General features: G+C 60.0%; 49 protein-coding genes (1 of these 49 only partly in view). 35 read left to right on the forward strand and 14 right to left on the reverse strand.

Annotated elements, in window-relative coordinates; translation table 11 throughout:
- Positions 1-204 precede the first annotated feature (204 nt).
- From mraZ to nrdR, 22 genes are all read left to right on the forward strand, one after another.
- Complete coding sequence (gene mraZ, locus BKX98_RS02215) at positions 205-618, forward strand: division/cell wall cluster transcriptional repressor MraZ (protein ID WP_038990697.1); 414 nt, start codon at positions 205-207, stop codon at positions 616-618.
- A gap of 170 nt (positions 619-788) precedes the next feature.
- A complete protein-coding gene (gene rsmH, locus BKX98_RS02220; protein ID WP_038990528.1) occupies positions 789-1,781 on the forward strand; it encodes a 16S rRNA (cytosine(1402)-N(4))-methyltransferase RsmH in 993 nt (330 codons plus the stop codon).
- A 43-nt stretch (positions 1,782-1,824) separates the two neighbouring features.
- On the forward strand, positions 1,825-2,553 hold the full coding sequence (locus BKX98_RS02225; RefSeq protein WP_141358395.1) for a hypothetical protein: 729 nt from the start codon (positions 1,825-1,827) through the stop codon (positions 2,551-2,553).
- A gap of 110 nt (positions 2,554-2,663) precedes the next feature.
- Complete coding sequence (locus tag BKX98_RS02230) at positions 2,664-4,442, forward strand: penicillin-binding protein 2 (protein ID WP_038990527.1); 1,779 nt, start codon at positions 2,664-2,666, stop codon at positions 4,440-4,442.
- Entirely contained in the window at positions 4,436-6,028 is a 1,593-nt protein-coding gene (locus tag BKX98_RS02235; RefSeq protein WP_073706011.1) for a UDP-N-acetylmuramoyl-L-alanyl-D-glutamate--2,6-diaminopimelate ligase, read from the forward strand. The genes BKX98_RS02230 and BKX98_RS02235 overlap by 7 nt, the downstream gene beginning before the upstream one ends.
- A gap of 50 nt (positions 6,029-6,078) precedes the next feature.
- Complete coding sequence (gene murF / locus BKX98_RS02240) at positions 6,079-7,536, forward strand: UDP-N-acetylmuramoyl-tripeptide--D-alanyl-D-alanine ligase (protein WP_073706012.1); 1,458 nt, start codon at positions 6,079-6,081, stop codon at positions 7,534-7,536.
- Positions 7,533-8,636 carry a phospho-N-acetylmuramoyl-pentapeptide-transferase gene (gene mraY / locus BKX98_RS02245; protein ID WP_038990524.1) on the forward strand — a complete coding sequence of 368 codons (1,104 nt, stop codon included), beginning with the start codon at positions 7,533-7,535 and terminating at the stop codon, positions 8,634-8,636. Before murF ends, mraY begins: the two co-directional genes overlap by 4 nt.
- Entirely contained in the window at positions 8,618-10,162 is a 1,545-nt protein-coding gene (murD, locus tag BKX98_RS02250) for a UDP-N-acetylmuramoyl-L-alanine--D-glutamate ligase (RefSeq protein ID WP_073706013.1), read from the forward strand. The genes mraY and murD overlap by 19 nt, the downstream gene beginning before the upstream one ends.
- 43 nt (positions 10,163-10,205) lie before the next feature.
- Positions 10,206-11,459 (forward strand): putative lipid II flippase FtsW, encoded by a 1,254-nt coding sequence (gene ftsW, locus BKX98_RS02255; RefSeq protein WP_073706014.1) that lies wholly within the window; start codon positions 10,206-10,208, stop codon positions 11,457-11,459.
- Positions 11,460-11,556: 97 nt separating this feature from the next.
- A complete protein-coding gene (murG, locus tag BKX98_RS02260) occupies positions 11,557-12,678 on the forward strand; it encodes an undecaprenyldiphospho-muramoylpentapeptide beta-N-acetylglucosaminyltransferase (RefSeq protein ID WP_073706015.1) in 1,122 nt (373 codons plus the stop codon).
- Positions 12,679-12,682: 4 nt separating this feature from the next.
- Positions 12,683-14,080, forward strand: coding sequence for a UDP-N-acetylmuramate--L-alanine ligase (murC, locus tag BKX98_RS02265; protein WP_073706016.1), 1,398 nt, complete (start codon positions 12,683-12,685; stop codon positions 14,078-14,080).
- A 62-nt stretch (positions 14,081-14,142) separates the two neighbouring features.
- Entirely contained in the window at positions 14,143-14,877 is a 735-nt protein-coding gene (locus BKX98_RS02270; RefSeq protein WP_073706017.1) for a cell division protein FtsQ/DivIB, read from the forward strand.
- A 219-nt stretch (positions 14,878-15,096) separates the two neighbouring features.
- A complete protein-coding gene (ftsZ, locus tag BKX98_RS02275) occupies positions 15,097-16,296 on the forward strand; it encodes a cell division protein FtsZ (protein WP_073706018.1) in 1,200 nt (399 codons plus the stop codon).
- A 20-nt stretch (positions 16,297-16,316) separates the two neighbouring features.
- A complete protein-coding gene (locus BKX98_RS02280; protein WP_073706019.1) occupies positions 16,317-17,039 on the forward strand; it encodes a polyphenol oxidase family protein in 723 nt (240 codons plus the stop codon).
- 126 nt (positions 17,040-17,165) lie between these two features.
- Positions 17,166-17,717, forward strand: coding sequence for a cell division protein SepF (locus tag BKX98_RS02285; protein WP_038990516.1), 552 nt, complete (start codon positions 17,166-17,168; stop codon positions 17,715-17,717).
- A gap of 23 nt (positions 17,718-17,740) precedes the next feature.
- A complete protein-coding gene (locus tag BKX98_RS02290) occupies positions 17,741-18,037 on the forward strand; it encodes a YggT family protein (RefSeq protein ID WP_073706020.1) in 297 nt (98 codons plus the stop codon).
- Between the two features lie 230 nt (positions 18,038-18,267).
- On the forward strand, positions 18,268-19,008 hold the full coding sequence (locus tag BKX98_RS02295; protein WP_038990514.1) for a DivIVA domain-containing protein: 741 nt from the start codon (positions 18,268-18,270) through the stop codon (positions 19,006-19,008).
- A gap of 172 nt (positions 19,009-19,180) precedes the next feature.
- Positions 19,181-19,687 (forward strand): signal peptidase II, encoded by a 507-nt coding sequence (gene lspA, locus BKX98_RS02300; RefSeq protein ID WP_233125262.1) that lies wholly within the window; start codon positions 19,181-19,183, stop codon positions 19,685-19,687.
- On the forward strand, positions 19,684-20,628 hold the full coding sequence (locus BKX98_RS02305; RefSeq protein ID WP_073706021.1) for an RluA family pseudouridine synthase: 945 nt from the start codon (positions 19,684-19,686) through the stop codon (positions 20,626-20,628). The genes lspA and BKX98_RS02305 overlap by 4 nt, the downstream gene beginning before the upstream one ends.
- A gap of 106 nt (positions 20,629-20,734) precedes the next feature.
- Entirely contained in the window at positions 20,735-24,298 is a 3,564-nt protein-coding gene (gene dnaE, locus BKX98_RS02310; RefSeq protein ID WP_073706022.1) for a DNA polymerase III subunit alpha, read from the forward strand.
- Positions 24,299-24,376: 78 nt separating this feature from the next.
- Complete coding sequence (gene hisD / locus BKX98_RS02315) at positions 24,377-25,729, forward strand: histidinol dehydrogenase (RefSeq protein WP_073706023.1); 1,353 nt, start codon at positions 24,377-24,379, stop codon at positions 25,727-25,729.
- Between the two features lie 83 nt (positions 25,730-25,812).
- Positions 25,813-26,301, forward strand: coding sequence for a transcriptional regulator NrdR (nrdR, locus tag BKX98_RS02320; protein ID WP_073706024.1), 489 nt, complete (start codon positions 25,813-25,815; stop codon positions 26,299-26,301).
- Between the two features lie 84 nt (positions 26,302-26,385).
- Here nrdR and map read toward each other — a convergent pair whose 3' ends face one another.
- Positions 26,386-27,261, reverse strand: coding sequence for a type I methionyl aminopeptidase (map, locus tag BKX98_RS02325; protein WP_073706025.1), 876 nt, complete (start codon positions 27,259-27,261; stop codon positions 26,386-26,388).
- 133 nt (positions 27,262-27,394) lie between these two features.
- Between map and BKX98_RS02330 the strand changes: the two genes are divergently transcribed.
- Complete coding sequence (locus BKX98_RS02330) at positions 27,395-27,589, forward strand: hypothetical protein (RefSeq protein ID WP_038993845.1); 195 nt, start codon at positions 27,395-27,397, stop codon at positions 27,587-27,589.
- A 105-nt stretch (positions 27,590-27,694) separates the two neighbouring features.
- Here the strand turns inward: BKX98_RS02330 and panB are convergent, their stop codons facing one another.
- On the reverse strand, positions 27,695-28,531 hold the full coding sequence (gene panB, locus BKX98_RS02335; RefSeq protein WP_038993844.1) for a 3-methyl-2-oxobutanoate hydroxymethyltransferase: 837 nt from the start codon (positions 28,529-28,531) through the stop codon (positions 27,695-27,697).
- A gap of 136 nt (positions 28,532-28,667) precedes the next feature.
- Between panB and glnA (BKX98_RS02340) the strand changes: the two genes are divergently transcribed.
- From glnA (BKX98_RS02340) to BKX98_RS02355, 4 genes are all read left to right on the forward strand, one after another.
- Complete coding sequence (gene glnA, locus BKX98_RS02340) at positions 28,668-30,008, forward strand: type I glutamate--ammonia ligase (protein ID WP_038993843.1); 1,341 nt, start codon at positions 28,668-28,670, stop codon at positions 30,006-30,008.
- A gap of 52 nt (positions 30,009-30,060) precedes the next feature.
- Positions 30,061-33,087, forward strand: a complete 3,027-nt coding sequence (locus BKX98_RS02345) for a bifunctional [glutamine synthetase] adenylyltransferase/[glutamine synthetase]-adenylyl-L-tyrosine phosphorylase (RefSeq protein WP_073706026.1) — start codon at positions 30,061-30,063, stop codon at positions 33,085-33,087.
- Positions 33,088-33,092: 5 nt separating this feature from the next.
- The gene (locus BKX98_RS02350; RefSeq protein ID WP_073706027.1) at positions 33,093-33,578 is read left to right on the forward strand and encodes a DUF1990 family protein; all 486 of its coding nucleotides are present in this window, start codon (positions 33,093-33,095) and stop codon (positions 33,576-33,578) included.
- A gap of 162 nt (positions 33,579-33,740) precedes the next feature.
- Positions 33,741-34,208 carry a nucleoside deaminase gene (locus BKX98_RS02355; RefSeq protein ID WP_038993847.1) on the forward strand — a complete coding sequence of 156 codons (468 nt, stop codon included), beginning with the start codon at positions 33,741-33,743 and terminating at the stop codon, positions 34,206-34,208.
- A gap of 95 nt (positions 34,209-34,303) precedes the next feature.
- Here BKX98_RS02355 and BKX98_RS02360 read toward each other — a convergent pair whose 3' ends face one another.
- A complete protein-coding gene (locus BKX98_RS02360; RefSeq protein ID WP_073706028.1) occupies positions 34,304-34,498 on the reverse strand; it encodes a hypothetical protein in 195 nt (64 codons plus the stop codon).
- Positions 34,499-34,671: 173 nt separating this feature from the next.
- Positions 34,672-36,096, reverse strand: coding sequence for a type I glutamate--ammonia ligase (glnA, locus tag BKX98_RS02365; RefSeq protein WP_038993839.1), 1,425 nt, complete (start codon positions 36,094-36,096; stop codon positions 34,672-34,674).
- Positions 36,097-36,529: 433 nt separating this feature from the next.
- On the opposite strand from glnA (BKX98_RS02365), the gene BKX98_RS17190 reads away from it, so the two are divergent.
- Positions 36,530-36,808: an RDD family protein gene (locus BKX98_RS17190; protein WP_233125263.1), complete on the forward strand. Its 279-nt coding sequence runs from the start codon at positions 36,530-36,532 to the stop codon at positions 36,806-36,808.
- A gap of 70 nt (positions 36,809-36,878) precedes the next feature.
- Here the strand turns inward: BKX98_RS17190 and BKX98_RS02375 are convergent, their stop codons facing one another.
- The 3 genes from BKX98_RS02375 to lipB all read right to left on the reverse strand — a co-directional run bounded on the left by BKX98_RS02375 (position 36,879) and on the right by lipB (position 39,503).
- Positions 36,879-37,628 (reverse strand): DUF4191 domain-containing protein, encoded by a 750-nt coding sequence (locus tag BKX98_RS02375; RefSeq protein WP_038993837.1) that lies wholly within the window; start codon positions 37,626-37,628, stop codon positions 36,879-36,881.
- Positions 37,629-37,796: 168 nt separating this feature from the next.
- Positions 37,797-38,795, reverse strand: coding sequence for a lipoyl synthase (lipA, locus tag BKX98_RS02380; protein WP_073706029.1), 999 nt, complete (start codon positions 38,793-38,795; stop codon positions 37,797-37,799).
- Positions 38,796-38,828: 33 nt separating this feature from the next.
- Positions 38,829-39,503 (reverse strand): lipoyl(octanoyl) transferase LipB, encoded by a 675-nt coding sequence (gene lipB / locus BKX98_RS02385; protein WP_255314534.1) that lies wholly within the window; start codon positions 39,501-39,503, stop codon positions 38,829-38,831.
- A 225-nt stretch (positions 39,504-39,728) separates the two neighbouring features.
- Here lipB and BKX98_RS02390 point away from each other — a divergent pair, with 225 nt between their 5' ends.
- On the forward strand, positions 39,729-41,093 hold the full coding sequence (locus BKX98_RS02390) for a protein kinase (RefSeq protein ID WP_158024648.1): 1,365 nt from the start codon (positions 39,729-39,731) through the stop codon (positions 41,091-41,093).
- A gap of 78 nt (positions 41,094-41,171) precedes the next feature.
- Here the strand turns inward: BKX98_RS02390 and BKX98_RS02395 are convergent, their stop codons facing one another.
- The 4 genes from BKX98_RS02395 to BKX98_RS02410 form a co-directional block, all read right to left on the reverse strand.
- The gene (locus BKX98_RS02395) at positions 41,172-41,522 is read right to left on the reverse strand and encodes a hypothetical protein (protein ID WP_073706031.1); all 351 of its coding nucleotides are present in this window, start codon (positions 41,520-41,522) and stop codon (positions 41,172-41,174) included.
- A 111-nt stretch (positions 41,523-41,633) separates the two neighbouring features.
- A complete protein-coding gene (sucB, locus tag BKX98_RS02400) occupies positions 41,634-43,388 on the reverse strand; it encodes a 2-oxoglutarate dehydrogenase, E2 component, dihydrolipoamide succinyltransferase (RefSeq protein ID WP_073706032.1) in 1,755 nt (584 codons plus the stop codon).
- A gap of 117 nt (positions 43,389-43,505) precedes the next feature.
- Positions 43,506-44,885: a dihydrolipoyl dehydrogenase gene (gene lpdA, locus BKX98_RS02405; RefSeq protein WP_121867014.1), complete on the reverse strand. Its 1,380-nt coding sequence runs from the start codon at positions 44,883-44,885 to the stop codon at positions 43,506-43,508.
- 280 nt (positions 44,886-45,165) lie between these two features.
- Positions 45,166-46,680, reverse strand: coding sequence for a leucyl aminopeptidase (locus tag BKX98_RS02410; protein WP_073706033.1), 1,515 nt, complete (start codon positions 46,678-46,680; stop codon positions 45,166-45,168).
- Positions 46,681-46,933: 253 nt separating this feature from the next.
- Here BKX98_RS02410 and BKX98_RS02415 point away from each other — a divergent pair, with 253 nt between their 5' ends.
- The 4 genes from BKX98_RS02415 to BKX98_RS02430 all read left to right on the forward strand — a co-directional run bounded on the left by BKX98_RS02415 (position 46,934) and on the right by BKX98_RS02430 (position 51,814).
- Complete coding sequence (locus tag BKX98_RS02415) at positions 46,934-47,896, forward strand: proteasome assembly chaperone family protein (protein ID WP_073706437.1); 963 nt, start codon at positions 46,934-46,936, stop codon at positions 47,894-47,896.
- Positions 47,893-49,155 carry a nitrate/nitrite transporter gene (locus tag BKX98_RS02420; protein WP_190263733.1) on the forward strand — a complete coding sequence of 421 codons (1,263 nt, stop codon included), beginning with the start codon at positions 47,893-47,895 and terminating at the stop codon, positions 49,153-49,155. The genes BKX98_RS02415 and BKX98_RS02420 overlap by 4 nt, the downstream gene beginning before the upstream one ends.
- Positions 49,156-49,244: 89 nt before the next feature.
- Positions 49,245-50,348, forward strand: a complete 1,104-nt coding sequence (locus BKX98_RS02425; RefSeq protein WP_073706034.1) for a DUF4192 family protein — start codon at positions 49,245-49,247, stop codon at positions 50,346-50,348.
- Between the two features lie 254 nt (positions 50,349-50,602).
- Entirely contained in the window at positions 50,603-51,814 is a 1,212-nt protein-coding gene (locus BKX98_RS02430; RefSeq protein ID WP_121867011.1) for an RNA polymerase sigma factor, read from the forward strand.
- 124 nt (positions 51,815-51,938) lie between these two features.
- Here the strand turns inward: BKX98_RS02430 and BKX98_RS02435 are convergent, their stop codons facing one another.
- On the reverse strand, positions 51,939-52,163 hold the full coding sequence (locus BKX98_RS02435) for a hypothetical protein (RefSeq protein ID WP_038991880.1): 225 nt from the start codon (positions 52,161-52,163) through the stop codon (positions 51,939-51,941).
- Positions 52,164-52,384: 221 nt separating this feature from the next.
- On the opposite strand from BKX98_RS02435, the gene BKX98_RS02440 reads away from it, so the two are divergent.
- Entirely contained in the window at positions 52,385-54,493 is a 2,109-nt protein-coding gene (locus BKX98_RS02440; RefSeq protein ID WP_073706438.1) for a type IIA DNA topoisomerase subunit B, read from the forward strand.
- A 72-nt stretch (positions 54,494-54,565) separates the two neighbouring features.
- Here the strand turns inward: BKX98_RS02440 and BKX98_RS02445 are convergent, their stop codons facing one another.
- Positions 54,566-55,528, reverse strand: a complete 963-nt coding sequence (locus BKX98_RS02445; protein ID WP_066144395.1) for a M56 family metallopeptidase — start codon at positions 55,526-55,528, stop codon at positions 54,566-54,568.
- Between the two features lie 23 nt (positions 55,529-55,551).
- Positions 55,552-55,923 (reverse strand): BlaI/MecI/CopY family transcriptional regulator, encoded by a 372-nt coding sequence (locus BKX98_RS02450; RefSeq protein WP_073706036.1) that lies wholly within the window; start codon positions 55,921-55,923, stop codon positions 55,552-55,554.
- Between the two features lie 399 nt (positions 55,924-56,322).
- Here BKX98_RS02450 and BKX98_RS02455 point away from each other — a divergent pair, with 399 nt between their 5' ends.
- Positions 56,323-57,671, forward strand: partial view of a cytochrome ubiquinol oxidase subunit I gene (locus tag BKX98_RS02455; RefSeq protein ID WP_073706037.1) — the 5' portion only. It continues 250 nt past the right edge of the window; the window shows 1,349 of its 1,599 coding nt (coding positions 1-1,349); the start codon lies at positions 56,323-56,325; its stop codon lies beyond the right edge, outside the window.

The following is a 57,671-nucleotide window of genomic DNA, read 5'->3' on the forward strand; positions in this document are numbered from 1 at the left end:
TGAACGATGCTCGACCGGGCCGACTGCTGATCCAATTCCCTCCACCTGAGCATAGGCTGAGCACCCGCTAGATTCAGCTGTTTTTTAAGTCCATACCCTCGCGAAACCACTGAAATTGCATTGACAGTGGAGGGTTGTGGAGTAAAGTGGAGGCAAGTAGAGAAGAATGGGGCTTCCGGCCACTTCACGCGAAAGGTGGTGTGCATGTTCTTAGGAACCTACACACCGCGTCTCGATGAAAAAGGCCGGTTGATTCTTCCAGCTAAATATCGGGATGAGCTGTCCTACGGGCTGGTTCTCACCCGTGGCCAAGAGCGTTGCATTTACGTTTTCAGCCAGCGGGAGTTTGAGAAGCAGCACGAGCAACTGGCGCAGGCTTCCTTGACTTCTCGGCGAGCACGCGACTACGCACGTGTGTTTCTCTCAGGGGCCTCGGATGAAGTTCCGGATAAGCAGGGACGCGTAACGATTCCGCAAGTGCTGCGCACTTACGGAGGCCTGGATCGGGAGGTCACAGTTATCGGTGCGGGTAACCGTATTGAAATCTGGGATTCAACTGCATGGCAGCAGTACTTGGACGAACAAGAAGACGTGTTCTCCGATACCGACGAAGACTAGGCCCTCGGGCGCTAGGCCGACAAGACACACCGTTTGTTGGGATGAGATCTCCAGCCACCATGGGGTAGAAAATCGTCTGGCTTCACTTCCCCGGAGCCAGAAGATTGGATCGCCACTTGGTTGGAGGGGGATCTGATCTCAACAGCAGATCGAAAGCGAAAGGGGGCGCAGTGCCAAATCAGGATTCCCAACGACCAGCATCCGAACGCCACGTTCCAGTACTTCTGGACCGATGCGTTAATTTGCTAGCTCCAGGTATTGAGCGAGCCAATGCTGAAGGCCGTCGGGCAATTGTGGTTGACTGCACCCTCGGCATGGGCGGGCATTCCGAAGCCATTTTGCGACGGTTCGATAATTTGCACCTGATCGGTCTAGACCGTGACGAGCAGGCGCACGAACTTGCGGGTGCTCGACTCGCTCCGTTCCAAGACCGGATCGACCTCGTGCATGCCGTGTACGACGAAATTGCGGATGTCGTGGAAGACCTTGGATTCCCTGGCGTTGACGGCGTCTTGTTTGACCTCGGCGTATCTTCGCTGCAGCTCGACGAACGCGAACGCGGTTTCGCCTATTCCTATGATGCTCCGCTGGATATGCGCATGGACACTTCGGTCGGTCCAACTGCCGAGGACCTCGTCAACGACTTGGAACGCGACGAACTGCTTCGAATTATCCGGCAGTGGGGCGAAGAGAAGTTTGCCGGCCGCATCTCAACGGCAATCGTCGAGGCGCGTGCCAAGAACCGCATCACCAGCACCGCTGAACTCGTTGATGTGATCCGCAGCGTCGTGCCGGCAGCGGCCGCCCGAAACCATGGCCACCCTGCCAAGCGAACGTTCCAAGCCCTGCGTATTGCGGTGAATGAGGAACTTGACGTTCTGGAACGCGCCATCCCGGCTGCAATGGGGGCCTTGAACGTCGGCGGACGCGTTGTCGTCATGAGTTATCACTCTTTGGAAGACAAGATCACCAAACGGCACTTCGTCCAAGGATCAACCTCGTCGGCTCCTCCGGGGTTCCCGGTGGAACTGGATGAACACAAAGCTGAATACAAGGTGCTCACCAAGGGCACCGAGAAGCCAAGCGATCACGAAATAGCAGAAAATTCACGTGCAGCCTCAGCCCGCCTGCGTGCTGTGGAGCGAGTGTTGAAGAGGAGCTAGCATGAGCCAACGAGCCCAGCGCCGCGTGCAGAAGACCGCAGCCGTGAACAGCCAGCCGGTTGTCGACGGTAACACTGCGCGTGTAATGCGACCCGAGCCCGTCCCAGCTAGCAACCTGCCTAAAGGGGATTCGCGCCAGCGCGTAACGCTTTCGCTGGTTCCCAAAATGAACGAGACCAACAAGCGCTCCATGTTCACCATGTCTGCGGTGCTGATCTTCTTGGCCTTCAGCGTGATCGTCACGCTGGTGCTGCTCAATACTTCGGTAGCTCAGCGGCAGTACGACATTGTGAACTTGCGATCGCAGGAACGAGCACTCTCCCAAGAGAATCAGGCGCTGCTGAAGGAAGCACAGTCTTTGGCAGCACCGCAGGCGCTGGCCGCAAAGGCAAAGGACCTCGGCTTGGTTTCGCCAGGCGCTCCAGGGTTGATCAGCCTCTCCGAGGGCAAGGTTACCCAGGACGCTGAGAAGGCCGTCAAGGCCAAGAACAGCAAGCAGGAATATGGAACTATTCCGCTGCCAGGCGACAGCATCCGCAAGGGCGAAAGCAAAACCGATGCCAACGCATCAAACACGCCGAAGACCACTGTGGGTAAAGCCTCAGCAGATTCACAGAAGGAATCAGGAACGACTGATGGTTCCAAGGAACCTGAGGTGAAGGCCGAGAAAACCGAACGTGAAATCGACAAGGACGGCCGCCCAGTGTTCCAGGACACTGAGCTAAATGGGGGCACGATCCCTGCACCAAGCATCAAATCCCCAGCAGAGTAGCCAGCTCTTTCTAAGCTAGATACAGGTGGCTGCCGCTGCTGGAAAACCGCGCTGAGGGAAAGTTAGGTTCTTTTGTGAGCTCGACCGCAATCGACACTGCAAAAAAGCGAATGCGCTTAGTGCTGATCCTCTCCGTGGTTTTGCTGCTGGTGATCCTCGGGCGGCTTGTCTGGGTTCAGGGCATCAACTCGGCAACCATTGCCAACGCCGCGCAAGAGAATCGCGAACGCGTAGAAACCATTGCGCCCAATCGCGGATCCATTGAAGACCGTAATGGCACCACGCTCGCTGTCTCCGTGGACCGCTACGATCTGGTCATCGACCAGCGCAAGCAGGGCGAGACCATTCGCCGCGCAAAGCGGGACGGCACCAACGGCCAAGAACGCATTACATGGGACCAGGCCATTGATGAACTAGCCGAAACCCTGGACCAGGACCGCGAGGAACTGGCCAAGAAGGTGCGTCCGCAGGGGGACGCCGAGCCTAAAGGCTACGTCGTGCTGGCCAAGAGCGTGACCCCGGAAGTGCGCAACGAAGTCCTTGAAATTGGCATCCCGCGCCTTGCCTCTTTGCTGCGCAGCGAACGCCAATACCCGCAAGGCGTGATCGCCGGACCATTGCTGGGCTTCGTACGCAACTCCGAAGACCAGACATCCGTGGTTGGTGCCGAAGGCCTGGAATTGAGCCAGGAAGAACACCTCGCCGGTAAGGCAGGCAGCCGCAAATACGAGATCAGCGCCGATGGCGTGCGCATTCCTGTCACCGAGGTCGAAGAAACCCCGGCCGTCGATGGGCAGGATGTCATCCTCACCATCGACTCGGACATCAACTACGTCGCCCAGCGCGCAGCGGAAAAGAAGCAGGCCGAATTCAATGCCGAATGGGTTTCCGTGGTGGTCATGGAAGTCGACACCGGCAAGATTCTGGCCATCGGCGACTCCGCGGAATTGGATCCGAACGATCCAGGCGCCACCAAGCCCGAATTCCGCCGGTCCACCTCCATCACTCGTGCCTTTGAACCGGGTTCCACCGGCAAGGCCCCGATCTTCGCTGCCGCTATCGACCAGGGCGGAGTGGATCCGCTAACCGAGATGCGCGTGCCGCACAAGAAGACGTTCACCAAGGAAACCATCAACGACTCCTTGGAACACCCGACGTACGACATGACCGTTTCGGGCATCTTTGCCCGCTCCTACAACACCGGTACCGTGATGGTCGGCAACACGATGAGCAAGCAGACCCGCTACGACTACATGCGTGCTTTCGGATTGGGTTCGCCCATCCGCGTAGGGCTCAACGGCGCCAGCGCTGGTCAGCTCGCCCATCCCGAGAACTGGGACCGGCGCCAGCAGTACACCACCATGTTCGGCCAGGGCTATTCGCAGACCGTGCTGCACACCGCCTCGATTTTCCAGACCTTGGCCAACGAAGGCGTTCGGCTTTCACCGAGCCTGATTGAGGGCTACCGGAACGAAGATGGTTCGATCACCAAGATTCCGGCGCCTGAAAAGAAGCGCGTGGTCAAGAAGAGCACAGCTGAGGAAATGCTCAAGCTCATGGAATCGGTCGTGGACCACGGCACCGGCTACAAAGAGCGCATTCCCGGGTACCGAGTGGGCGGCAAGACCGGTACCGGCCAGGCGGCAAGCGCCAAGGGCTATGACGGATATACTTATTCCTTTGCGGGTGTTGCCCCGTTAGAGGATCCGCAGTTCGTGGTCGTGGCAACAATGTACCGGCCGAAGGGCAACTGGAAAGACTTCTCGGTAGCGGATACGTTTACCGATGTCATGAGCCATACTCTCAATACATTCAATGTGCCGCCGAGCACGACTAAATCAGAGGCGTACGACGTCTTTGTAGGTGAGGATCAGAAGAAATCTTGGTAGTCCAGAACCCCGACACTCCGCGTGAGCTAGAACGGTACCTACGCCCGGACAGCACCGCCGGCATTGGCTTCGACCAGCTCTGCGGAACAGCAGGTGCGGTGCGAACTGGAGCATTGCTCAACGCCGCTCCGCAAATTCTCGGTGTCAGCCTCAACCCGCAGATCGTCCAGCCAGGAGACGTCTTCCTCGGCATCTCCGGCGCCAAGCGCCACGGAGCCGAATTCGTGGACACCGCAATCGGCAACGGCGCAGTGGCGATGATCACCGATACCGCCGGACTCGAATTCCTCGGCGATGATCTCGCAATCCCGGTGGCTGTCGTGGCCGACGTCCGCAAATCTGCCGCAGTGATCGCGCAGGCCGTCTACGGAACGGACCAGCGCAGTCCGAAGCTGTTCGCCGTGACCGGCACCAACGGCAAGACGACCACCACCTTCATGATCCGCGCAATCCTGGATGCCCTGGGCGAAGAAACCGGCTTGATCGGCACCATCGAGATGTCTGCCCGCGGGCAGATCATCCCCAGCGTGCTGACTACCCCGGAATCCACCCAGCTGCACGGGGTGCTTTCGCGCATGGCCCAGCAGGAAGTGGCTTCGGTGGCCATGGAGGTCTCCAGCCACTCGTTGAGCTACGGACGGGTCGATGCCCTGCGCTTCGCCGTGTCCGGATACACCAACTTGACGCAGGACCACTTGGACCTGCACGGCACGATGGACGAGTACTTCGAAACCAAGGCCGAACTGTTCACCGCCGAACGCTCCGATCGCGCCGTGGTCATGGTCGATGACGTATACGGCCAGCGTCTGGCCGATCGCGCCCTGGTGCCCACCGAAACACTGAGCCTTGATGGCGATCATGCCACGGCGCACTGGCGGGTCACCGAGCTGGAGCACTGCGGCCTGGGCCACAGCTTCACCCTGGTCCACCGCGACGGGCGCCAGCTGCGGACCCGTACGCTGCTGCCAGGCATGTTCAACGTCGCCAACGGCGCCCTAGCGGCCCTGATGGTGCTCGCTGGCGGCGCAGACCTCGACGCCTTGCAGCGTGCCCTGGATTCCAAGGACCCGCTGTCGGTCGCCGTTCCCGGACGCATGCAGGTCGTAGGCGAGTCACCGGTCGCCGTTGTCGACTTTGCCCACAATTCAGATGCCCTGGCCAAGGCCTTGGATTCCATCCGCCCGGGGGAGCAGGGCCGTCGCATCGTTGTCTTCGGCGCCACCGGAGAACGCGATAAGACCAAGCGCCCGGATATGGGAGCGGTAGCGGCCCGTCATGCCGATATCGTGATTGTCACCGACGACGATCCCCATGGCGAAGACCCGGCGCCGATCCGCGACCAGGTTGCCTCCGGCGCACAGCACGTGCTCGAATCCGAGCGTCCGCAGGTGCAGCTGTTCAACATCGCGCCACGCGCCAAAGCCGTAGAGTTCGCTGTGAGTTTGGCCGGTGCCAACGATGCGATTCTGGTGGCCGGGCGCGGACATGAAGTCAGCCAAGACGTCGCGGGAATTGACGTGGAACTGGATGATCGGGTGGAACTGGCGAACGCACTGAATCTTCATGGATTTGTGACCAAATCCTAGAACGTACAAGACCACTATCGCCACCGCTCAAGTGTAAAGTCCTTATTGCCATGATTGAACTGTCTCTGACCGACCTGCTGGACATCACCGGAGGAAAAGCGACTGCCACAGCCGCCTCCGACACGGTGATCACTTCCGTGACCACTGACTCGCGCGAAGTCGTCCCGGGTGCCCTATTTGTTGCCAAGCCCGGAGAATTCTCCGACGGGCACGCCTTTATCGACCGTGCACGCGCCGCCGGCGCCGTGCTGGCCCTAGCCGAACGCGTGACCTATGACGAAGACCGCAGGGAGCACCCGGCGGTCATCGTTGACGATGCGGTGGAAGCGATGGGCGAAATCGCCGCCCGCATCGTTGCGCATCTCAAGGAAAAGAACGACGCCAAGGTCGTGGGAATCACCGGCTCGGCCGGCAAGACCACCACCAAGGACCTGCTCGCAGGCATCTTGTCGCAGGTGGCGCCGACCGTGTCGCCCATTGGCTCCTACAACGGTGAAGTCGGCGTACCGCTGACGGTTTTCAACGCCACCGAAGAAACCAAGTATTTGGTAATCGAGATGGGTGCTACCGGCATCGGCCACCTGACCTACCTCACCGATATGGTGCATCCGCAGGTCGGCGTCGTATTGTGCGTCGGCACCGCGCACGCCGGCGAATTCGGCGGGGTGGAGAACATCGAGAAGGCCAAGGGCGAGCTGGTAGAGGCGCTGGACGCCGACGGCATCGCCATCCTGAATGCCGAAGACCCTCGCGTGGCCCGCATGGACTCGCGTTCCGGGGGAGCAGTGCGCTTCTTCGGCACCGGAAGCAGCAAGCCGGAGAACGCTGGAGTCTGGGCCACCGACGTTGCCGTGAACAAGCACGGGCAGCCAGAACTCACCCTTGAGTTCCCGGGCGGCTTCAGCAAGCGGATCACCTCGGGCCTCTTGGGCCGCCATCATGTCACCAACATCCTCGCCGCTGCCAACGCAGCATTGGCGCTGGATGTTGCCCCGGAGCTGATCTGCGCCGGCCTTGAAGGCCGAGCCGCTGGCAGCCGCTGGCGGATGGAACGCATCGAGCGCCCTGACGGCGTGAGCATCATCAACGACGCCTACAACGCGAACCCCGAATCAATGCGTGCCGCGCTGGTGACCCTGGCCGAATTGGGCCTGGGCGCCGACGGCGCACCAGGCCGGCGCACCTGGGCGGTGCTGGGCGAAATGCTGGAACTGGGAGATGACAGCATCCACCAGCACGACCTGCTGGGCCGCATGGTAGTTCGCATGAACATCAAGAAACTTGTAGTGGTAGGCCGCGGGGCCAAGCCCGCCTACAACTCTGCTGTGCTCGAAGGCAGCTGGGGCGACGAGGCCTTCTACGTGGAAGACGTGGATGAAGCCCGCGCACTGCTGCAGGAACAGCTGCAGCCGGGTGATATCGCGTTGTTCAAATCGTCCAATGGGGCAGGCCTGCGTTTCCTCGGCGACGAGATCGCGGCATTCGCGAAGGAAGGCGATAACGCATGATCGCATTGATCCTGGGGGCAGGCATTGCCCTCGTGCTGACCATGGTGGCCATGCCGCTGTACATCCGCCTGCTCACCAAGAAGCAGTACGGCCAGGTCGTCCGCGATGACGGGCCGAACTCGCACGCCATCAAGTCCGGCACCCCCACCATGGGCGGGGTGGTCTTCGTGCTGGCCGTGTTCGTGGCGTACTTCGCCACCCATGGCATCCTTTCGCTGATGGGGCGCACCTCGTCGGGAATCACCGCCAGCGGCCTGCTGGTGCTGATGCTCTTCGGCGGCATGGGCCTGGTCGGCTTCCTCGATGACTTCATCAAGATCTTCAAGAAGCGGTCATTGGGCCTGCGCGCCTGGCAGAAGATCGTCCTGCAGGCTTTCTTCGGCATCAGCTTCGCCGTGCTGGCCTTGCAGTTCCCGAACGAGCAGGGCCTGACCCCCGGCTCCACCGCGATTTCCTTCCTGCGCGACACCAACATCGACCTGGCATTTGCCGGGCCGCTGCTGGGCATGGTGCTGTTCGTGCTCTGGGCAAACTTCATTGTTACCGGCGCCACCAATGGCGTGAACCTCACCGACGGCCTGGACGGGCTGGCCACCGGTGCCTCGATCATGGTCTTCGGCGCGTACACCCTGATGGGCATCTGGCAGCAGAACCAGGCCTGCAGCAACATCGACTCGCTGGATGTCTGCTACTCGGTGCGCGACCCGCAGGACCTCGCGCTGCTGGGAGCCACGCTCTCCGGTGCGCTGATCGCCTTCCTCTGGTTCAATGCCAAGCCGGCAAAGATCTTCATGGGCGACACCGGCTCGCTGGCCATTGGCGGCGCCGTGGCGGCCTTCGCGATCCTCTCGCGCACCCAGCTGCTGCTGGTGGTCATCGCCGGCCTGTTCGTGATCATCTCCCTGTCGGTCATCATCCAGGTGGGCTACTTCAAGATCTCGGGCGGCAAGCGCGTGTTCAAGATGGCACCGCTGCAGCACCACTTCGAGCTCTCGGGCTGGTCCGAGGAAAACGTCGTTATCCGATTCTGGATCCTTGCCGGCCTGTTCGTGGCCGCGGGCCTGGGTCTCTTCTACTCTGAATGGGTTGTCGCACTGTGAGCGCAAACGCTGGCAAATCACTGGACTCGCTGAACAGCTGGGATGCTGATTGGAAAGGCCTGCGTGTTGTCGTCGCAGGGTTGGGGCTCTCCGGATTCTCGGCAGCCGACACCCTCATCGAACTCGGCGCCATCGTCACCGTGATCGATGGCCGTGACGACCAGATGAACCAGCAGCGCGCCGAGACCCTGAAGATCGTCGGCGCCCACGAGGTGCTGCTCGGCACCGCCAACGTCCAGTCCCTGCCGCTGGTCGATGGCCAGCAGGCCCAGCTGGTGATGGTTTCCCCGGGCTGGAACCCCCGCAACCCGGTCATCGCGGAAGCAGAGTCCAAAGGCATCGAGATCTGGAGCGATATCGAGTTGGCATGGCGGGTGCAGAACCGTGCCGGCCACACAGCGCCGCAGTGGCTGGCCATCACCGGCACCAACGGCAAGACCACCACCGTGGGCATGACCGAAGCGATCCTGCGTGCCGAGGGGCTGAAAGCCGTCGCCGTCGGCAATGTCGGCACCCCGATCCTCGATGCGGTGCGCGAACCGGTGGACTACGACGTGTTCGCCGTCGAGCTCTCCAGCTTCCAGCTGCATTACACGCACAGCATCTCGCCGGTCGCCTCGGTGGTCCTGAATCTGGCCGAAGACCACGTGGACTGGCATGGCGGTTTCGAGAACTACAAGGCCGCCAAGGCGAAAATCTACGAACGCACCCAGGTGGCGGCGATCTTCAACGCGGCTGACGAAGTCACCATCACCATGGTGGAAAATGCTGACGTCATCGAAGGCTGCCGTGCCATCGGCTTCACGACAGATACCCCCGCGGTGTCGATGGTGGGCGTTGTCGAGGGCCTGCTGGTGGACCGCGCCTTCATCGAAGAGCGCAAGACCAGTGCGGTGGAACTCATCGCGCTGAAGGACATCGGCGAGATTGTTCCGCGCCATACCGCCGCCAACGCCGCCGCCGCCGCGACGCTGACCCGCGCCTACGGCGTGAGCCCGGAAGCAGTAGCTGAGGGCTTGAAGAACTTCGACTCCGGAGACCACCGGATCCAGGCCGTGGCCCGCAAGGACGACATCCTGTGGATCAATGACTCCAAGGCCACTAACCCGCACGCGGCCGACGCTTCGCTGGCGGCCTTCACCCGTGTTGTGTGGATCGCCGGCGGAGTGTCCAAGGGCGTGGAATACGGGGAGCTGATCGCCAAGCATGCCCAGCGCCTGGCCAAGGTGCTGCTCATCGGCACCGACACCGCGGGCCTGCGCGAAGCGCTGGCCACTCACGCACCAAAGGTCGAAGTCATCGACATCACCGGCGAGGCACAGGGCAACGACGGATCAGCCCCTAGCGGTGCGCAGGTCATGACCCGTGCGGTGTCCAAGGCCGCCGAAGTTGCCGAGGCAGGGGACACGGTGCTCATGGCACCGGCCGCGGCCTCGATGGACCAATTCAGTTCCTACGCCCAGCGTGGCAACGCATTTATCGCTGCCGTCAGTGATCTGATGGATAAAGCTGGCGAAGAGAAGTAGTCGAGAGCTGACCGAACAAACCAAACCAAGGCAGGAGGCACCGATGGCGATGAAATCGAGCAAGAAGCCAGCGGGATCCAAAGCCAAGATTCCTTGGTACGCGCGATTCGGCAAAATGCTCAGCACCGTGGAGAACTCCAGCCGGCGCATGGCCTCCACCGACTACTGGCTGGTGCTCGTGGGTTCCATCGCGCTGGCAGTCTTCGGCGTGATCATGGTCCAGTCATCGGCATCGGTGGAAGCGATCGCCAAAGGCCGGGACGGCTTCACCGTGGCACTGGCCCAGGGCGGCTTCGCCGCGCTGGGCATTGTCTGCATGCTGATCATGCAGCGCATCAAGCCGGAAGTGCTGAAACGGCTGGCGTGGCCCTCCGTGATCGCGGCGTTCACCCTGCTGTTCCTCGTCGCATTCACGCCACTTGGCCACACGGTACTCGGCAACCGGAACTGGATCCGCATCGGCGGCTTCGGCTTGCAGCCCAGCGAGTTCGCCAAACTCGCCTTGGCAGTATTCGCTGCATTCATGCTGGAAAAGAAGCAGCACATGCTTCACGACATCAAGCACCTGATCGTCCCCGTCGTGGCTCCGGTTGGCGTCCTCATCGTTGGCCTCGTAGTGGTCGGCAAGGATGTGGGTACCGCCCTGGTCCTGTTGATGATCATTGCCGCGGCGATGTTCCTTGGCGGCATCAGGATGAAGTGGCTCGCGGCGTTCTCCGCGGTTGGCGTCGCGGGCTTGTCCATAGCGATCCTGGCTTCGTCCAACCGCCGGCAGCGCATCCTCGCCTGGCTGGATACCGATTGCGGTCCGAGCAATGACCTTTGCTACCAGGCCAGCATGGGCCTGCATGCCTTCGCCTCTGGCGGTTGGTTCGGCGTGGGTGCCGGCCAGTCCCGCATGAAGTGGTCCTATGTCCCCGAAGCGCAGAACGACTTCATCTTCTCCATCCTGGGCGAGGAATTCGGCTTGATCGGCGTGCTCTTCGTCCTGGTCATGTTCATCCTGCTGGCCTTGGCGATGTATCGCATCGCTGCGCGCGCCAACGACCTGTACACCAAGGTGCTCATGGGCTGCTTGATGTCATGGGTAATCGGCCAGACCTTCGTCAACCTGGGTACCGTCACCGGAGTGCTTCCGGTGATCGGTGTTCCGCTGCCCTTCATTTCCTCTGGCGGCTCGGCAATGCTCGCGATCATGCTTGCCATGGGGTTTGTCCTCTCTTCAGCCAGAGCGCAGAAACGTGAATTCGAAGCGAAGCTGGAAGAGAAGCCGGCCAAGAGCAAGAAAACCAAATAGCGGGCCGCAACCGGCCGTTATCAGAAGCAGAGACCATCGCCGGATATGCGGTGGACATTGATCCTGCCCCAGGCAGGTCGAAGGAGTACAGCAACAAATGAGCGAAGCACTTCGCCTAGTGGTCGCCGGCGGCGGAACAGCCGGGCATATCTCGCCCATGCTGGCCATCGCTGATGCCGTGAAGACCGAGCAGCCTGACGCACAGGTCACTGCCCTGGGATCTCCCGGAGGCCTGGAAACGAAGCTGGTGCCCGAAGCCGGCTACCCGTTGGAATTCGTTCCGAAGGCACCGATGCCGCGAAGCATCAACGCCGATCTGCTCAAGTTCCCATTCCGTTTCATCACGGCAGTCAATAACGCCAAGAAGGTTCTGCGCGCCACCAAGGCCGAAGCGGTTCTGGGCGTAGGAGGATACGTCTGCACTCCGGCCTACCTGGCCGCGAAGCAGCTGAAGCTGCCGATCTTCGTGCACGAGGCGAACTCCGTTGCGGGCATGGCCAACAAGCTGGGCGCAAAGAACGCTGCATTTGTCGGAACCACCTTCGCCAACACAGGACTGCCCGGCGAGGTGCAGGTAGGCATGCCGATGCGCTCCAACGTGGCGACCATGGTCAAGGCGGAATTGCGCGAAGCAGCCCGCGAGCACTTCGGTGTCACCGGCGAGAAGCCAGTGCTGCTGGTTACCGGTGGATCTTCCGGAGCGCAGAGCATCAACACAGCCATTGCGCAGTCCCTTGACGAGCTGGACGCAGCTGGCATCCACACCATCCACATCACCGGACGCGACAAGCAGGTTCGCGATGCCGCGGGCGAGCAGCTCGTCCATGAGGGATACACCCAGATCGAATACGTGGATCGCATGGACTACGCGTACGCAGTCGCGGATTTGATGATCTGCCGCTCCGGTGCAGGCACCGTCTGCGAATTGGCCGTCGCCGGTACCGCCTCGGTTTTGGTCCCGCTGCCTATCGGCAATGGCGAGCAGAAGCTCAACGCCCGTGAACTGGTAGCCGCCGGGGGAGCGGTCCTGGTTTCTGACGCTGAATTCACAAAGTCCTATATCACCGAAAATGTCATCAATCTGCTGGCCGATCAGCATAAACTTGAAAAGATGTCTCACGCCGCCGCCTCACTGGGGCAGCGCGACGCCGCGCAGATCATGGCGCGACGGATTATTGAAGAAGTTTCAACCCGCCGCCGTGCGGGTCAGGAAGGCTAGAACCATGGCACTGCGAGCCGACGAACTGAACTCCGATCTGGGCAAGGTGCACCTGATGGGTGTAGGCGGGGTTGGCGTATCAGCGGTTGCACGGCTGATGCTCGACTACGGACTGACCGTCTCCGGAACCGATGCCAAGGATCTGCCGGTGCTCGACGGGCTGCGCGAGCGAGGAGCACGCATCCATGTAGGCTACGATGCCGCGAACCTGGGCGACGCTGACACCGTGGTGATTTCCTCGATCATCAAAGCAGGCAATCCGGAATACGATGAAGCCGTGCGTCGCGGACTGCGCATCCTGCACCGCTCCGAAGGCCTGGAAGCAACGATGCGCGGCCACGAGAAGATCGTGGCCATCGCCGGCACCCACGGCAAGACCACCACCACTTCGCTGACCGCGCACATGCTCAAGACCATCGGCGCACGTCCAAGCTTCGCGGTAGGCGCGAACATTCCAAGCCTGGGCACCAACGCCGAACTCGGTGCCGGATCCTACTTTGTGGCGGAAGCCGACGAATCCGACGCCTCCTTCCTCAACTACCGGCCGGACGTCATCATCGTGACCAACGTAGAGGCCGATCACCTGGACCACTACGGCACTGCTGAAGCGGTGCACCAGGCCTTCGTCGACTTCGCCCGGCTGCTGCCAGCCGACGGCCTGCTGATCTGCTGCGCCGACGATGAAGGAGCCAATGCCTTGGCGCACAAGATGCGCGCAGAGCGCCCGGATATCCGGGTCCAGACCTATGGCTTCAGTGAACATGCCGACCGCAGGCTGTCCGACGCCCGCGCCACCGACGATGGCCGGTTCACCGCGACCATCGAATGGGGCAGCGGACAGAGCCGGATCATGGACCTGGCAGTGCCCGGCCAGCACAATTTGCTCAACGCGGCCGCCGCGCTGTCAGTCGGCATCGACGCAGGCGTGGATGTCGACGAAGCGCTGCAGGCGCTCTCCAGCTTTTCCGGTGCAGCCCGTCGGTTCGAATTCAAGGGAGAGGCTGCTGGTGTCCGGGTCTACGACGACTATGCGCACCACCCAACCGAAGTGCAGGCTGCTTTGACTGCAGGTCGCACCGTGGCAGGCAACGGCCGGCTGCACGTTGTTTTCCAGCCGCACCTGTTCAGCCGCACCCAGGAGTTCTACCGCCAATTTGCGCAGGCCTTGTCCTTGGCTGATTCGGTAGCCGTGCTGGATATCTATCCGGCACGTGAAGAGCCGATCGAAGGGGTAACCAGCGAATTGATTGCCTCGCGCATCGAAGTCCCGTCGCAGGTTCTGGTGCCGGCAGCCGCGGTTGCGCATGCGGTTGAGCAGGCCGAGCCGGGCGATGTCATCATGACCATTGGCGCTGGAGATGTTACCGCGCTGGGCCCAGACATCGTGAAGTCCCTGAGCTGACAACTTCCGTCCAGAGTCCCGGGCCGCAGCGATCGGCCCCATTCCGTCTACCAAGGTGATCCATGGGTGAAGCAGCAAAAGTCGTAGAACTTCCGGAGAACCCGGAGAAGAAGCGGCGCAAGATCCTGATTATTGTCGCGGCCTGCATTGTCGTGCTCAGCCTCGCTGCAGTTCTGATCTTGAGCTTCTCGCCGGTGATCGCTGCCAAGAAGATTGAAGTCACTGGCACCAAGCTGGTGGATTCCAAGAAGTTGGGGGAGTCCCTGGAACCGCTGAAGGGCACCCCGCTGCCGCGGATCTCCGAAGCCAAGGTCCAGGAGCTCATCGGAGACCAGCCCGCCATCAATGAGATCGTAGTCAAGGCGCAGATGCCCAATACCTTGGTGGTGGAGGTGATCGAAGCCGTCCCGGTGGCGATCTTGCTGGAAGGCAAGAAGGAATACCTGGTTTCCGAGACAGGCAAGAAGCTTCGCACCGTCGGCAAGAAGGACAAGGACAAGCTTCCCAAGATTAAGGCCAGTGACGTCACTGCCGATGCTGAGCAGTTCAAGCTGCTGACCGGTATCTTGAGCACGGTTGACAAGAAAGTGCTCGAAGAAGTGTCAACCGCATCGCTGTCCAAGGCCGGCTTTGCCGAATTGGCATTGCCGAAGAACCGCACGTTGATTTGGGGAGACGCGAAGAAGGCGGCCCTGAAAAATGAAGTTGCACTGATTTTCTTGAAAGAGCTCGAGAAAAAGCATGCGGCCAAGACGACAATCGACGTCACCAACCCGGAAAATCCCGTGGTGTATTAAGTCGCGGCGCTCTGGGCGCGGGAAGACCAATAAGCCAAGAAATTCTGGAAAGATAGTCTTGAATAAGCGACACGCCTAGGCGGTCGTTGCAGAAAGACCACTCGACTCATAGCGTTTCTAATAACGACAGCTTGACAGATTCTTAACCTTAAGGCTAAAGGTTAAGGTTTTTGGCTGGAGTCGTGAAATATGTAGCACATCTAACAAGGGAAGCGGGACGTGGCAGCTCCACAGAATTACCTCGCGGTCATTAAAGTCGTCGGAATCGGCGGTGGCGGTGTAAACGCAGTCAATCGAATGATCGAAGTCGGTCTCAAGGGCGTGGAATTCATCGCCATTAACACCGATGCCCAGGCTCTGCTTATGAGTGATGCCGACGTCAAACTGGACGTAGGACGCGAACTGACTCGTGGCCTGGGCGCTGGCGCCAACCCGGATGTGGGACGCCAGGCAGCAGAAGATCACGTAGAAGAAATCGAAGATGTCCTGCGCGGCGCCGACATGGTCTTCGTGACCGCCGGCGAAGGCGGCGGCACCGGTACCGGTGGCGCGCCGGTCGTGGCACGCATCGCCCGCTCGCTTGGTGCGCTGACCATCGGTGTGGTCACCCGTCCATTCACCTTCGAAGGCCGTCGTCGTGCGAACTCCGCCGAGTCGGGAATCGAAGCTCTGCGTGACGAAGTCGATACCCTCATTGTTATCCCTAACGATCGACTGCTCTCCATTTCGGACCGCAACGTATCGGTGCTGGACGCATTCCGCCAGGCAGACCAGGTTCTGCTCTCCGGTGTTCAGGGCATCACCGACTTGATCACCACCTCGGGTCTGATCAACCTCGACTTCGCCGACGTGAAGTCCGTCATGCAGGGCGCCGGCTCGGCATTGATGGGCATCGGTTCGGCGCGGGGCGAAGATCGCGCAGTGAAGGCCGCCGAATTGGCTATCGCTTCGCCATTGCTCGAAGCTTCCATCGATGGCGCCCATGGCGTTCTGCTCTCCATCCAGGGCGGCTCGGATCTGGGCCTGTTCGAAATCAACGAAGCTGCACGTCTGGTGCAGGAAGTTGCCCACCCGGAAGCCAACATCATCTTCGGTGCCGTCATCGACGACGCCCTGGGCGATGAAGCACGCGTCACCGTGATTGCTGCCGGCTTCGACGAGCCAGATGTCACCAGCAAGCCAATGGCCCCGGCCGCAGCAAAGCCAGCTGTGTCCTCGCGCCCGGCCGAACAGGTGCCAGCAAGCATTCCTGAAACTCCGGCACCGGCTCCAACCGAAGCTGCGAAGCCGGCCCAGGCTGCCCAGGAGAAGCCAGCTGCCGCAGAGCAGTCCAGCTCCTTCCAGGACCTTCCAGATGTTGTCGACTCGGACCTGAACGGCTCCAACGATGACCTGGATGTCCCGGACTTCCTGAAGTAAAAACAGCAAGAAGCTGAGCAGTGCTACATTTCGCGTCGAACCTCGATCCGAGTATCCAACTGGCATTCACTTCGCAGGCCGAGGGCAACCTTGCCCTGCACGTGAACGACGATCCCCGCCTCGTGGCGGAGAACCGGGCCAGGCTGGAAGACTTGATCGGGGTTCGACGCTTCTCGCTGAACTTCATGAACCAGGTGCACTCCGCCGATGTCCATGAAGTGCAACCGGTGCAACGCACGTCCTGGCTGGAACCAGCAGCGCCAACTTGCGACGGCTTGCTGGACGCCACGGGTGCCCAACCCCTGGCGGTAATGGTGGCCGATTGCCTTCCGGTTCTGTTCGTTGGCCGGAACTCGCAAAGCGGGCAGACCCTGAGTGCGGCGACCCACGCCGGGCGGCGCGGTCTGCTCGACGGGATTCTGGAAAATACCGTCGAGGCCCTGAGAGCCCATGGTGCCGATGTGATGGAAGCTGTGATTGGCCCTTCGATCTGCGGGCGATGCTATGAAGTTCCCGAAGATATGGCCCAGGAATCCGAGCAGTTGAGACCCGGGATTCGCACCTCGACGCGCTGGGGAACTCCGGGACTGGATCTTCCGGCATCAGCCGAAGATGAGCTGCGCGGACTCGGAGTCGATGTCCGGCAATCCGGAGTCTGCACTTTGGAAGATGAGAACTACTATTCCTACCGACGCTCAAGCCGTTCCGGACGCCTTGCCGGTCTCATCTGGACCGCTGCGTAGGCGTGCGCGACACACCGCCAATAATTGAACGAATGAACGATGCCAGCATTATTTTGTGCGGTAGCGTCGAAGTTAGCGGAAGCATGCAATGGGGTTGCATGCATGGGATAAACGAGGAGAAACATCGTGGCTGACGGACTGCGTAAGGCAATGGTCTATCTCGGCTTGGCGGATGCCGTCGAGCAGGACGAGACCCAGACACAAAACGCTGAGCCCAAAACCCAAGTTCGGGTGGTTGAGGACACTGCTCCGAAGCGACCTGCCGAAGCCCCACGCCCACAGCCTGCCGCGAGGCCAGCTGCGCCGCAAACTCAAGCTAGAGAACCAGAGACGGAATACCGTGCTCCGGTCACCCCTATTAAGCGTGCCCCTTCAGTACGGGATGAGGATTCCGAATTGCGTCAGATTACTACCGTCCACCCTCGTTCTTACAACGATGCCAAGATCATCGGTGAGAACTTCCGTGACGGCATCCCGGTGATTATGAATGTCACCGACATGGGTGAAACCGATGCCAAGCGCCTCGTAGACTTCTCGGCGGGTCTTGTTTTCGCCCTGCATGGCTCCATCGAGCGAGTTACGAACAAAGTCTTCCTGCTCTCGCCGGCAACCGTTGAGGTTCTCGGTGAAGACCGCAAGCAGTCCGAAGCGCAAGCAACCTTCTTTAACCAGAGCTAAGACACCAGGAGCAAACGCACAAAATGGTGTTCGGGATCATCTATCTCGCGTTAGCCATCCTCCAAATTCTGCTTTTGATGAGAATTGTGTTGGATGTAACGGAAAGCTTTGCTCGCCACTGGCGACCCAAAGGCATCGCATTGATTGTCGCAAGTGCAATCGTGTCAATTACCGATCCTCCGCTGCGTTGGTTGCGCCGGAAGATCAAACCCCTAGATCTTGGCGGAATCCGCCTTGACCTGTCGTTTCTTGTGTTGTTTATCGTCGTAATCATTCTTAAAGCGGTGGTAGGTAACCTTGGGCTCAGTACAGGGATCTGATTAGGGCATTTCCGTGCTTCACGGGGATTGTCCTGAACAGTCAAAAGCTGTAGATTCAGAGAATAAGAGACTCGCGCGAAAGCTCGATTTCGTAATAATTGTCCAAATCGTTATATCCTTTAGGAAATGGTGCTCCGACTTCACCGGTCGCGACACTGACAAAAACGGTAAGTGTTTCGCAAGGCAAGACAATGGTCGTGCGGAAATGATCCCAGTATTGAGGTGACCCAATGGCTCTTACGCCAGAAGACGTAGTCAATAAGCGGTTTCAGCCGACCAAGTTCCGTGAAGGCTACGACCAAGACGAGGTAGATGACTTCCTCGACGAAATCGTTGTGGAACTGCGTCGCCTAACCGGTGAGAACGAGGCTCTGCGCAGCCGCCTTGCCGAACTCGGCGAAGATGCGGGTTCAGTATCGAAGGAACAGGCTGTTCCTGCGCCGGTATCGGCCGCTCCAGCTACTCCTGCTGCCAAGCCAGCTGAAGAGAAGAAGGCAGAAGCCAAGCCTGCAGAGCCCGCAAAGGCAGAAACCCCGGCTGCCAAGCCAGCCGAGGAAAAGAAGTCCGAAGCAAAGCCAGCTGCCGCAGAGAAGGCACCTGCAGCTCCGGCCGCGGCAGCGGCACCAGCTGCAGCTCCGCGCACCGAATCCGCAGAATCTGCCGCCAACGTGCTGTCCATGGCTCAGCGCCTGCACGACGAATACGTCGCCGCCGGTGTCGAGCAGCGCGACAAGATCATCTCCGAAGCGAAGACCGAAGCCAACACCTTGGTCACCACCGCTGAAGAGAAGAGCCGCAAGACCCTCTCGGCACTTGAGCAGCAGAAGTCGGTACTGGAGCGCAAGCTCGAGCAGCTGCGTGGCTTCGAACGCGACTACCGTGCTCGCCTGAAGACCTACATCGAAGGACAGCTGCGCGACCTTGAGTCCCAGGGTTCGATCGATGCTGGCGCAGCAGGCAAGACCAACTAGTCGCTGACAGTTCATGGCTTGATCTAGCTATCAAGTAAGATCAACGGTGGTGTACGGATTTACTCCGGTCACCACCGTTGACGTTTAAGAGGAAATCATGGGTACCACTGTGGACGCAGTTCAATCCGGGAGCACGGGCGCTAAGGCCAGGAAATACGTAGGCCTTGGCCTTGTGATCGCTCTGATTGCGCTGGTATTGGACCAATCGGTCAAGATTATCGTTGAGCAGAACATGCGGCTTGGGCAGTCGATCGAAGTGATTCCCGGGTTCTTCAACATCCACTACATCCTGAATCCCGGTGCAGCGTTCTCCATTGGCGAAGACTTCACGATCGTCTTTGCGATCCTGCAATCCGCTGTGGCGATCTATGTCATCTACCTGCTCTTCCGCAAGGTGCTAGCCAGAAGCTGGGCCATCGCCCTGGGCTGTCTGCTCGGAGGCGTGCTGGGCAATGTCGTGGACCGGCTCTTCCGTGAACCGGGTTTCGGATTCGGGCATGTGGTGGACATGCTGTCCGTCAACCACTTCGCGATCTTCAATGTCGCAGACTCGTTCATTGTCTGCTCCATGATCGCCGTGGCGTACATGCTCATCCGTGGCCGCAACCTGGATGGCAGCATTGGCGATCCTCCCAAGAAGGACCAGGCGGATAAGGGCGAAGCAGAACCAAGCGCATGATCTCGAAGGAAACCGCCATACACGAACTGCTGGTCGAACCAGCCGATGCCGGCACGCGCCTTGATGCCTATATCTCCCGATCCCTGCAGATCCCGCGAACCTTGTCCGCTAGCCTCTGCAAGGACTCGCAGATCCAGGTCAACGGGCGCACCATTACCAAATCCTTGAAAATCAAGGCGGGCGACCGGCTGGTTGTCACCATCCCGCCGCAAGCAGACCCATTAGAAATTAAGGTTGAGAAAGTGGAAGAGCTGAAGATTGTCGCGGACGACGATGACTATGTGGTCATCGACAAGCCCGTGGGCGTCGCAGCCCATCCATCCCCAGGCTGGGTCGGCCCGACAGTGGTCGGCGCACTCATGGCCGAGGGGTACAACATCACCACTTCCGGTGCCGCCGAACGCCAAGGCATCGTGCACCGCCTGGACGTGGGTACCAGCGGCCTGATGGTGGTAGCGAAGACCGAACGCGCCTATACCGAATTGAAGCGCGCCTTCAAGGAACGCACCCCGAAGAAGATCTACCACGCGGTAGTGCAGGGCTTGCCCGACCCGATGGAGGGCACCATCGACGCGCCGATCGGACGCCATCCGGGCCACGACTGGAAGTTCGCCGTCCTGGAAGGCGGACGCGACTCGGTCACCCACTACAAGGTCATCGAAGCCTTTGGCCGGGCCTCTCTGGTCGAGGTGCATCTGGAAACCGGACGCACCCACCAGATCCGTGTCCACTTCTCGGCCTTCGGCCATCCCTGCGCCGGAGACCAGACGTACGGCGCGGATCCCAAGCTGGGGGCCGCCCTGGGGCTGACCCGCCAGTGGCTTCATGCCAAGCGGCTGGGCTTTTCCCATCCGGTGACCGGCCAGTGGATGGAATACGAAAGCGAATATCCTGCGGATCTGGCAGGGGCCGTCGAGCTGCTTCGCGACGGCGGATACTAGCCTCCAAGGTGCTGCTGGCCACTGGCCGTCAGCACCCTGTGTCGCGCTAGCCACAGCACCGCGCCGAGGTGAGCCCAAGACCAGGATTGATCGCTAGACTGGTTGGGTGAGTGCTACACGTGACGGATTTGTCCATCTTCATACCCACACCGAATACTCCATGCTGGATGGTGCGGCGCGGCTTGGCGAACTCTTCGCTGAAGCCAACCGGCAGGGCATGGAAGCCATGGCGATTACCGACCATGGATATCTGTTCGGTGCCTTCGATTTCTGGCGCCAGGCCACCGGCGCCGGCGTCAAGCCGATCATCGGTGTCGAAGCCTATGTCACCCCCGGTACCGCACGCGATGACAAGACCCGCGTGAAATGGCGTACCGACGAATCGCAAAAGGGCGATGACGTCTCCGGTGGCGGCCTCTACAACCACATGACCTTGCTCTCGTACAACAACAAGGGCATGGACAACCTCTTCAAGGGTTCTTCCCGCGCCTCGCTGGACTCCGTTTTCGGCAAATATCCCCGCTGGGACCGCGAGCTGCTCAACGACCACCACGAAGGCATAATCGCCACCACCGGCTGCCCATCGGGTGAAGTGCAGACCAAGCTCCGCCTGGGCCAGTACGACGCTGCCAAGGCCGCCGCGGCAGAACTGCAGGATCTGTTCGGCAAGGAAAACTACTACTGCGAGATCATGGACCACGGTCTGGAGATCGAACGCCGCATCACCAAGGACTTGCTGCGCCTGGCCAAGGAACTGGACATTCCGCTGGTGGCCACCAACGACCTGCACTACACCCACGAATCCGATGCCAAGGCCCACGAAGCGCTGCTGGCCATCAACTCCGGATCCACGCTCGACGAGCCCACCTACGACCAGGGTGGCAGCCGCTTCGCCTTCTCCGGCACCGGCTACTACCTGAAGTCGGCGCGCGAGATGCGCGAGCTGTTCAAGGAATTGCCGCAAGCCTGCGACAACACCCTGGAGATCGCAGACCGTGTTGAAGTCTCCTTCGACACCAACGCCAACTACATGCCGAAGTTCCCCTGCCCGCCGGGGGAGGACGAGACCAGCTGGCTGATCAAGGAGGTCGACAAGGGGCTGCACTACCGCTACCCGAACGGCATCCCGGACGAGTCGCGCAAGCAAGCGGACTACGAGCTGGACGTCATCATCAAGATGGGCTTCCCGGGATATTTCCTGGTGGTGGCCGACTTCATCAACTGGTCCAAGGACCACGGCATCCGCGTAGGCCCGGGACGCGGTTCCGGTGCAGGTTCCATGGTCGCCTACGCCATGCGCATCACCGACCTCGACCCGCTGAGGCACGGCCTGATCTTCGAGCGCTTCCTGAACCCGGAACGTGTTTCCATGCCCGACTTCGACGTCGACTTCGATGATCGCCGTCGTTCCGAGGTCATCAAGTACGTGACCGAAAAGTACGGCGATGAGCGCGTATCGATGATCGTGACCTACGGCTCGATCAAGACCAAGCAGGCGCTGAAGGACTCCTCGCGCGTGCTCGGCTACCCATTCAGCATGGGCGAATCCCTTACCAAGGCGCTGCCGCCGGCGGTGATGGCCAAGGACATCCCGCTCAACGACATCGACAATCCGGAATCCAAGCGCTACTCCGAAGCCGGCGATTTCCGCAACCTGGTGGCAAATGACCCGGAGGCGGCACGCGTCTTCGAGACCGCCAAGGGCCTGGAAGGGCTGAAGCGCCAGTGGGGCGTGCACGCCGCCGGCGTGATCATGAGTTCGGACCCGATCATCAACGTCATCCCGATCATGCGCCGTATCCAGGATGGCCAGGTCATCACCCAGTTCGACTACCCGACCTGCGAAGGCCTGGGGCTGATCAAGATGGACTTCCTGGGGTTGCGCAACCTCACCATTATTTCCGATGCGCTGGAGAACATCGAGTACAACACCGGCAAGAAAATCGATCTCGAAACCCTGACCATCGAGGACCCCGAGGCCTACAAGCTGCTGGCCCGTGGAGATACCCTGGGCGTGTTCCAGCTCGATGGCGGCCCGATGCGTTCGCTGCTGAAGATGATGCGCCCGGATAACTTCGAGGACATTTCCGCAGTGATCGCGCTGTATCGTCCGGGCCCCATGGGCGCCAACTCGCACACCAACTATGCGCTGCGCAAGACCGGGTTGCAGGAAGTCACCCCAATCCACCCGGAGCTGGCCGAGCCGCTGGAAGAAATCCTCGGCGGCACCTACGGCCTGATCGTGTACCAGGAGCAGGTTATGGCTATTGCGCAGAAGCTGGCCGGCTACTCGCTGGGCCAGGCAGACATCCTGCGCCGCGCCATGGGCAAGAAGAAGAAAGCCGAGCTGGACAAGCAGTTCGCCGGCTTCAAGCAGGGCATGAACGACAACGGCTACTCCGATCAGGCCGTGCAGACCCTGTGGGACATCCTGCTGCCCTTCTCCGATTATGCCTTCAACAAAGCCCACTCGGCGGCCTACGGCGTCGTCTCCTACTGGACCGCCTACCTCAAGGCGCACTACCCGGCTGAATACATGGCTGCGCTGCTGACCTCGGTGGGCGACGACAAGGACAAGCTGGCGCTGTACCTGAACGAATGCCGCCACATCGGCATCACCGTGCTGCCGCCGGATGTCAACGAATCGGCATTGAACTTCACCCCAGTGGGCAAGGACATCCGCTTCGGCATGGGCGCGATCCGCAACGTCGGAACCAACGCGGTGGCCGGCATGGTCGAAGCCCGCACGGAGAAGGGCCACTACAACGACTTCAACGATTTCCTGGGCAAGGTCCCGGCCGTGGTCTGCAACAAGCGGACCATTGAATCGCTGATCAAGGCCGGCGCCTTCGACTCCATGAAGCATCCGCGCCGGGCGCTGGTGGCCATCCACGAAGAAGCCGTGGATTCGGTGATCCAGGTCAAGCGCAACGAGGCCGCCAACCAGTTCGACCTGTTCAGTGCCCTGGGTGCCGAGGAATCCTCCGAGTCCATGCATGTGGCGATCCCCGACATTCCCGACTGGGACAAGAAGGAAAAGCTGGCCTACGAGCGCGACATGCTCGGCCTGTACGTCTCCGACCACCCGCTGCAGGGCCTGGGCTCCGCCCTGGAGCAGTACGCCGATATGCCGGTCACGCACGTGCTCTCGGACGACGGTCCGCAGGACGGCCACATCATTTCGATCGCCGGCATGATTTCCGGCCTGCAGCGCCGCATCGCCAAGAAGAGCGGCAACCCGTATGCCCGCTGCGAGATCGAGGACCTCTCAGGCTCAATGGAAGTCATGTTCTTCGGCCAGGCCTACCAGCCGATCGCCGAGATCCTGGCCGATGACCTGATCGTAGTGGTCAAGGGACGCGTGCAGCGCCGCGATGACGGTTCGATCACCCTGAACGCGCAGGAAATGATGATCCCGGAAATTTCCGAGGACGCCAACGGGGGACCGGTAGTCATCGGCATTCCAACCCACAAGGCCACCGAAACCCTGGTGCAGAAACTCGGCGATGTGCTGCGCACGCACAGCGGCAACACCGAGGTGCGGGTCAAGCTCACCGGAAGCCGCGGCACCTCGCTGATGCGCCTGGGCATGAACTTCCGGGTCAACCCGAACCCCGCGCTGTTCGGCGATTTGAAGGTCCTGCTCGGCCCGCACTGCCTGGACGTGTAGGAACCCGAATGGCCGACCCGATGACCGGGGAAGGTAACTAATAAAACCTTCCCCGGCCATCAGCGTTAAACTAGGAAGGTGAGCACTATTCCAGAAACTGAATTCTCGGCACTCGCCACCCTCGATTGGCGCAACGAATCCCTGAGCTACGCGCAGCTGAAGGCCAAACTGCCCCGCCCGGCGGTGAACTCCCAGACCGCTGCCGACGCAGTGCAGCAGATCATCGACGATGTGCGCGCCCATGGCATGGAGACGCTCAAGGACCTTTCCAAGCGCTTTGACCATGTCGAGCTGGAACACACTCGCGTGCCGCAGCACGAACTGGACCGTGCCCTGGAAGAACTGGAACCGAAGGTCCGCCGGGCATTGGAAGAATCCATTGACCGCGCCCGCGTCTTCGCCAAGGCCCAGCGCCCAGACGACGCCGAAGTGCGCTACGCCAACGGTGCAACCGTCACCCAGCGGTGGGTCCCGGTGCGCCGCGTCGGCTTGTACGTCCCAGGCGGCCTGGCCGTCTATCCTTCCTCGGTCATCATGAATGCGGTGCCTGCCCAGGCTGCCGGGGTCAGCTCGCTGGCCCTGGCCAGCCCGCCGCAGAAGGAATTTGGCGGCCTGCCGCACCCAACCATCCTGGCTGCGGCCAAGCTGCTGGGCATCGATGAGGTGCACGCCATGGGCGGCGCCCAGGCTGTTGCAGCGTTCGCTTACGGGGTGGAGGTGCCCAACGACGAACGCGGCGGCATCGAACCGGTGGACGTGATCTCCGGCCCGGGCAACGTGTTCGTGGCCACCGCCAAGCGACTGGTGAAGGGCGTGGTGGGAATCGATGCTGAAGCAGGTCCCACGGAAATTGCCATCCTTGCCGATCAGGGAGCCGACCCGGGCTTTGTCGCCGCAGACATGATCTCGCAGGCAGAACACGATGCCAACGCTGCGGCCGTGCTGATAACCGATTCGCCGGACCTGGCGGCCGGCGTGCGCAAGGAACTTGAAAAGCAGGTAGCCGCCACGAAGCACACGGCCCGCGTGACCGAAGCGCTGTCGGGTACCCAGTCTGCCATCATTCTGGTCAAGGACCTGGAGCAGGGCATCGAGGTGTGCAATGCGTACGCTGCCGAGCACCTGGAAATCATGGTGGCCGACGCGGAAGCCACCGCCGCCCGCATCACCGCGGCCGGTGCCATTTTCGTCGGAGCCTACGCTCCGGTGTCCTTGGGCGACTACTGCGCAGGTTCCAATCACGTGCTGCCAACCAGCGGCACGGCGCTGCACGCCTCGGGCCTGAATGTGAACACTTTCCTGAAGGCCATCCAGGTAATCAACTACGACAAGGCGGCACTGGGCGAAGTGGCCGCTCACGTGATAAATCTTGCCAATGCCGAGGACCTGCCGGCCCATGGCGACGCGGTCGCGGTGCGAAACGCGCAATAGACGCTAAACTGATAGGTGACATGAGTTGATTCTTGCCGCCGCAGGTGCGCGAGAATACTTGTTGGGCTACAGATGGAGGTGCCGTGAACTGCCCGTATTGCCGTAATGCCGATTCCCGAGTGGTCGATAGTCGAGTGGCCGACGACGGCGTCTCAATCCGTCGCCGCCGCCAATGCACTGCCTGCTCGCGCCGTTTCACCACTACCGAAACTGCGAGCCTGAACGTGCTCAAGCAGTCCGGTGCCGTAGAACCGTTCTCACGTAACAAGGTCATCAACGGCGTCCGCAAGGCCTGCCAGGGCCGTCCGGTCACCGATCACGACCTTGCAATCCTGGCCCAGGAAGTCGAAGAGGCGGTCCGGACCTCCGGTGCCGCCGAAATCCCGGCGCACCAGGTGGGCCTGGCAATTCTGGAGCCGCTATCGCGCCTTGACGAGGTCGCCTACCTGCGCTTTGCCAGTGTCTATCATAACTTCCAGTCGTTGACTGATTTCGAGACGGCCATTGCACGCTTGCGCGACCGCCGGGGCAAGGTTCCGCAGGGAACCCAGCGTCCGCTTTCGGCCGACTAGCCGCCTTCGTACAAAGCAAAACGCCAGTGCCCATAGCCTTTCGAGGCTGGGGACACTGGCGTTTGCGCTAGGCTGGGCAGTCGCTTATGGCAGCGTGAGGATTTCGGCGCCGTCGTCGGTGACGAGCAGGGTGTGCTCGAACTGCGCGGTGCGCTTCTTGTCCTTGGTCGTCACGGTCCAATCGTCCTCCCACATATCCCATTCGATGGTGCCCAAGGTGAGCATCGGTTCGATGGTGAAGACCATGCCCGGTTCAATCAGGGTGTTGTAGCCGGGGGCCGCATCATAGTGCGGAATGATCAATCCGGAGTGGAAGGCTTCTCCCACTCCGTGGCCGGTGAAGTCCCGGACCACGCCGTAGCCGAACCGCTTGGCGTAGGTTTCAATGCTTCGGCCAATGACGTTGATCTCGCGTCCTGGCATCACGGCTTTGATGGCGCGCTTCAGCGAATTCTCGGTGCGCTCAACCAGCAGGCGGGATTCTTCATCCACGTCACCGACCAGGAAGGTGGCGTTGTTGTCTCCGTGAACGCCGCCAATATAAGCGGTGATATCGATATTGATGATGTCCCCGTCTTGCAACACGGTCGTGTCCGGGATGCCATGGCAGATGACTTCGTTCAATGACGAGCACAGTGACTTGGGGAATCCGCGGTAGCCCAAGGTTGACGGGTACGCGTTGTGATCCATGAGGAATTCATGGCCCAGACGATCCAGCTGATCCGTGGTTATCCCTGGCTGGCAGGCCCTGCCCACTTCCTGCAGCGCCTGGGCGGCAATCTTGGAAGCTATCCGGATGCGCTCGATGACTTCTGGGCTTTTGACTTCGGAAGCCGTGTTGGCGGCAGGTTCCTTCTTGCCAACGTATTCGGGACGTTCGATGTGTTTCGGTACCGGAAGTTCCGGGGATACCGTGCCGGCGGTGAGATTTCCAAGTGGTGCAGTTGAAGCAATAGCCATGCTTTTATTCTAGCTACAGGTATCTTCAGCCTCACCAAGAGATAGCCGAAAGAACTGGTGGTGTTGCACCTATTTTCCACCGGTTGGGATACCGTGGAAGCAATAGCAGGTTTCGAGATTAGAGGAGTTTTCCATGAGCTCAGTTGGCACCCCGGGTGAAGGCCAGTACTGGTACAACGTCTCAACCAAGACCGTGGAGAAGGGCCCGCAGTCTGATTGGTCGCAATTGCTCGGGCCATATGACACGGTTGCTGAAGCCGAAGCCGCGATGGCGAAGGTCCAGGCCCGCAATGAAGCCTGGGACGAGGCGGAGGAAGACGACCAGTAGTCGCTGAAGGCACCGGGCCCAGCGGTGCTGTGAATGGCAGGATGGTGCGCTTCCGGGTTGGGCAACCTGGAAGCGCACCATTGTGCTATGCGGCGTGAGCCAGTCTCATTCCTTGAATTCGTACTCTGCGGACGGGAAAGCGCCGGCTACGACGTCCTGGTGGTATTCGCGCACCGCGGTGCCGATAACCTCACGCAGATCTGCGTACTTCTTGACGAAGCGTGGGGTGCGGCCCCCGCCAAGGCCAAGCATGTCCTGCCAGACCAGGACTTGTCCGGTGGTGGAGTTGCCGGCGCCGATGCCAATGGTCGGGACCTTCAGCGCGGCATCGATTTCGGCGGCGACCGGGCTTGGCACCATTTCCATCAGGATGCAGAAGGCGCCGGCATCTTGCAATGCGACAGCGTCGTGCTTCATCTGCGCGACGGCGTCGCCGCGGCCCTGCACGCGGTACCCGCCCAATGCATGCTCGGACTGCGGGGTGAACCCGATGTGCCCGATGACGGGCACACCGGCAAGGACCATGGCGCGAACGTGCTCGGCGTATTGCGCGGTGCCTTCCATCTTGACCGCGTGGGCATGGCCTTCCTTCATCAGGCGCACCGCGGTGGCCACGGCCTGTGCCGGAGACTGCTCGTAGCTGCCAAACGGCAAGTCGGCGACGACCAACGCGCGCTTGGCGCCATTGGCAACAGCTTTGGTGAAGACGATCATTTCGTCGAGGCTGATCGGCAGCGTGGACTCGTAGCCGAGGACGGTATTGGCGGCTGAGTCGCCAACCAGCAGGATCTCGATCCCCGCCGAATCGAAAATTTCGGCCATCATGACGTCATAAGCAGTTAACATCGCGAATTTTTCGCCATTGTCCTTGGCCTTCTGCAAATGATGAAGACGGATACGGGACGGGCCTTTTTCAGGAATCCCTAGGTATGGTTGTGGCATGAAACGACTTTATCGCACTTGGACAGGGCGATGCAGATCGTGGGGACCGTCCTGACCCGATATAGTGTTGCCACAGGTCAATTTTCTTGCCGGTTGTAATCAGCGCCGGATATCAGAATCCCGAAGGTGGTGGAAAATGGATCGTCAGCAGGAATTCGTACTGCGCACCATTGAAGAACGCGACGTTCGATTTGTGCGAATGTGGTTTACCGACGTGGTTGGTTCACTCAAGTCCGTGGCCCTGGCTCCTGCTGAAGTTGAAGATGCTTTCGAAGAAGGTCTGGGCTTTGACGGTTCCTCCATTGACGGACTGTCCCGGATCTCGGAATCTGACATGCTGCTTCAGCCCGATCCTGCCACCTTCCAGATTCTTCCTTGGCGTGGCGAGGTTGAACCGACTTCCCGCATGTTCTGCGACATCCTGACTCCGGAAGGCCAGCCATCCAACGCCGATCCGCGCCAGGTGCTCAAGCGCCAGCTGGCCGAAGCCTCCAACATGGGCTTCACTTGCTACACCCATCCGGAGATCGAATTCTATTTGCTGCAGAACGATCAGCTGGATGCCAATGGCCGTCCGCAGCCGATCGACAACGGCGGCTACTTCGACCATGTGCCAGATGGCGTGGGACAGGACTTCCGCCGCGCGTCGGTGACCACGCTGGAAGCCCTGGGCATTTCGGTGGAGTTCTCCCACCATGAAAACGGCCCGGGCCAGAACGAAATCGATTTGCGCTACGCCGATGCGCTGCAGACCGCCGACAACATCATGACCTTCCGTACCGTCATCAAGGAAATGGCGATGCAGAAGGGAATCCACGCGACCTTCATGCCCAAGCCCTTTGCCGACCATCCGGGCAGCGGCATGCACACCCACTTCTCATTGTTCGAAGGCGATGCGAACGCATTCTTCGAAGCAGGCCGCGAATACCAGCTCTCCGACGTGGCGCGCTCCTTCATCGCAGGCATCCTGCACCACGCGCCGGAAATGACCGCCATCACCAACCAGTACGTGAACTCGTACAAGCGCTTGTGGGGCGGGGGAGAAGCGCCGAGCCACCGTTCGTGGGGACACAACAACCGTTCGGCACTGGTCCGCGTGCCGCTCTACAAGCCGGGCAAAGGCCAGTCGGCCCGCGTCGAATACCGCGGGATCGACTCGGCAGCGAACCCGTACCTCGCCTATGCAGTCTTGCTCGGCGCCGGCCTGAAGGGCATCCGCGAAGACTACGAGCTGGAGGAGCCGACCGAGGACGATGTCTGGAGCCTCTCCACGGCGGAACGCCGTGCTTCGGGCCACGTTCCGCTGCCCGGCAGCCTGCACGACGCATTGCGCGCTATGGAAGAGTCGGAACTCATGGCCGAGATCCTCGGCGAACAGGTGTTCAACTCGTTCCTGTCGAACAAGCGCACCGAATGGGAAGAGTACCGCCAGGTCATCACCCCATACGAACTGAACAAGTATTTGGGAATCCTCTAGAGACTTCGCCGCGTGAAGCTGCGCGGCGAAATGCGGGAGAACACGAGAAACCATGCCGGAAGTACCCTCGCGAGCATTGATCAACGCTGGCTTCAGCGACGTCGAACGGGCCAAGAATTTCCTTCAATCCAAGGAATTGTCCAAGATTGATCCCCACCTGATCGTGAGCAAGATGGCGCACGCGCCAGATCCGGATCAGGCGCTGCTGCTGGCGCTGAGGTTGGTTGACCGGCATCCGGAAGCCATCGACATCTTCACGCAGCCGGCCAGCTGCCAAGGGCTGGTAAGGCTCCTGGGCAGCTCGTCGGCGCTGGGCGAGTTCCTCATACGCTGCCCCGAGGCCTTGGATATCGTCCGCCAAGCTCCTCCAGGCGAATTCGAGTCCGTTCCCTCGGATCAACTGGTCGAGGACTTGCTGGCTTCCATCGAGGCCAATGAATCCGAGGGCGGGCACTGGGTTTCTTCCTATACCGGTGCTGAAGCACGCCAGCGTTTGCGCACCGCCTACCGAAAGGCCTTGCTATCGCTGGCACACCGGGACTTGGGATCCACCCAGCCGCAGCGCATCCTGCCCAAGGTTGCCGCCGAACTGGCCGACATGGCTGGGGCCGCGCTCGAAGGAGCCCTGGCCATTGCCCGGGCCGAAGCCGCCGAACAATATGATGCGGACGACGTCGACCGGGTGAAGATCACCATCATCGGCATGGGCAAATGCGGTGCACGTGAACTGAACTACATCTCTGACGTGGACGTTATCTATGTCCATGATTCAGCCCTGGGCATGGACGAAGATCTCGCCGCCGCGATCGCCACGGTCATCTGCGGCAACACGGCGCGTGCCCTGATGGTGCCAGGACCGGAGCCGATGCTGTGGGAAGTGGACGCGAATCTCCGCCCCGAGGGCAAGGACGGGGCGTTGACCCGTACGCTCTCTTCCCATGAAGCGTACTACCGGCGTTGGGCCCACTCATGGGAATTCCAAGCCTTGCTCAAGGCCCGCGCCATAGCCGGAGACAAGGAACTGGGACGCTCCTACGAGCGCATGGTCTCGCCCATGGTGTGGTCCAGTTCTGAACGCGAGGGTTTTGTCGAATCGGTCCAAGCGATGCGCCGCCGCGTCAGCGACAACATCGACAAGCAAGACGTCGCGTGGCAGATCAAGCTCGGCCCCGGCGGGCTGCGCGACGTCGAATTCACCGTCCAGCTACTCCAGCTTGTCCATGGACGTGTGGAACCTGCCATTCAGGTGGCAACAACCACCCTGGCGATCCAGGCCATGAGCGACACCGGCTACATTGGCCGTGACGACGCCACGAATTTCGATGACTCCTACCGTTTCCTGCGTTTGCTGGAGCACCGAATCCAGCTCAGCCAATTGCGCCGAACCCATTTGATGCCCCGGGCCGAAAGTGCCCAGCGCGTACTGGCGCGATCAATTCGCGGTGCCGGAGACCTGCAGCCGAGCAGCCCGGAGAAGCTGATGCGCCGGTGGAATGAAACCAAGCGCATGGTGCGTTCGCTGCACGAGCGTATTTTCTACCGGCCGCTGCTGGTGAGCAGTTCCAACCTCTCGGCCGATGATGTCAGGCTCACCGCAGAATCCGCGCAGGCCCGACTTCGCGCCCTGGGTTATCTCGACCCCAAGGCAGCGATGCGGCATATCGAAGCCTTGACCGGCGGGGTCTCGCGCAGCGCCTCCCTGCAGCGGCAATTGCTCCCGGTGCTCTTGGACTGGTTTGCCCGCGGGGTGGACCCGGACGCAGGTTTGCTGGGCTTCCGTAGGCTCAGCGAGGCGCTGGGGAAGTCCCATTGGTTCCTCGGCATGCTGCGCGATACGAATGCCGCCGCCGAGCGATTGAGCCATCTGCTGTCGAACACGCGCTTCCTGACTGATCTGCTGGCCAATGAGCCTGCCGCAGCCGCCTGGCTGGGCTCTGACGCCTCATTGGCGCCGCAGACCTTCGAGAACCTGCTGCAGCAGAACACTTCCATCATCCATCGCACAAAACAGCCCGAGGCGGCCATCCGGATGATCCGCATGGTGCGCCGCCGCGAGTTCTTGCGTGTTGCGCTGGCCGACGGAGCGGGCCTGCTAACTGTTGATGAAGTCGGCAATGCCCTGTCGAACATTGACGCCGCCATGGTGGACGGGGTGCTGAAGGTCCTTTTGGCTGACGACCAGGCCAAGCACGGGGAGCATGCGGTAATTGCGGTCATTGCCATGGGCCGCCAAGGCGGTCGGGAAATCGGGTACGGCTCCGATGCGGACGTTCTGTTTGTCCAGCGTCCGGTCCCCGGCGCCAAAGACCAAGCCGCCCAGGAACAAGCGCTTCGGGTGGTCACCGACCTGGTGTCGTGGACTTCGAAGCCTTTGAAGCCGGCGATTCCAGCGGAAGTGAAATTGAAGGTCGATTCGGATCTTCGTCCCGAGGGCCGCCAAGGCATGCTGGTCCGGTCGATTGACGCCTACGCCAGCTACTACCAGCGTTGGGTGGAAATCTGGGAGCGCCAGGCATTGCAGCGTGCCCGCCCGTTTGCCGGAGACGACCAGTTGGCCGCAGACTTCATGGAACTGATCAAGCCGGTGCGCTATGGCACGGGGCTCGAAGACACGGAGATTCGTGAAATCCGCAAGATCAAGGCCCGCGTCGAGTCTGAACGGCTCCCGCGCGGTGCCGACCCGAACCGCCACCTGAAGCTGGGACGCGGCTCGCTGTCGGATATCGAATGGCTGGTGCAGTTCTACCAGCTGCAATACGCGTGGAAACACGAATCCTTGCGCACCACATCCACGCTCAAGGCGTTGGAAGAATTGGCCAAACTGGAGCTCATCTCCGAGCAAGACAGCGAGCTGCTGGCGACTGCCTGGCGGCTGGCTACCCGGATCCGCAGTGCCGAGATCATCACCTCCGGACGTTCCAGCGATGTGCTGCCCAGCTCGGCGCGCGATATGGAAGCCGTGGCTCGCTGGTGCGGCTATGAGCCGAACACCGGCATGGAACTGGAAGAAGACTACCTGCGCGCCACCAGGCACTCGCGAGCCCTGTTCGAGCAGCTGTTCTACGGCTTCGAAGACTAACCCGGATGTCCCTGACACGGATCAGCGAGAAGCTGTGGAACCCCGAGCCCGGGCCCTACCGGGTGTGGCAACGCCAAGCCTATCTGGGCTCGGGCGAAGCATTCTGGGGGCAGGCCGCGGTCGCGCTGCTGCGCTGGGAGGTGAAGACCCGTAGCGGATTTCGCATCAGCGCGCAGGACAAAGTCCGCAGCGGAGCCAAGCCGCAGATCATCGTCCCGGTGGGGCAGGTGTCCATCCACGAGCCCGTTGAGGTTGTGGAAGTCCTTGAACGCAGCGATGTTGTGGGATTCGCCTATCGAACGTTGCCCGGGCACCCGGTCTCCGGGGAGGAAGCGTTCATCCTGCGTCGGCTGGGGTCATCAGTGTTTTTGGAAATCCGTTCGCTCACGGCCGCGTCGGATCGCCGGGCCTGGCGTTTGGTCTTCTGGCTGCTGCTCGGCGCGCAGAAGCTTACTCGATGGCGCTACCTACGGGCGCTACGCCAACGATAACTCTGGACATCGCCGCGCGCAGGGTGCGGTCGCCACAGCATCAATTTTCCGAAGTCCTCGCACCGGAGTCTGATAAGGGGATATGCTAGGCACTCAGATCCAGATTTCGGTTCGGCGTTTGCGCAGTGCCTGATGGCGCCGATGGTGCGAGGGGAGCAGGCCATGGATCCACAGCTAATGCAGGCAGCGGTCGACCAGTCGTTGCTGGCGTTGGGCAGCAACGACAGCGGCCCATTTGGTGCCGTAGTGGTACTGGACGGCAAGGTCATTGCCGCCGGCTACAACACCGTGGTGCATGATTCCGATCCGACAGCCCACGCGGAAGTCAATGTGATCCGCAAAGCCGGGCAGGAGCTCGGGACTTTCGATTTGTCCCAGTGCGAGCTGTACACCAGTTGCGAGCCGTGCCCGATGTGCCTCGGCGCCATCTACTGGGCCCGATTCAAGCACGTCTACTATGCCAACGACCGGCAGGACGCGGCAAGCATCGGTTTCGACGACAACTTCATCTACACCGAGCTGGAACTGCCCATGAGCCAACGCCGCATCCCCTTCACCAAGGTCGACATGCCTTCAGCCCTTGCCGCTTTCGAGGCGTGGACCGCCAAGGGCGACAAGCAGGAATACTAGCCGCCGCCGTATCAGCGCTGGACTGGTGCCAGCCGATGCTCCACATCAGGCCACGGGACATGGATGCGTTCGGCAGGCTGCAATGCCTTAGCCCGCTACGCATTGGCCAGCACAATGCCGCGGGGCGAGACCTCCACGATGGACAGCAATTCAGTAGCGTCGCAGGATCCGGCATCCAGCACCCAGGAATTCATCAACTCGCTGATGCCGCGCTCGACGAGCAGCTGTTCGCCGTCAAGGTAGTCGCAATCATCGGCTACGGCGTGGCCCAAGACATTGCGCGGGGTCACCCGCTGGTAGCGGGATCCGCTGGGTCGAGATAACCGACGGTTTCACCGTCTTCGCGCTGCACCCTGACCCAAGTTGTAATGTTCATGACGCCAGCCTACCCCGAGACGAAACAACGCCGGGTCCCGCCAACAGGCGGGACCCGGCGTTGAGCCGTTACCGTACGAGACGGTGATTAGCAGCCATAGTAGAGCTCGAATTCGTATGGGTTCGGGCGCAGGCTCAGTGGCTTGATTTCGTTTTCACGCTTGTACTCGATCCAAGTCTGGATCAGGTCCTCGGTGAAGACGCCGCCTTCGAGCAGGAACTCGTGGTCGGCTTCCAGAGCCTTCAGCGCTTCTTCGAGGCTTTCAGGTGCGCGCTGGATTTCCTTGGCCTCTTCGGCAGGAAGCTCGTAGAGGTCCTTGTCGATTGGCTCTGCTGGTTCGATGCGGTTCTTGATGCCGTCCAGGCCAGCCATCAGCTGCGCTGCGAAGGCCAGGTACGGGTTCGAGGAAGCATCCGGGGCGCGGAACTCGATGCGCTTGGCCTTCGGGTTCGAACCGGTGATCGGGATGCGGATGCCAGCGGAGCGGTTGCCCTGCGAGTACACCATGTTCACAGGGGCCTCGAAGCCCTTGACCAGACGACGGTAGGAGTTCACGGTTGGGTTGGTGAACGCGAGCACGGCGTCTGCGTGCTTCAGCAGGCCGCCGATGTACCAGCGAGCGGTGTCGGACAGGCCGGCGTACCCCTTTTCGTCGTAGAACAGCGGATCGCCGTTGGACCACAGCGACTGGTGGACGTGCATGCCCGAGCCGTTGTCGCCGAAGACAGGCTTCGGCATGAAGGTCGCGGACTTGCCCCAGGCGTCGGCCACGTTCTTCACGATGTACTTGAAGAGCATCAGTTCGTCCGCGGCGTGCACCATGGTGTTGAACTTGTAGTTGATTTCGGCCTGGCCGGCTGCGCCAACTTCGTGGTGGCTGCGCTCTACCTCAAGGCCTGCCTTATCCAGCTCAACGCAGATGGCGTCGCGCAGGTCGGCCTGCTTGTCGGTTGGTGCAACAGGGAAGTAGCCGCCCTTGAAAGCAGTCTTGTACCCCTGGTTGCCGCCTTCTTCCTTGCGACCGGTGTTCCAGGGTGCTTCGTCGGAATCGATCGAGTAGAACGCGCCCTGCGGCTTGGATTCGTAGCGAACGTCTTCGAAGATGAAGAATTCAGCTTCTGGGGCGAAGAATGCGGTGTCAGCGATGCCGGTGGATTCCAGGTATGCCTCAGCACGCTCGGCAACGCCACGTGGGTCGCGGTGGTAAGGCTCACCGGTGCGTGGGTTGATGATCGAGAAGTTGAAGGCCAGGGTCTTTTCCAGGCGGAACGGATCGATGAAACCGGTGGTGACATCTGGGATCAGCTGCATGTCGGACTCAGAGATGCCGGCGAAGCCGCGGATGGAAGAACCATCAAAGAGCTGGCCGTTGACGAAGAAGTCGGCATCCACGGACTTGGCCGGCACGTTGAAGTGTTGCTGTACACCTGGTAGGTCGGTGAAACGGATATCGACGAACTTGATGTCCTCTTCGGCAATATATGCCAAGACTTCTTCTGGACTGGTAAACATGTGCAGGTGACTCCCTGGTGAGATATGAGGTTTGGTAAACGGAACCCGTAGCCAGAATTATCTGCCTGGTCCTCTTGCTTACGTATCAAGCTTACCTATAATCCATTTCTGAATGGTGTCTCTATTGTTTCCAACCTGTTACAAGCGGAGAATCCGGGCGTGTCGTATCGATCTGATCTGCGCAGATTGCCAGCTGTAACAATCTGACTTGGATACTTGCTACCGCGTTATGGGGTTCTAACTGGCGCACAGAATCGCTGGATAGACTGTATAGGTGGAAAGAAAAGACTTCAGCTCGTGGCTTGAAGGGCCGCCGCAGCACAATACGCAAGAATGGCCCGGACAGGATATGGGACGCCCAGTCAAGGGTCCTGGCTCCGTTGCCAGGTTCCCGCGAAGGGTCGGCGCCCTGCTCCTGGACTGGGGACTGTCCATGCTGCTCAGCTGGTGGCTGTTCAATAGCCATGACCTGGCAACGCTGGGCCTGTTTTGTGCCGGGCAAATCATCGGTGTCGGGTTCACGGGGCACACGATCGGTCATCGCACCTTTGGCATGCAGGTGCAGGCGCTGGATGGAACCGCGATCAAGCCATTGCAAGGCTTGAGCCGTTCGTTGCTGCTTTGCTTGGCTATTCCGGCCTTCATTACCGACAAGGACCAGCGTGGCCTTCATGATCGGTTGCCGAAAACCATCTTGGTGAATATCTCCTAGCCTTCAGGTCCGGACAGCACTAAAGAAGCCGCAACAGGAAAATCCTGTTGCGGCTTCTTTAGTGCTGTCTTTAGCGTCCACGCATAGCGCGGCGGTTTGGACGTACGCGGTTTGGATCTACGCCCTTGGGGATGGGCAGACGGTTCGCAGTCAACGTGCTCAGACGCTTGTCGATTGCGCTGACTTCCAGCTTCGTAATCGACTTCGGAAGCTTCTTCATTGCCTTGCCAACTTCAGCCAATGGAGTCTGGCCTTCTTCGGAACCAGCGTTGATGATGTGCACAGGCACGTTCGGCAGAACACGGGCAATGCGCTTGCGCTCGGATGCGGCAAGTTCGCGAACGCGGTTCTTCGGGCCCTCGGTGACCAGGACGATGCCTGGACGGCCGATGCCGAGGAACACCAGATCCTGGTGGCGGTTGTAGGCAACCGGTTCCTGCTTCAGGATCCAGCCGCGACGCAGCACGCTCATAGCAGCGCCAGCGGCACCTGGGCGACCCTCAAGCTGCGAGAACGCAGCCTTCTCGGCACGGCGCGACATGATGAACATTGCAGCAAGAAGCGCCAACGGGATTGCGATGATCAACATCGTGATCCAGTTATTGATCAAGAAGCCGATAACTAAGCAGACAGCAATGACGGCCAAGGCGGCCAATGCCATCCACCACACGACCATAGGGTCGTTGCGGCGCGTCATCTGGAAGACCTGGCCAATTTGCTTCAGGCGGCCTGGTTCTTTGTTCTTCTTCTCAGCTTTTGGTTTACGCGAAAACAAGCCACGCTTAGGCGCGGCTGCGTCGTTGTCGGAGTTTTTGGCCATAGTGCCTTAATTCTACGCGATGAAGTTGATAGTTCTAAGCCGTGCTGGAACGAACATGGCATTTTCGGCTGAATTGTCCATGAACGGGCAGTGGAATGGCCCCGGAACCCGCGATGGTTTCCATCTGCAGGCCCGGGGCCATCGTCCAAACTGGTTCGCAAGAACCAGCTACTTGATCAGCGAAGCTGCTTCCTGGCGAGTGTTGCCCGAAGACTCGATATGCGACAGGGCCTCAGGGATTTCCCGGCCCTTCTTGCGCATGGCACCAGCCCAGAGACGGCCAGCGCGGTAGGAAGAGCGAACCAGTGGCCCGGCCATGACGCCCGAGAATCCGAGTTCTTCGGCTTCCTGCTGAAGTTCAAGGAACTCCTGCGGAGTGACCCAACGGTCAACTGGCAAATGCAGGTCCGTGGGGCGCAGGTACTGGGTCAAGGTGAGCAGATCGCAGCCGGCCTCATAGAGGTCGCGCATGGCCTCTGAAATTTCTTCACGAGTTTCGCCCATGCCCAGGATCAGGTTTGACTTGGTGATCAATCCGCGCTTGTGGCCGTGGGTGATGACATCCATGGAACGTTCGTAGCGGAAGGCCGGGCGAATGCGCTTGAACAGGCGGGGCACGGTCTCGACATTGTGGGCGTAGACCTCCGGCTCCGAATCGCAGATGACATCCAGGTTCTCGGGCTTGCCGCTGAAGTCGGGAATCAGCAACTCGACGCCGGTGTTCGGGTTCATCTTGTGGATCTGCCGCACCGTCTCCGCGTACAGCCACGTGCCCTCGTCTTCGAGGTCATCGCGGGCAACACCGGTGACGGTGGCGTAGCGCAAATCCATCTTCTTCACGCTCATGGCCACCTTGAAAGGTTCCGAGCGGTCGATGGCCACCGGCTTGCCGGTGGCAATCTGGCAGAAGTCGCAACGGCGGGTGCATTCGGAACCGCCGATGAGGAACGAGGCCTCGCGGTCTTCCCAGCACTCGAAGATATTCGGGCAGCCTGCCTCTTCGCAGACGGTGTGCAGCCCCTCGGACTGCACCAGGTTCTTCAGCCCCACGTATTCCGGGCCGATGTTGAGTTTCGCCTTGATCCACTCGGGCTTGCGCTCCACGGGAACGGCGGAGTTGCGCTTTTCGACGCGCAGTAGTCGACGGCCTTCTGGCTCGATGCTCATTGACTGCTCTTTCTGAATGAAGTGAGTGGTTGTCTAGACGACTTGCGGGGTAAGCAGACGCTCTATTTCCGCTTGAACTCGGTCAACGACGTCTTCAGGGGTGACGGTACGGCCCAGTTCTTCGGAAATGGTGGTGACACCTGCATCGGAGATGCCGCAGGGGATGATCTGGTCGTATGCGGAAAGCGCGTTCGAGCAGTTCAAGGCGAATCCGTGCATGGTGACGCCGTGGTTGATACGGATGCCGATGGCTGCAATCTTGCGGTCCTGCGCGCCGTCTTTGCCTGGTACCCAAACTCCGGAACGGCCCTTGATCTGGGCCGTTGGAATGCCAAGCTCGCTCACGACGTTAATTAGGGCTTCTTCCAGGGTCTCCACGTAAAGACGGATTGCGCTGATCTTGCGGAGCTTGACAATGGGGTAGCCAATGAGCTGTCCCGGGCCATGCCAGGTCAACTTGCCACCGCGGTCCACATCCACGACGGGGGTGCCGTCCAGCGGGAGGTCTTCGGGTTCGGTGCGCTTGCCTGCGGTATAAACCGCTTCGTGCTCCAGGAACAGGACTCTAGGGGTTTGCGTGTCCGCGGCTACCGCATCATGCAGTTGGATCTGATAATCCCAAGCTTCCATGTAGGGCACAAATTTTGAGCCTAGTCCGACTCGTTCGAATTCGATCGCCATGACGGCTAGCCTACGCTCTTGAACGATCGGTCGCTAATTCAGTGCCGTTCAGCTTGCCTGTGGATATCCAGCTTGCATTTCCTGTTTGTGGGATACAACGGAAACATGGATGAATCAACGAATGTTCTAGCGTGGCCGACGAGCCCTGGGCATGTGACTGTCAAGCCGCTAAGTGCCAAGTCACCATGCAAAGTTTGGCTGATCCGGAGGGAAAGCGACCAGATGTATCTGACGCTTAAACTTAGCCTGACTATGGAAAACATCACTTCTCTGCGCCAGGAAGAGTTCAGGCAGTCGCGGAAATATGTCGTCGATTTTTACGGAACCCTGCCGACTCAATTCGGTGAGGGGCTGGTCATGGAATATTGTCCCGGCGGGAGTTTGGCAGACCTCGTTTCCAGCCGCAGCGCCTTTGCGCTTGGTGAATGCGTGACTGCGTTGGCTCCCATTGCGCAAACTCTATCGGTCATGCATTCGCAGGGCCAACGCCATGGGGACTTGTCGCCAGCCAACATCCTGCTGACCGCCAAGGGCATGCCGAAGATCATCGACTTCCAGGAAGCTGCTTCGTCAAGTCAAGCGCTTACTGGTTCCGGCACACCCGGATTCGTCGCCCCTGAAATGCAGGCCGGGGCGATGGAAAGCCAAGCTGGAGAGCAGGACGTGTACTCGCTGGGCGCCTGCTTGTGGTTTCTCCTGTCGGGACGGGTTCCCGAAGATGAACTGATGCGTCCACCAGCTAGCGTGATGTTCCCCGGCGTCCCCTCGATCATTCATGAGCTCTTGATCGATTCCATGAATCCGGTGCCGCAAGCGAGGCCAACCGCCGACCAGTTTGCTCGAACCCTGTTCGCGAGTTGTCCAGCTGAGCCCATCCATTGGGAAGGCCATGTAGCTGCTGAAGCTACTCATCTGATGGAAACCATCCATCCAACCCGGGAATCGGGTGCTGCGCACAGGCGCTCAAAGCGTGCACGGGATGCCGCAGGAGGGCAGCGGAATAGCGGGAATGATCAATCCTGGCACAGCCATCGGTTGCGCAGAACACCCGGGGCCGTGAAGCTGGCTGGTGCTGCCGTCTTGGGCATCATGGTCGTGCTCGGGAGCATGGTGGGCGTCAATTATTTCCGGGCCGCTGTCGCGAACGAAACGACTGCGCCGGCAATGGCGCCCCCAGCAGAACAAGAGTGCCGAATCAAGGATGGTGCACAAGTGCCCGCCTGTGCGTTGAATCGAGAAACGGTAATATCGGCATTCTTGGCACTTTCACGAGAACGAGACAAGGCGATGGGGCAGCTGGCGGGGGAGAGGCTCAAGGAGCTCTACACTCCTGGTGCAGAGCAATTGCAGCGCGATCTGGAAACGATCGATCAGCTACGGGACATGGGTTTGGGACTTGAAGGTCTGCGCACAGGACTGAAGGATGTGACGGTATCCGCCCGCGGACAGGGTGACACTGTCATTCTTGCCGCGACTTCGACCCAAGAAGAATACCGTTACGTTGATGCTGAAGGGGCCACGATGCACACCGTCCAGGCTGCCGAGCCGCAGCGCATTGAAGTTGAAATGGTGCTGGAAGAAAGCGGCTGGAAGATCGGCAAGGTATTACGACGTTAAATGCATAATGGCGGGAGACGAAACCAAGGCTTGCTCAAAGCTGTTGGTTTCATCTCCCGCCATAACGGCTGCTGCGGATTAGATCCAGAGAACCGCAATCGCGATGTTGATGAAGGCCATGCCACCCACTGCATGGGCAATACCGGTAGAAACTTCCTCGCCGTTCTTCATCTTCTTGCGGCCAATGAAAGCTGCGACCAGAATGATGAGTGCAATCAGTGTCTTGATGCCAATCTTCATGTGGTTTGGCGAACCGTCGCCGGCCTCGAGAATCCCGACCATGGCCAGACCCGTTACCAGCTGCACGATGGCGCCGTACCACTGCCATACAGAGACCGTAGGGGTCTTGAAATTGGCCAGCCAGCCACCGAAGATGGCTGCTGCGCCCAAGATATGCACGAAAATCAGGAGAGAAAGAAGAATAGTCATGACACTAGCCTAATCTATTTTCGACTGTTCGTAGAAAACGCAGAATCGCCCCTGCCGAATCAACGGCAGGGGCGATTATCTACCTAGGCGACGAGGGCCGCAACTGGATCTTTACAGCCCCAGTTCGCCTTCGAAGGCGCCACCTTCAAGGCGAGCCTTGACGGTCTGCAGGAAGCGGCCTGCATCGGCGCCGTCAACCAGACGGTGATCGTAGGTCAAGCACAGGTACATCATGTGGCGGATGGCAATCGAATCGTTGCCTTCTGCATCGGTGACGACCATTGGACGCTTCACGATCGCACCGGTGCCCAGGATGGCTACCTGTGGCTGGTTGATGATCGGGGTGTCGAACAGTGCGCCAACCGAACCGATGTTGGTGATCGAGAAGGTGCCACCGGACAGCTCGTCTGGACCGATCTTGTTGCTGCGGGTACGTGCAGCAACATCAGCAATACGCGAAGCCATGCCTGCCAGGTTCAGATCGCCAGCGTTCGACACGACAGGAACCAGCAGGCCCTTGTCGGTGTCGACTGCGAATGCCAAGTGCTCGGCATTGTGGTAGGTGATCTTCTGGGTCTCTTCGTTGTACTCAGCGTTCAGCTTAGGGTGTGCCTTCAGGCCCTCGGCAACAGCCTTGGCGATGAATGGCAGGTAAGTGAGGTTCACGCCGTTGGTGGCCTTGAAGTTGGCCTTGGCCGCAGCTCGCAGCTTCACGATGCGGGTCATATCGATTTCGTGGACCTGGGTCAGCTGAGTCGATATGTCCAGGGACTCGCGCATGCGGCGAGCGATAACCTGGCGGATACGTGGAGCCTTTTCCTCGGTGCCTCGCAGCGAGGAAACCTCCACTGCAGGTGTAGCCGGCTTTGCGGCGGCAGGAGCAGCGGCGGCAGGAGCAGCTGGAGCAGCAGCTTCCTGGGCTGCAACAGCGTCCAGCACATCCTGCTTGCGGATGCGACCGCCAACACCGGTGCCCTTCACCGAAGCGATGTCGATGTTGTGCTGGTTAGCCAGGCGGCGTACCAGAGGGGTGACGTACCCGGACTCGTTGTTTGCCTCGGCAGCAGGTGCAGCTGGAGCGGCAGGGGCAGCAGGTGCTTCTTCCTTGGCTGGAGCTGGGGCGGCCGGAGCCTCTTCCTTGGCTGGAGCTGGGGCGGCCGGAGCCTCTTCCTTTGCAGGAGCAGCAGCTGGAGCCTCTTCCTTGGCTGGAGCAGCAGCTGGAGCCTCTTCCTTGGCTGGAGCGGCTGCTGGCGCGGAGCCAGCGGCACCGATAACGGCCAGTACAGCGCCAACTTCAGCGGTTTCATCCTCTGGAACACGAATTTCCAGCAGGGTGCCAGCAACTGGGGAAGGAACTTCGGTGTCTACCTTGTCGGTGGAAACCTCAAGCAGTGGCTCGTCGACGGATACCTCATCGCCAACTTCCTTCAGCCAGCGGGTAACGGTACCTTCGGTCACCGACTCGCCCAAGGCTGGCAGTGTAACTTCGGTACCCGAGGCAGCGCCACCGGCAGGTGCGGCTGCAGGAGCTTCTTCAGCTGCCGGTGCAGCTGGTGCTTCCTCTGCGGCTGGTGCCGCTGGTGCTTCTTCAGTGGCTGGTGCTGCTGGTGCAGCGTCGCCGGAGCCGGAGCCATCGCCGATGCGAACCAGTGGGGCACCAACTTCGGCGTCCTCGTCCTCGGCCACGAAGATTTCCTCGATGACGCCAGCTACCGGCGAAGGAACTTCAGTGTCAACCTTGTCGGTGGAAACTTCCACCAACGGCTCGTCTACCTCTACGCGGTCGCCGACCTGCTTCAGCCAGCGGGTTACCGTACCCTCGGTAACGCTTTCACCCAGTGCGGGTAGGTTTACGGTTTCAGACATCGTCCCGTATCTCCTTGTTTTATAAAGCTTGAAAAGTGGTGGGAGGCGTTGCCTCCGAGCCTAGTGCATTCAGGCAGCGCCTTATATCAACGCGCTGCCTGAATGACCAAAACGTGATTAACCGTGCAGCGGTGCGCCGGCCAAAGCCATTGCGGCTTCGCCCAGGGACTCGTTCTGGGTTGGGTGAGCGTGGATCAGCTGCGATACGTCCTCTGGGTATGCTTCCCAGTTCACGATCAGCTGCGCTTCACCGATCTGCTCGCCAATGCGTCCGCCGATGCCGTGAACGCCAACGATTGGGCCGTTCTTGACGCGGACCATCTTGATCAGGCCACTGGTGCCCAGGATCGAAGACTTGCCGTTGCCAGCCAGGTTGTATTCAGTGGTTTCGATCTGGTCTGCACCGAACTTCTCCTTGGCCTTTGGCTCGGAGTAGCCCACCGAAGCGATCTCAGGCTCGCAGTAGGTCACCTTCGGGATGTTGATGTCCTCGATGATGGTTGGCTTCAGGCCGTGGATTTCCTCGGCAACGAAGCGACCGTGCTGGTAGCCGCGGTGTGCCAGCTGTACACCTGGGACGATGTCGCCAATGGCGTAGATGTTGCCAACGCCGGTGTGCAGGCGCTCGTCGGTGATCACGAAGCCGCGATCGATGGTGATGCCCTGCTCTTCGAAGCCGAGGCCTTCGGTGACTGGACCGCGACCCACTGCAACCAGAACGATGTCTGCTTCCAGTACGTTGCCGTCAGCCAGCGAGACCTTGACGCCGTTGGCGTCCTGCTCGACCTTTTCGAAGAAGACGCCGGTGTTGAACTTGATGCCGCGCTTCTTGAAAGCACGCTCCAAGGTCTTGATGATGGCTGGGTCTTCGTTTGGAACCAGCGAAGGAAGGCCCTCGACGATGGTGACATCGACACCGAAGGAGTTCCATACGGAAGCGAACTCGACGCCGATGACGCCGCCGCCGAGCACGATGGCGCTCTTTGGCAGGTCTTCCATGTTCAATGCTTCGGTGCTGGTCAGTACGCGGCCGCCGATTTCCAGACCGAAGGTCTTGGAGGTGGAGCCGGTAGCCAGGATGATGTACTTGCCCTTGTATACGGTGCCATCAACGTCGATGGAATCTTGGGAGACAAGACGGCCGTTACCGGTGATAACGTTGACCTTCTTCATCTTGAGCAAGCCCTGCAGGCCCTTGTGCTTGCCAGCAACAATGCCTTCCTTGTACTTGCGCACGCCAGCCAAGTCGATCGACTCGAGCGTGGTGTTGATGCCGTACTTGGCACCCTCGCGAGCGTTTTCAGCCAACTCTGCTGCGTGCAGGTAAGCCTTGGTTGGGATGCAGCCGGTGTGCAGGCAGGTGCCGCCCAGCTTTTCCTTTTCAATCAATCCAACGGTGTAGCCCAGCTGGATGGCACGCAATGCTGCCGAGTATCCAGCGGATCCGCCGCCGAGGATGAGGACATCAAATTCTTGCGTTGCTGCCGAATCGGCCACGTGAACGCTCCCTCGTATTCGCTTAGTGAGGCCGGCTTTGGCCGACCAGGGGATCGGGTGTGGACTTTCTGGAGCGTGACACATGCTGGCGCGCACCTTTGATCCACGGTGATGTTTCAAAACTTACCTTAGTACCGTCGAATGGCTAGAGTCACCTTCGGGGCACTAAAAGTCAGGTATGTCTCTAATTTTGAGCTCATCCCGGCATCGGCCAATTGATTCTGGCGATACCGGGATGAGTTTCATGGCACTGCAGCTGCTTTGCCGCTGCGTTTAACGGCTAGTTCGCTGCGGCAACCTGTTCTGCGTAGGCAACCAGGGTGCGTACCTGCGAGCCGGTGCCGTTCTTCGGGGTGTAGCCCCAGGCGCTTCCCTCGTTGAAGGCCGGACCAGCAAAGTCGATGTGGGCCCAAGGGATCTTCTTGCCGTCGACTTCGCCGACGAACTCTTCGAGGAAGACGGCTGCGGTCATCATTCCGCCCATGCGTTCACCGATGTTCGCCAAGTCGGCGACCTGCGACTCGATGGATGGACGCAGCTCTTCCGGAAGCGGCATGGCCCAAGCCAATTCGCCCACCTTGTCCGAAACGGCAACCAGGTCGCTGGTGACCTGCTTGTCGCCCATGACGCCTGCAGTGCGCAGGCCCAGAGCCAGCATCTGCGCGCCGGTCAGCGTAGCGATGTCGATCATGACATCCGGCTTTTCCAGGCTGGCTGCGGCCAAGCCGTCAGCCATGACCAGACGGCCTTCGGCGTCTGTGTTCAGCACCTCCACTGTCTTGCCGCCGAACATCGTCAGCACATCGCCCGGACGGGTCGAGGCGCCGCCTGGCATGTTCTCCGCCAGGCAGAGCCACGCGGTGACCTTCACGTTCAGCCCTAGTTCTGCGACGGCGGCGACCGTCTGGAAGACTGCGGCGGCACCGGACATGTCCGACTTCATGGCGTGCATGCCTGCAGCAGGCTTCAGCGAGGTGCCACCGGTATCAAAGGTGATGCCCTTGCCGATCAAGGCAATGTGCTTGGCTGCCTTCGATGGCGCGTACTCGACCTTGACCAAGCGCGGCTGGCGAGCCGAACCGCCGCCAACGCCGATCAGGCCTCCGAAGCCGTCCTTGGCCAGGCGCTTCTCATCGAAGATGGTGACCTTCAGCGGCAGCGACTTGGAGTAGTCCTTGACCGCCGCGGCGAAGGTCTCCGGGTACAGCACGTTGGCGGGGGCATTGATCAGGTCGCGGGTGCCGCGGACCGCGCGGCCCAGGATTGCCGAGCGCTTGAGCACGGCTGGAAGATCCTTGGAAGTGGCCACCGAGGTGACGATCTGGGCTTCGGCCAGTACTGGCTTCTCGCTCTTCTTCGACCGGTGGTTCTCGTAGCGGTAGCTGCCCAAGGCGATGCCTTCAGCCACGGCGGCAACGCGCTCAACGCTGTCGGCAGGCAAAGCGAAAATGGCGCTCTTGGCGTTGCTCAACTGGCGGGCAGCCGAGCCAGCTGCACGGCGCAGCTTCTCTTCGGTCAGATCGGCCAGCTCGTCAACGCCAAGGCCGATGAACTGCAGGACCTTGGCCTTCGTGCCGTCCACGCCAGGCAGCGCGGTGATTTCGTCGGCCTTCCCGGCAACGCCCAAAGCCGAGAGCGACTGCTCCAGCGAGGTAGTGGTGTCGGCGGCGAAGGGGGATGCCGCGATGGACACCTTGTCGCCGTTCTTGAGTACGCCCAGGATGAGGGCGTCAGCGCTCTTGCGCTTGATGTCAGTGCCAATGGCGCTCAGAGTGAGATCACTGGAGTTGATCACAAAATCATTCCTTCTATGCCTTTGTAGGGTCTAAGGTCGCGACAGCCCAAGTGGTATTCCGGAGCAGATCCTGCCGGTGGGCTGTGCGTCTCCTGCATCTAGGTTATCCGAGGTTCCGCGTCATCGTGCGTTACTTCACAGCGAGCGAAAGCCAAGTAGCGATAGGATGGAGCATTGATCTGTTGCAGAAGTTCAGTCCTGGCCGATGGTTGCCGCCCTGCTGTGCCGGATGCCGACCCTGAATGAGGAGAAAATGTCCAAGGATTCGTTGATGACGCTGGTCGCAGACGATTTGGATGACTCGCGCCTTCAAGGTCTTGGCATGTTCATCTCGCTGAAGAGCATCAGTGATGCCGGGCATAATCACGCGCAGGTCTCCAACGAGCTTTTCGGCCGTCTGGAATCCGAACTCTTCGCCACTTTCGATGCCGACGAGCTGATCGCCTACACCTCCCAGCGCCCGCGCGTCTCTTTCCTCGGCGATCACTTCGCCGGATACCAGGCCCCGCGCATCGAGATCTACCTGATGACTGATGAGATGGACCGCAAGTTCTGGTTCCTCAACGGAGTTGAACCGGATCTGAAGTGGGAACGCGTAATCGCGGAACTGCAGTCTTTCATCGAGGCCTTCAACGTATCGCTGGTTGTTGGGACCGCATCATTGCCGATGCCGGTGCCGCATACCCGGCCGGTCGGTGTGACCGCCCACGGCAACCGCAAGGATCTGATCGAGAACATCTCGACGTGGAGTCCCACGGTTGAATCTCCGGCAGGCTTGGCCTCGCTGCTCGAAATCCGCCTGAGCGAAGCCGGTCGGGATGTCGTGGGCTACTCGATGCATACCCCGCACTACCTTGCCGAATCCGAGTACCCGGCGGTTGCCGTTGCGACGCTGGAGTATGTGGGCGCGGCGCTGAAGCTGGCTCTGCCGACCGACAAGCTGCGCGAAGCGGCCCGATTGGTTGACCAGCAGCTCGCCGAGCAGCTTCAAGCCAATAGCGACGTCCGCCAGATGGTGGACGGATTCGAGGAACGTTTCGACGCGCATGCCAAGGAGCACGAGTCGCGTTCGCTGTTGCTGGACGAAGATGAGCAGATGGCGGATGCCGAGGAACTGGGCGCCAGTGCCGAGCATTTCCTGGCCGCCATCGAGAACACCGAAGATTGGTTGAAAAACGGTCATATCGAACCGTTGCCAGGTGATCACGACCAGTGAGCCAAGCCCAGCTGAATTCGCCGAAATCGTGGCTCGTCTTCGGCTTCGCAATTCTTGCCTACATTTCTGCAATTTCCCAACGCACCAGCTTCGGAGTCGCAGGCATCCAAGCCACCGAACGCTTCGGTGCCAGCGCACAGATCCTGGCGACGTTCTCGGTCGTGCAGCTCGTTGTCTATGCCGGGGCGCAGGTCCCCGTAGGGCTGCTGCTGGATAAATTCGGGCCCCGCATCCTGATTACCTGCGGCGCCTTGCTGATGGCTGCCGGCCAAGCGTTCCTGGCGATTTCGGTCAACGTGCCCATGGGCTTGGCCGGGCGCGTTATGGTCGGCATGGGCGACGCGATGGTCTTCGTCTCCGTGCTCAAGCTCTTGCCCCTGTGGTTCTCCGGTTCGCGCATTCCGGTGCTCACCCAGCTCACCGGTACTTTTGGCCAGCTCGGGCAGCTGATCAGCCTCTTTCCATTCCATATGATCCTGCTTGGCGTCGGCTGGTCCGCGGCATTCTCGATCATGTCAGGGTTCGCTTTCGCCACCTTCATCACGACGATCGCCTTCGTGCGCAATGGGAAGAACTGGAATGGGCATGGCGCGGGGGAGCAGGAGACCGGCTCGCGGATCTCGCAGGCATGGAAGCAGCCAGGGACCCGCTTGGGTTTCTGGACCCACTTCACTACGGCCTTCATGATCAACACCTTCATGATGACGTGGGGCTACCCATTCCTTGTCGAGGGCCAAGGCATAGACGGCGCGTTAGCTTCGGGCCTGATGGCTGTATTCGTTGTCGTCGCCATCGTGCTGGGTCCGATCCTCGGCGCCTTGACCGCGCGCCATGCCAGCCAGCGTTCCAATATTGCGTTGTCCATCGTGGGCTCCATCTTGGCGCTATGGGCGGCCGTTCTGCTCTGGCCAGGACAGGCGCCGCTATGGATTCTGGTGCTGCTGATGGTCGTCATTGCCGCCGGCGGCCCGGCCTCAGTGATCGGTTTCGACTTCGCACGTACGTTCAACCCGCCGCGGGTTCTGGGAACTGCCACCGGCCTGGTGAATACCGGCGGATTCATCGGAGCATTCGTCACCATCTACGTCATCGGTTTCATCATGGACATGCTGCACAAGGCCAACGGCTCGGTCGGAGAACTCTACAACCTGCCGGCTTTCCGGGTGGCACTGTCCTTCCAATTCGTGATGGCATTGCTCGGGATGGCATTCATGGTCATCGAACGCCGCAAGGCGCGCCGATTCCTCGCCGAACAGTAACCGCCGGCCGCGAGGCCCGGACCAGAAGGTTCTCCACAGCTCGCACGCGTTGACGTCCTGTGCCAAGCGCCGCGATGCACCGTGGAGCCATGACAACTACACCAGAACGCCATCCCCTCTCGCTGTCCAGCTGCGAGGACATCCTGGCCTATGTGCCTCATGCCCTCGGCTTCTATCCGCAAAATTCTGCCGTGCTCATGCTGATCGACGAGGACCACCTGGAAGCGACCCTGCGTGTCGATTTGCCGGAAGAGGACACTTCGTCCGAGCGGGAGTCGTGGACCGCGCAGGTGCTTCGCCTCCTGGATCGCATGCCCCATATCCAAGGGGTGGTTCTGGTGGTCTACGCGCCGGAAGATTCGCTGGCCGAGGGCCGTATTCCGTACTCGCACATGGTTGCGCAGCTCGAACAGGGGCTGGCCGGCAAAAAAGTCCTGTTGCGCCACACCTGGTGCCGGCAGGGCCGATTCGTCTGGAACTACGCGACCGACGACTACGCAGAGCCGACCCCGGTGCGCCCGCTGGAAACCAACGAGACGCATCTGTCGCTGGTCTTTGCTGGATCAGCACCGTTGGATGTTCCATGGGACGGCAGTGGAATCCCTGAGTGGCCGCAGGCCGCCGAGATCCTGAAGATTGTATCCAGCCAGCAGCACAACGTGATCAACTGCCTTGAAGCATGGCTGCAGACGATGGACCTCGCCGAAACTGAAGCCCGAACTTGGATCCACGAAGAGCATGAGCACACCGCACTGCTGCTTGGTTCCCTGGAAGTGAAAATCGTCCGAGACCTGCTTCCGTATTTGGCTGGCCAAGGTCTGGACGCGGCATTGGATGTGCTGTTTGGCGTGATGCGCGGAGATCGGGAAGCGGCTGCCTCGCCCTTGACCAACTATTTGCTGGGCCGTGGTTGGCATGCGCCAGACTGGCAGCGGATTGACCGGCTGTGGTCGGTAGCCAGAGACCTGCTCGGTGTGGCCGAAGGCAACAACCGGCAGGCCCTGCTGTGCATTCTTGCCTGGATCGAGTGGGCACGAGGCCGGGGGACTATGGCCTTGTGCCTGCTGGGCAGGGCTGTAGAAGAAAACCCGAACTACGAGTTGGCGCGGTTGCTGCAGAAACTGATGTCCCATGGAATCATGCCCGAGTGGGCGACCGATAAATTGCGGGCTTGGCGTGCCAATTTCAGCTGAGCAACGGAGGCCGGAGTGTCTCAAGTGGTGTCCTGATGCTAATTCATGGATAATGGGACAACAGACCCGGTTAGGTTCGAATTGCCTAGGTCTTGAAATCTGTGGATTTCGGGAACATTAGGCGGGCTTGATGCGTTGATACCAATGTGCCAGCCCTAGGTGTTTAGTCAGCGACTGAGCACTATCGGACTTGACAGGGTCATAGTGGTGTTACCGGCAGGTGCATCCGGAACGCATCGTTAGAAAGGTTATTCGTGTCATCTTCTGAGACGAACGCTAATCGCATAGCAACTGAGGCCGAGGTCGACGCGGCTGAGGCCGAATCAGCCACCCCTGCAGCGAAGAAGCGCGCTACCAAGGCCAAGCCTCGGACTAAAAAGGTCGCTGCCGAAACCGCAGCGCAAGACGAATCAACCGGAGCGTTGGCTGACGCCGATGACGATGCTGAGCCAGGCACCGATTCGAAGGATGCGAAGTCCGACGATGAATCAAAGGGCTTCACACTTTCAACCGGTGATGACGACGCTCCGCAGCAGCAGGTCATGGTGGCCGGCGCGACCGCTGACCCGGTCAAGGACTACCTGAAGCAGATTGGCAAGGTTGCCCTGCTGAACGCCGAGCAAGAAGTCGACTTGGCCCTGCGCATTGAAGCTGGCCTGTTCGCAGCTGACAAGCTGGAGAAGGACGATGGTTCGATGGATCAGCGTCTGCGCTGGGACTACGAGCAGATTATCCATGATGGCAAGATCGCCAAGAACCACTTGCTGGAAGCAAACCTTCGACTGGTAGTTTCCCTGGCCAAGCGCTACACCGGCCGCGGCATGCTCTTCCTGGACCTGATCCAGGAAGGCAACTTGGGCCTGATCCGTGCGGTGGAGAAGTTCGACTACACCAAGGGTTTCAAGTTCTCGACCTATGCCACTTGGTGGATTCGCCAGGCAATCACCCGTGCCATGGCTGACCAGGCGCGTACCATTCGTATTCCTGTGCACATGGTTGAAGTCATCAACAAGCTGGCCCGTGTCCAGCGCCAGATGCTTCAGGATCTCGGTCGCGAACCGACCCCAGAAGAGTTGGCCAAGGAATTGGACATGACCCCTGAAAAGGTCGTCGAGGTCCAGAAATACGGCCGCGAACCGATTTCCCTGCATACCCCGCTTGGCGAAGACGGCGACTCCGAATTCGGTGACCTGATCGAAGACTCGGAAGCTGTTGTGCCAGCCGATGCAGTGTCCTTCACCCTGTTGCAGGAACAGCTGCATTCGGTGCTCGACACGCTTTCGGAACGCGAAGCAGGCGTCGTGGCAATGCGTTTCGGCCTGACCGATGGCCAGCCTAAGACGCTGGACGAAATCGGCAAGGTCTACGGGGTGACCCGCGAACGCATTCGCCAGATCGAATCCAAGACGATGTCGAAGCTGCGCCACCCATCGCGTTCCCAGGTGCTGCGCGACTACCTAGACTAAGAATCTGAGGATGTGGCCAGCAGTTTATGCAATGAACTGCTGGCCACATTTTTTATTGCCATTAATGCAAGAAGAAGGCGACCCAAAGCGGGTCGCCTTCTTTGATCAGCAGTTGGCCACGAGATTAGTCGTTGGCGTCTACCTTGGGCTTTTCGTAGAGCCGCGAGGACTCATCCTGCCATAGGGAAGTCTGCGGACGCAGTTTTTGCTCTACATCGCGGCTATGGTGAGCGCAGAAAAGCAGCTCACCGCCGGTCGAAGCCAGCACGGCTCGCACGTAGGCCTGTGCGCCGCAACGGTCGCACCGGTCGAGGGCGTTAAGTTCACGACTAGCGGTCGTAGTAGTCATTGCCAGCCTCCTAAAGTTGATGGTTACTCTATACAACCAGCTTGGATCCCGACTTTATCCCGAATTGGCTGTTCTTTCGCTCACCGCGTAGCGCATGTGGATAAGCTCATACCTGCCCGGCGTGCTCGCCAGCACCGGAAAATAGCGGGTATTCGAACACATTAACGATTAGAATATGAACCAAGACGTACTTTCTCATGCAAGTAGGAGACATCAGCTCAGTGGCTTCATCCGACAATTACAGTGCCCGGCACCTTTCCGTATTGGAAGGCCTGGAAGCAGTTCGTAAGCGACCAGGCATGTACATTGGCTCCACCGACTCCCGTGGCTTGATGCATTGCCTCTGGGAGATCATCGATAACTCTGTTGACGAGGCGTTAGGCGGGTTTGGGCAGGCCATTGATGTTATCTTGCACTCTGACGGCTCGGTCGAAGTCCAAGACGATGGCCGTGGCATCCCCGTGGATGTTGAACCCAAGACTGGGCTGAGCGGTTTGGAAGTCGTCTTCACCAAATTGCACGCCGGTGGCAAGTTCGGCGGTGGCTCCTACAGCGCATCCGGCGGCCTGCACGGCGTGGGCGCCTCAGTAGTAAATGCTCTGTCGGCCCGCTTGGACGTGGAAGTTGACCGCGGCGGCAAAACCTACGGCTTGCAGTTCCGTCGCGGCGAACCAGGAAAATTTACCGATAAGGGGCGCAAGAAAGCCGATGCGGCGTTCAAGGCCCATGAGACCGCAACGCCTCCGGGAATTATCGGCAAAGCCAAACGCGGCGTAACCGGAACGCGCATTCGCTACTGGGCCGACAGCCATATCTTCACCCCGGATGCGAAATTCTCCTATAAGGAATTGCAGGATCGCGCCCGCCAAACCTCCTTCCTGGTCCCGGGGCTGCGCATCACCCTGCGTGATGAACGCGGACTGCCGGACACCCCGGGCGCAGACGGACCCCATGAGGAAGTGTTCCAGCATGACGGCGGCATTAGCGAGTTCGTCGACTACCTGAGCAGCGATTCACCGGTTACAGACATCTGGCGTTTCCAAGGCAGCGGTTCCTTCCATGAAAAGGTTCCGGTCATCGACAGCAATGGCCGCAGCCATATTGAGGATGTGCAGCGCGTCTGCGAAGTGGACGTGGCGGTCCGCTGGGGGATCGGCTATGAAACCACCCTGCGCAGCTTCGTCAATATTATTGCGACGCCCAAGGGCGGTACGCATACCGCAGGCTTCGAGCAGGCCCTGCTCAAGTCCTTCCGCAAGAATATCGAAGCCAACTCGCGCAAGCTAAAGTTCGGCCAGAAAGACAAGCTGGAAAAGGACGACGTTCTGGCGGGCTTGACCGCCGTGCTGACCGTCCGATTGGCCGAGCCCCAGTTCGAAGGCCAGACCAAGGAAATTTTGGGTACCCCACAGGTGCGCCAGATTGTTTCCAAGGTACTGGAAAAGGCGCTCAATGATCGTCTGGGCTCCAGCAAGCGCAACGAAAAGGCTGAAGCCTCCACGCTGATGGAGAAGGTCGTCAACGAGATGAAGTCTCGTGTGTCGGCACGCATGCATAAGGAAACCCAGCGTCGCAAGACGGCTTTGGAATCCTCGTCGCTGCCAACCAAACTGCTTGATTGCCGGAGCAAGGAAGTCGGCAAATCCGAACTGTTCATCGTCGAGGGCGACAGCGCATTGGGCACCGCCCGACTTGCACGCTCCAGCGAGTACCAGGCGTTGTTGCCGATTCGTGGCAAGATCCTGAATGTGCAAAAGGCGTCGATCTCGGACATGCTCTCCAATGCTGAGTGCGCAGCGATGATCCAAGTGATAGGTGCTGGTTCGGGCCGCAGCTTCGACATCGAGCAAGCGCGATACGGCAAGATTATCCTGATGACCGATGCTGACGTTGACGGTGCGCACATTCGCACCCTGCTGCTGACGCTGTTCTATCGCTATATGCGTCCGATGATTGAGCACGGTCGCGTCTATGCGGCGGTCCCGCCGTTGCACCGCATCGAGGTAATTAATCCGGGCGCCAAGCAGAACGAAGTCATCTACACCTACTCAGAGACGGAAATGACCAAGCTGCTGGCCAGCTTGGAGAAGGAAGGCCGACGCTACAAGGAGCCGATCCAGCGCTATAAGGGCCTGGGTGAGATGGATGCAGACCAGCTGGCTGAAACCACCATGGATCCACGCCATCGCATGCTGCGCCGTGTTGGCATCGAGCATGCGCAGGCAGCCGAAGAAGTCTTCGACCTGCTGATGGGCTCGGATGTGGCACCGCGCAAGAAGTTCATCATCGACGGCGCCGACGATCTTGAACGGGAACGCATCGACGTTTAGAACCGCAGATGCAACGACGTCCTTGAGCTCCACTGGGGTTCAAGGACGTCGTTGCATGGGATCGAGCGGGTGCTACCAGTCCAGCAGCCGTGGCGCTATGAGCAGAACTGTCGGGCAGACCATCAGCATGATGGTGCTCAGCAGCACCAGTGCCCGTTGCGGGCGGCTCAGCGGATCTTGCGGGGAGAGCAAGCGCTTGAGCCTGCGGGATGATACTTCGCCATCGGGCATGCCAACCAGACCGGCGCTAGAGGCATGAGGCGTTGACGAGCGGTCATCCATGGTCGCTGCGGTGGCCACAGTGACGATGGCTTTGAGCAGCGTCTGCCGATTGGCCTTTTCCAGCGCTTTGTCGTCGGCCAGCATTTCGATCAGTTGGCGCACTGCATCGAGTCCAAGCCGTGAGGTCGGCAACCAGGGCAACGCTTCGTGCCAGGCAGTGAAGGCCAGGATTAGCAAATCATGGCGTTGATCCAAATGGGAGCGTTCATGGGCGATGACCGCCTGCTGCTCTTGAGCCGAAAGCTGGGTGAGCAATCCCCGTGACAGCACGGTCACCGACTGCGAGATGCCGGGCACGCAGTATGCCACGGGCATATCATGATCGATAACCAAGGTGTTCGCGCGCGTCTGCGAGGGGTTGCTCAACAGGCGAAGTAGCTGCCGGTGCTTGGCTCGTTGGCGGGAGGTGCGCCAAGCAGCGCGCATGAGGGTCAATACCAGGTGGAAACCGAAGAGCAGAGCTGTGCTCAAGGCGAAGAGGTGCACGATGCCGGGGTAGGGCACACTCGTGTCTCCTGTCAGTAGGAGCCATCCACCATGCAGCGCGGAGATCAGATCATCGCCCAGTGGGTCCAAGCCCCAGACAAGCATTGAGCCGATCATGGAAAGGCCACCGCCTAAAGCAATGGCTTGCCACAGGAGTACCGCTTGCACTGGTGAGCGCGCGGTCCAATTCGCCTTGGATAAAGCCAACGGCGTCGGCCACGCCAATGCGATAGCCAACGCCGCTAGGAAATATGAGGTGAGAAGCACTCAGTCCCCGAAGTTCATCTAAATTATGCGGACTTTACTGAGTCCAAGATAGCACGCAGGGAAGCTGCTTCGTCGGGGGAGATGCCTCCAATGAATCGTGCCAAAACTGCTTCACGGTCCTGAGCGGTGCCCAGTGCGTCGTTGAGCAGTCCAACGGTGTGATCCTCACGGGAGGATGAAGCTGCGTATCGGTGAGGGCGGGTAGTGCGCTCGCGCTCCACCAGACCCTTCTTCTCGAGACGTGCTAGTACGGTCAGCACCGTCGTTACTGCGAGTTCTTTCGCGTCGGTGCCAAGCACCGCCAAATCATCACGAAGGTCATTCGCGGTGAGTGGTTCTGCGGAATCCCACAGAAGATCCATGACGGAGCGTTCCAGATCGCCAAGGCTGGCCACTAGGTCGTACCTCACTTGCATTAGTTCTAACGCGGTTGCTTGCACTCAGCGAGAGCATGCAGACTGCTTGGGCTCTTAATTGTAGCCATCTTTCCACAATATTTCTACGGAGCGTAAAAGAGATGGGTGAGTACAGGCTTTAGCAGTTTCGCTGCGCGTTATGGGAATGTCCCGGGTGAAACTTGTTGACTTGGGTTTTTTAAGAGCCGTAGACACAACCCTGTCAATAGGCTTAGTATTTGCGCTCGCGCCCGCGGTGTTGAAATTTGCAGCCGGCAAAACCTGCTAATCCCGTCGATTTCTACAAGCTGTCGAAATCGTCTATTCTGGCCTTGGAGGTCTTTTCTACGAAACGTAGAAAAGCGGTTTACATTCCATCCCACGATAGTTGAGGAATCCATGGATGCTCTAGAGATTGCCCGCTGGCAATTCGGCATTACGACGGTCTACCACTTCTTGATGGTGCCCCTGACCATTGGACTGGGCTTGACCGTGGCCACATTGCAAACCATGTGGCATCGCACCGGCAACGAGCACTGGCTGCGAATGACAAAATTCTGGGGAAAGCTTTTCCTCATCAACTTCATCATGGGCGTTGCCACGGGCATCGTCCAGGAGTTCCAATTCGGCATGGCCTGGAGCGAATACAGCCGTTATGTCGGCGACGTATTCGGTGCCCCGTTGGCCATGGAAGCACTGCTGGCCTTCTTCGTCGAATCGACCTTCCTGGGGCTGTGGATCTTTGGCTGGAAGAAGCTTCCCAAGCGTGTCCACCTGGCTACGATCTGGTGCGCTTCCTTGGCAACGATTCTTTCGGCCTACTTCATCCTCGTGGCGAACTCATGGATGCAGCACCCGGTGGGAACGAAAATTGTTGACGGCCGCGCCGTGATGACCGACGCATGGGCGGTGTTCACCAACAACACTGCGCTCGTGACCTTCCCGCACACCATCTTCGGCGCCTTCGCCGTTGCCGGCGGCTTCCTGCTGGGCATCTCCTGGTTCCACCTCTACCGCCGCCGCAAGGAAGGCATCGACACCGTGGACGCCAACGGATATGTAGTCGTGGGTGAAGACCCAAACCGCGGCAAGAACCGCGACAAGACCGACTACCAGGTCTGGATTAAGTCACTGCGCATCGGTGCTTCGGTAGCCATGGTCGCCTTTCTCGGTGTTGCTCTGAGCGGGCACGAGCAAGCAAAGCTGATGTTCGAACAGCAGCCGATGAAAATGGCAGCGGCAGAGGCAGCTTGCCATGATGGTACCGGCTTCTCCGTGCTGTCGTTGGGCGATATCAACGCCCAAGGCGCAACCAACTGCGACAACGTCGTAGCTGTCTTCGAAATTCCGGGCATTCTCTCGTACCTGGCCAACGGAGATTTCACCACCGAAATCAAGGGCGTGAATACCCTGATTCCGGAATACCAGGAAAAATACGGCAAGTACTATCCAAGCGATGAGTCCTTCGGCCAGTACGCGGGCCAGGAAATCAACTACCTGCCCGTGATGGAAGTGACCTACTGGGGCTTCCGCTTGATGATCACTCTGGGCGGACTCTCGGCACTGGCAGCCGGCGTCGCGCTGTGGATCACCCGCAAGGGCACCGTCCCGGAAAGCAAATGGCTTTCGAGACTGGCGGTATTGGGCATCGCCGCACCCTTCGGCGCCAACGCCACCGGCTGGATTTTCACCGAAATGGGCAGGCAGCCGTTCACCGTTGCGCCTAACCCGCAGATGGGCGGGGTGGA

Source organism: Glutamicibacter sp. 0426 (assembly GCF_001906485.1).
In the GTDB taxonomy this organism is placed as follows: Bacteria; Actinomycetota; Actinomycetes; order Actinomycetales; family Micrococcaceae; genus Glutamicibacter; species Glutamicibacter nicotianae.

Coding starts and splice junctions, on each gene's coding strand:
- BKX98_RS02290 (WP_073706020.1), top strand. CDS start 17,741: ATGGTGTTCGGGATCATCTATCTCGCGTTAGCCATCCTCCAAATTCTG.
- BKX98_RS02435 (WP_038991880.1), bottom strand. CDS start 52,163: ATGACTACTACGACCGCTAGTCGTGAACTTAACGCCCTCGACCGGTGC.
- glnA (WP_038993839.1), bottom strand. CDS start 36,096: ATGTTTACCAGTCCAGAAGAAGTCTTGGCATATATTGCCGAAGAGGAC.
- BKX98_RS02415 (WP_073706437.1), top strand. CDS start 46,934: ATGTCCAAGGATTCGTTGATGACGCTGGTCGCAGACGATTTGGATGAC.
- BKX98_RS02425 (WP_073706034.1), top strand. CDS start 49,245: ATGACAACTACACCAGAACGCCATCCCCTCTCGCTGTCCAGCTGCGAG.
- BKX98_RS02395 (WP_073706031.1), bottom strand. CDS start 41,522: ATGACTATTCTTCTTTCTCTCCTGATTTTCGTGCATATCTTGGGCGCA.
- BKX98_RS02305 (WP_073706021.1), top strand. CDS start 19,684: ATGATCTCGAAGGAAACCGCCATACACGAACTGCTGGTCGAACCAGCC.
- lipA (WP_073706029.1), bottom strand. CDS start 38,795: ATGAGCATCGAGCCAGAAGGCCGTCGACTACTGCGCGTCGAAAAGCGC.
- BKX98_RS02390 (WP_158024648.1), top strand. CDS start 39,729: ATGGAAAACATCACTTCTCTGCGCCAGGAAGAGTTCAGGCAGTCGCGG.
- mraY (WP_038990524.1), top strand. CDS start 7,533: ATGATCGCATTGATCCTGGGGGCAGGCATTGCCCTCGTGCTGACCATG.
- ftsW (WP_073706014.1), top strand. CDS start 10,206: ATGGCGATGAAATCGAGCAAGAAGCCAGCGGGATCCAAAGCCAAGATT.
- BKX98_RS02270 (WP_073706017.1), top strand. CDS start 14,143: ATGGGTGAAGCAGCAAAAGTCGTAGAACTTCCGGAGAACCCGGAGAAG.
- BKX98_RS02295 (WP_038990514.1), top strand. CDS start 18,268: ATGGCTCTTACGCCAGAAGACGTAGTCAATAAGCGGTTTCAGCCGACC.
- BKX98_RS17190 (WP_233125263.1), top strand. CDS start 36,530: ATGCTGCTCAGCTGGTGGCTGTTCAATAGCCATGACCTGGCAACGCTG.
- murC (WP_073706016.1), top strand. CDS start 12,683: ATGGCACTGCGAGCCGACGAACTGAACTCCGATCTGGGCAAGGTGCAC.
- murG (WP_073706015.1), top strand. CDS start 11,557: ATGAGCGAAGCACTTCGCCTAGTGGTCGCCGGCGGCGGAACAGCCGGG.
- sucB (WP_073706032.1), bottom strand. CDS start 43,388: ATGTCTGAAACCGTAAACCTACCCGCACTGGGTGAAAGCGTTACCGAG.
- glnA (WP_038993843.1), top strand. CDS start 28,668: ATGGATCGTCAGCAGGAATTCGTACTGCGCACCATTGAAGAACGCGAC.
- murF (WP_073706012.1), top strand. CDS start 6,079: ATGATTGAACTGTCTCTGACCGACCTGCTGGACATCACCGGAGGAAAA.
- panB (WP_038993844.1), bottom strand. CDS start 28,531: ATGCCACAACCATACCTAGGGATTCCTGAAAAAGGCCCGTCCCGTATC.
- BKX98_RS02230 (WP_038990527.1), top strand. CDS start 2,664: ATGCGCTTAGTGCTGATCCTCTCCGTGGTTTTGCTGCTGGTGATCCTC.
- mraZ (WP_038990697.1), top strand. CDS start 205: ATGTTCTTAGGAACCTACACACCGCGTCTCGATGAAAAAGGCCGGTTG.
- map (WP_073706025.1), bottom strand. CDS start 27,261: ATGGCTATTGCTTCAACTGCACCACTTGGAAATCTCACCGCCGGCACG.
- BKX98_RS02350 (WP_073706027.1), top strand. CDS start 33,093: ATGTCCCTGACACGGATCAGCGAGAAGCTGTGGAACCCCGAGCCCGGG.
- murD (WP_073706013.1), top strand. CDS start 8,618: ATGGGTTGTCGCACTGTGAGCGCAAACGCTGGCAAATCACTGGACTCG.
- BKX98_RS02345 (WP_073706026.1), top strand. CDS start 30,061: ATGCCGGAAGTACCCTCGCGAGCATTGATCAACGCTGGCTTCAGCGAC.
- BKX98_RS02375 (WP_038993837.1), bottom strand. CDS start 37,628: ATGGCCAAAAACTCCGACAACGACGCAGCCGCGCCTAAGCGTGGCTTG.
- BKX98_RS02330 (WP_038993845.1), top strand. CDS start 27,395: ATGAGCTCAGTTGGCACCCCGGGTGAAGGCCAGTACTGGTACAACGTC.
- BKX98_RS02355 (WP_038993847.1), top strand. CDS start 33,741: ATGGATCCACAGCTAATGCAGGCAGCGGTCGACCAGTCGTTGCTGGCG.